The organism is Streptomyces sp. NPDC043853 (assembly GCF_056436025.1).
In genome coordinates, this window is the sequence record NZ_JBWKDJ010000010.1 from 72361 (window position 1) to 128048 (window position 55688).

General features: G+C 73.9%; 50 protein-coding genes and 1 pseudogene (2 of these 51 only partly in view). 27 read left to right on the top strand and 24 right to left on the bottom strand.

The features are described from left to right. Positions 1 to 370, top strand: the 3' portion of a protein-coding gene (fxsT, locus tag AC067U_RS24850) for an FxSxx-COOH system tetratricopeptide repeat protein (protein ID WP_478831962.1). It extends 3599 nt beyond the left edge of the window; the window shows 370 of its 3969 coding nt (coding positions 3600–3969); its start codon lies beyond the left edge, outside the window; its stop codon occupies positions 368 to 370. Between the two features lie 26 nt (positions 371 to 396). On the opposite strand, the gene AC067U_RS24855 is transcribed toward fxsT, so the two are convergent. Continuing rightward, entirely contained in the window at positions 397 to 1296 is a 900-nt protein-coding gene (locus AC067U_RS24855) for an alpha/beta fold hydrolase (protein WP_478831963.1), read from the bottom strand. A 217-nt stretch (positions 1297 to 1513) separates the two neighbouring features. Beyond that, entirely contained in the window at positions 1514 to 2116 is a 603-nt protein-coding gene (locus AC067U_RS24860) for a TetR/AcrR family transcriptional regulator (RefSeq protein ID WP_478831964.1), read from the bottom strand. Between the two features lie 132 nt (positions 2117 to 2248). Between AC067U_RS24860 and AC067U_RS24865 the strand changes: the two genes are divergently transcribed. Next, entirely contained in the window at positions 2249 to 3625 is a 1377-nt protein-coding gene (locus AC067U_RS24865) for a purine-cytosine permease family protein (RefSeq protein ID WP_478831965.1), read from the top strand. 41 nt (positions 3626 to 3666) lie between these two features. Next, on the top strand, positions 3667 to 5319 hold the full coding sequence (locus AC067U_RS24870; RefSeq protein ID WP_478831966.1) for an amidohydrolase: 1653 nt from the start codon (positions 3667 to 3669) through the stop codon (positions 5317 to 5319). 151 nt (positions 5320 to 5470) lie between these two features. Here AC067U_RS24870 and AC067U_RS24875 read toward each other — a convergent pair whose 3' ends face one another. Further along, the gene (locus AC067U_RS24875; RefSeq protein WP_478831967.1) at positions 5471 to 6535 is read right to left on the bottom strand and encodes a DUF3533 domain-containing protein; all 1065 of its coding nucleotides are present in this window, start codon (positions 6533 to 6535) and stop codon (positions 5471 to 5473) included. 184 nt (positions 6536 to 6719) lie between these two features. Between AC067U_RS24875 and AC067U_RS24880 the strand changes: the two genes are divergently transcribed. Both AC067U_RS24880 and AC067U_RS24885 read left to right on the top strand, forming a co-directional pair. After that, on the top strand, positions 6720 to 10196 hold the full coding sequence (locus AC067U_RS24880; RefSeq protein WP_478831968.1) for a DNA polymerase III subunit alpha: 3477 nt from the start codon (positions 6720 to 6722) through the stop codon (positions 10194 to 10196). Between the two features lie 188 nt (positions 10197 to 10384). Next, entirely contained in the window at positions 10385 to 11398 is a 1014-nt protein-coding gene (locus AC067U_RS24885; RefSeq protein WP_478831969.1) for a DNA polymerase Y family protein, read from the top strand. Between the two features lie 90 nt (positions 11399 to 11488). Here the strand turns inward: AC067U_RS24885 and AC067U_RS24890 are convergent, their stop codons facing one another. After that, the gene (locus tag AC067U_RS24890) at positions 11489 to 12688 is read right to left on the bottom strand and encodes a cytochrome P450 (RefSeq protein ID WP_478831970.1); all 1200 of its coding nucleotides are present in this window, start codon (positions 12686 to 12688) and stop codon (positions 11489 to 11491) included. Positions 12689 to 13068: 380 nt separating this feature from the next. Between AC067U_RS24890 and AC067U_RS24895 the strand changes: the two genes are divergently transcribed. Then, positions 13069 to 13860: a class I SAM-dependent methyltransferase gene (locus AC067U_RS24895; protein WP_478831971.1), complete on the top strand. Its 792-nt coding sequence runs from the start codon at positions 13069 to 13071 to the stop codon at positions 13858 to 13860. Between the two features lie 246 nt (positions 13861 to 14106). Next, complete coding sequence (locus AC067U_RS24900) at positions 14107 to 14985, top strand: esterase/lipase family protein (protein WP_478831972.1); 879 nt, start codon at positions 14107 to 14109, stop codon at positions 14983 to 14985. Positions 14986 to 15080: 95 nt separating this feature from the next. On the opposite strand, the gene AC067U_RS24905 is transcribed toward AC067U_RS24900, so the two are convergent. After that, positions 15081 to 16121 carry a lytic polysaccharide monooxygenase auxiliary activity family 9 protein gene (locus AC067U_RS24905; RefSeq protein ID WP_478831973.1) on the bottom strand — a complete coding sequence of 347 codons (1041 nt, stop codon included), beginning with the start codon at positions 16119 to 16121 and terminating at the stop codon, positions 15081 to 15083. Between the two features lie 230 nt (positions 16122 to 16351). Here AC067U_RS24905 and AC067U_RS24910 point away from each other — a divergent pair, with 230 nt between their 5' ends. Beyond that, positions 16352 to 16813 (top strand): GNAT family N-acetyltransferase, encoded by a 462-nt coding sequence (locus AC067U_RS24910; protein ID WP_478831974.1) that lies wholly within the window; start codon positions 16352 to 16354, stop codon positions 16811 to 16813. Here AC067U_RS24910 and AC067U_RS24915 read toward each other — a convergent pair. Then, positions 16789 to 17286, bottom strand: a complete 498-nt coding sequence (locus AC067U_RS24915; protein WP_478832157.1) for a ribonuclease FAU-1 family protein — start codon at positions 17284 to 17286, stop codon at positions 16789 to 16791. The two genes, AC067U_RS24910 and AC067U_RS24915, sit on opposite strands and share 25 nt — an antisense overlap. 8 nt (positions 17287 to 17294) lie before the next feature. After that, entirely contained in the window at positions 17295 to 18230 is a 936-nt protein-coding gene (locus AC067U_RS24920) for an N-acetyltransferase family protein (protein ID WP_478831975.1), read from the bottom strand. An 82-nt stretch (positions 18231 to 18312) separates the two neighbouring features. Here AC067U_RS24920 and AC067U_RS24925 point away from each other — a divergent pair, with 82 nt between their 5' ends. Then, a complete protein-coding gene (locus AC067U_RS24925) occupies positions 18313 to 18699 on the top strand; it encodes a GntR family transcriptional regulator (protein ID WP_478831976.1) in 387 nt (128 codons plus the stop codon). Positions 18700 to 18978: 279 nt separating this feature from the next. On the opposite strand, the gene AC067U_RS24930 is transcribed toward AC067U_RS24925, so the two are convergent. After that, positions 18979 to 20121, bottom strand: a complete 1143-nt coding sequence (locus AC067U_RS24930) for a DUF5925 domain-containing protein (RefSeq protein WP_478831977.1) — start codon at positions 20119 to 20121, stop codon at positions 18979 to 18981. A gap of 230 nt (positions 20122 to 20351) precedes the next feature. Here AC067U_RS24930 and AC067U_RS24935 point away from each other — a divergent pair, with 230 nt between their 5' ends. After that, positions 20352 to 21158, top strand: a complete 807-nt coding sequence (locus tag AC067U_RS24935; protein ID WP_478831978.1) for an SGNH/GDSL hydrolase family protein — start codon at positions 20352 to 20354, stop codon at positions 21156 to 21158. 79 nt (positions 21159 to 21237) lie between these two features. On the opposite strand, the gene AC067U_RS24940 is transcribed toward AC067U_RS24935, so the two are convergent. Beyond that, positions 21238 to 22281, bottom strand: coding sequence for a serine/threonine-protein kinase (locus tag AC067U_RS24940; protein ID WP_478831979.1), 1044 nt, complete (start codon positions 22279 to 22281; stop codon positions 21238 to 21240). Between the two features lie 248 nt (positions 22282 to 22529). Between AC067U_RS24940 and AC067U_RS24945 the strand changes: the two genes are divergently transcribed. Further along, positions 22530 to 22799: a hypothetical protein gene (locus tag AC067U_RS24945; RefSeq protein WP_478831980.1), complete on the top strand. Its 270-nt coding sequence runs from the start codon at positions 22530 to 22532 to the stop codon at positions 22797 to 22799. 40 nt (positions 22800 to 22839) lie between these two features. Here AC067U_RS24945 and AC067U_RS24950 read toward each other — a convergent pair whose 3' ends face one another. The 4 genes and pseudogenes from AC067U_RS24950 to AC067U_RS24965 form a co-directional block, all read right to left on the bottom strand. Then, positions 22840 to 24048 (bottom strand): CaiB/BaiF CoA transferase family protein, encoded by a 1209-nt coding sequence (locus tag AC067U_RS24950; RefSeq protein WP_478831981.1) that lies wholly within the window; start codon positions 24046 to 24048, stop codon positions 22840 to 22842. A gap of 32 nt (positions 24049 to 24080) precedes the next feature. Continuing rightward, a pseudogene (locus tag AC067U_RS24955) lies at positions 24081 to 24464 on the bottom strand (IS200/IS605 family accessory protein TnpB-related protein); the annotation flags it as partial. A 1073-nt stretch (positions 24465 to 25537) separates the two neighbouring features. Further along, entirely contained in the window at positions 25538 to 26326 is a 789-nt protein-coding gene (locus tag AC067U_RS24960) for an ABC transporter permease (protein WP_478831982.1), read from the bottom strand. After that, entirely contained in the window at positions 26323 to 27282 is a 960-nt protein-coding gene (locus AC067U_RS24965; protein WP_478831983.1) for an ATP-binding cassette domain-containing protein, read from the bottom strand. Before AC067U_RS24965 ends, AC067U_RS24960 begins: the two co-directional genes overlap by 4 nt. Positions 27283 to 27412: 130 nt before the next feature. On the opposite strand from AC067U_RS24965, the gene AC067U_RS24970 reads away from it, so the two are divergent. Further along, positions 27413 to 28147 carry a TetR/AcrR family transcriptional regulator gene (locus AC067U_RS24970; RefSeq protein WP_478831984.1) on the top strand — a complete coding sequence of 245 codons (735 nt, stop codon included), beginning with the start codon at positions 27413 to 27415 and terminating at the stop codon, positions 28145 to 28147. A gap of 86 nt (positions 28148 to 28233) precedes the next feature. Here AC067U_RS24970 and AC067U_RS24975 read toward each other — a convergent pair whose 3' ends face one another. Both AC067U_RS24975 and AC067U_RS24980 read right to left on the bottom strand, forming a co-directional pair. After that, on the bottom strand, positions 28234 to 28449 hold the full coding sequence (locus tag AC067U_RS24975) for a hypothetical protein (protein WP_478831985.1): 216 nt from the start codon (positions 28447 to 28449) through the stop codon (positions 28234 to 28236). Positions 28450 to 28580: 131 nt separating this feature from the next. After that, positions 28581 to 29465 carry a helix-turn-helix transcriptional regulator gene (locus AC067U_RS24980; protein ID WP_478831986.1) on the bottom strand — a complete coding sequence of 295 codons (885 nt, stop codon included), beginning with the start codon at positions 29463 to 29465 and terminating at the stop codon, positions 28581 to 28583. Positions 29466 to 29565: 100 nt separating this feature from the next. On the opposite strand from AC067U_RS24980, the gene AC067U_RS24985 reads away from it, so the two are divergent. Continuing rightward, positions 29566 to 31026: an MFS transporter gene (locus tag AC067U_RS24985; protein ID WP_478831987.1), complete on the top strand. Its 1461-nt coding sequence runs from the start codon at positions 29566 to 29568 to the stop codon at positions 31024 to 31026. Positions 31027 to 31144: 118 nt separating this feature from the next. Here AC067U_RS24985 and AC067U_RS24990 read toward each other — a convergent pair whose 3' ends face one another. Beyond that, a complete protein-coding gene (locus AC067U_RS24990; protein WP_478832158.1) occupies positions 31145 to 32299 on the bottom strand; it encodes a type ISP restriction/modification enzyme in 1155 nt (384 codons plus the stop codon). Positions 32300 to 32418: 119 nt separating this feature from the next. Here AC067U_RS24990 and AC067U_RS24995 point away from each other — a divergent pair, with 119 nt between their 5' ends. After that, positions 32419 to 32586, top strand: a complete 168-nt coding sequence (locus AC067U_RS24995) for a hypothetical protein (RefSeq protein ID WP_478831988.1) — start codon at positions 32419 to 32421, stop codon at positions 32584 to 32586. 60 nt (positions 32587 to 32646) lie between these two features. Here the strand turns inward: AC067U_RS24995 and AC067U_RS25000 are convergent, their stop codons facing one another. Further along, a complete protein-coding gene (locus AC067U_RS25000) occupies positions 32647 to 33396 on the bottom strand; it encodes a GntR family transcriptional regulator (protein ID WP_478831989.1) in 750 nt (249 codons plus the stop codon). A gap of 39 nt (positions 33397 to 33435) precedes the next feature. Further along, positions 33436 to 34779 carry a homogentisate 1,2-dioxygenase gene (gene hmgA, locus AC067U_RS25005; RefSeq protein ID WP_478831990.1) on the bottom strand — a complete coding sequence of 448 codons (1344 nt, stop codon included), beginning with the start codon at positions 34777 to 34779 and terminating at the stop codon, positions 33436 to 33438. A 155-nt stretch (positions 34780 to 34934) separates the two neighbouring features. Between hmgA and AC067U_RS25010 the strand changes: the two genes are divergently transcribed. The 8 genes from AC067U_RS25010 (at position 34935) to AC067U_RS25045 (ending at position 47722) form a co-directional block, all read left to right on the top strand. Then, on the top strand, positions 34935 to 37514 hold the full coding sequence (locus AC067U_RS25010) for a right-handed parallel beta-helix repeat-containing protein (RefSeq protein WP_478831991.1): 2580 nt from the start codon (positions 34935 to 34937) through the stop codon (positions 37512 to 37514). A gap of 461 nt (positions 37515 to 37975) precedes the next feature. Then, the gene (locus tag AC067U_RS25015) at positions 37976 to 38851 is read left to right on the top strand and encodes a cupredoxin domain-containing protein (RefSeq protein ID WP_478832159.1); all 876 of its coding nucleotides are present in this window, start codon (positions 37976 to 37978) and stop codon (positions 38849 to 38851) included. Between the two features lie 140 nt (positions 38852 to 38991). Then, positions 38992 to 40407: a hypothetical protein gene (locus AC067U_RS25020; protein ID WP_478832160.1), complete on the top strand. Its 1416-nt coding sequence runs from the start codon at positions 38992 to 38994 to the stop codon at positions 40405 to 40407. A gap of 21 nt (positions 40408 to 40428) precedes the next feature. After that, the gene (locus AC067U_RS25025) at positions 40429 to 41076 is read left to right on the top strand and encodes a TetR/AcrR family transcriptional regulator (RefSeq protein ID WP_478832161.1); all 648 of its coding nucleotides are present in this window, start codon (positions 40429 to 40431) and stop codon (positions 41074 to 41076) included. A 133-nt stretch (positions 41077 to 41209) separates the two neighbouring features. After that, positions 41210 to 43555, top strand: a complete 2346-nt coding sequence (locus AC067U_RS25030; RefSeq protein ID WP_478831992.1) for a molybdopterin oxidoreductase family protein — start codon at positions 41210 to 41212, stop codon at positions 43553 to 43555. Positions 43556 to 43628: 73 nt separating this feature from the next. Further along, positions 43629 to 45062, top strand: a complete 1434-nt coding sequence (locus AC067U_RS25035) for a CitMHS family transporter (protein ID WP_478831993.1) — start codon at positions 43629 to 43631, stop codon at positions 45060 to 45062. An 85-nt stretch (positions 45063 to 45147) separates the two neighbouring features. Continuing rightward, a complete protein-coding gene (locus tag AC067U_RS25040) occupies positions 45148 to 46560 on the top strand; it encodes an aldehyde dehydrogenase family protein (RefSeq protein WP_478831994.1) in 1413 nt (470 codons plus the stop codon). An 82-nt stretch (positions 46561 to 46642) separates the two neighbouring features. Next, positions 46643 to 47722 (top strand): Zn-dependent alcohol dehydrogenase, encoded by a 1080-nt coding sequence (locus AC067U_RS25045; RefSeq protein ID WP_478831995.1) that lies wholly within the window; start codon positions 46643 to 46645, stop codon positions 47720 to 47722. A 48-nt stretch (positions 47723 to 47770) separates the two neighbouring features. Here the strand turns inward: AC067U_RS25045 and AC067U_RS25050 are convergent, their stop codons facing one another. Continuing rightward, positions 47771 to 48454, bottom strand: coding sequence for an alpha/beta fold hydrolase (locus tag AC067U_RS25050; RefSeq protein WP_478831996.1), 684 nt, complete (start codon positions 48452 to 48454; stop codon positions 47771 to 47773). Positions 48455 to 48783: 329 nt separating this feature from the next. On the opposite strand from AC067U_RS25050, the gene AC067U_RS25055 reads away from it, so the two are divergent. Continuing rightward, positions 48784 to 49050: a hypothetical protein gene (locus AC067U_RS25055; RefSeq protein WP_478831997.1), complete on the top strand. Its 267-nt coding sequence runs from the start codon at positions 48784 to 48786 to the stop codon at positions 49048 to 49050. 45 nt (positions 49051 to 49095) lie between these two features. Here AC067U_RS25055 and AC067U_RS25060 read toward each other — a convergent pair whose 3' ends face one another. Further along, on the bottom strand, positions 49096 to 50394 hold the full coding sequence (locus AC067U_RS25060; protein WP_478831998.1) for a penicillin-binding transpeptidase domain-containing protein: 1299 nt from the start codon (positions 50392 to 50394) through the stop codon (positions 49096 to 49098). 21 nt (positions 50395 to 50415) lie between these two features. Further along, the gene (locus AC067U_RS25065; protein ID WP_478831999.1) at positions 50416 to 51075 is read right to left on the bottom strand and encodes a TetR/AcrR family transcriptional regulator; all 660 of its coding nucleotides are present in this window, start codon (positions 51073 to 51075) and stop codon (positions 50416 to 50418) included. 78 nt (positions 51076 to 51153) lie between these two features. Between AC067U_RS25065 and AC067U_RS25070 the strand changes: the two genes are divergently transcribed. The 3 genes from AC067U_RS25070 (at position 51154) to AC067U_RS25080 (ending at position 53462) form a co-directional block, all read left to right on the top strand. Next, positions 51154 to 52332, top strand: a complete 1179-nt coding sequence (locus AC067U_RS25070; protein WP_478832000.1) for an acyl-CoA dehydrogenase family protein — start codon at positions 51154 to 51156, stop codon at positions 52330 to 52332. A gap of 112 nt (positions 52333 to 52444) precedes the next feature. Beyond that, positions 52445 to 52768 (top strand): YiaA/YiaB family inner membrane protein, encoded by a 324-nt coding sequence (locus AC067U_RS25075; RefSeq protein ID WP_478832001.1) that lies wholly within the window; start codon positions 52445 to 52447, stop codon positions 52766 to 52768. Positions 52769 to 52826: 58 nt separating this feature from the next. After that, on the top strand, positions 52827 to 53462 hold the full coding sequence (locus AC067U_RS25080) for a TetR/AcrR family transcriptional regulator (protein ID WP_478832002.1): 636 nt from the start codon (positions 52827 to 52829) through the stop codon (positions 53460 to 53462). A 34-nt stretch (positions 53463 to 53496) separates the two neighbouring features. On the opposite strand, the gene AC067U_RS25085 is transcribed toward AC067U_RS25080, so the two are convergent. Then, positions 53497 to 53958, bottom strand: coding sequence for a MaoC family dehydratase (locus AC067U_RS25085; RefSeq protein ID WP_478832003.1), 462 nt, complete (start codon positions 53956 to 53958; stop codon positions 53497 to 53499). A 226-nt stretch (positions 53959 to 54184) separates the two neighbouring features. On the opposite strand from AC067U_RS25085, the gene soxR reads away from it, so the two are divergent. Further along, positions 54185 to 54628, top strand: coding sequence for a redox-sensitive transcriptional activator SoxR (soxR, locus tag AC067U_RS25090; RefSeq protein WP_478832004.1), 444 nt, complete (start codon positions 54185 to 54187; stop codon positions 54626 to 54628). Here soxR and AC067U_RS25095 read toward each other — a convergent pair. Next, positions 54625 to 55440, bottom strand: coding sequence for a 3-keto-5-aminohexanoate cleavage protein (locus AC067U_RS25095; protein WP_478832005.1), 816 nt, complete (start codon positions 55438 to 55440; stop codon positions 54625 to 54627). The two genes, soxR and AC067U_RS25095, sit on opposite strands and share 4 nt — an antisense overlap. 82 nt (positions 55441 to 55522) lie before the next feature. Beyond that, positions 55523 to 55688 carry the final stretch of a hypothetical protein gene (locus AC067U_RS25100; protein ID WP_478832006.1) on the bottom strand. The gene runs 425 nt beyond the window's last position, so 166 of the gene's 591 nt are visible here — the last part of the coding sequence; its start codon lies beyond the right edge, outside the window; the stop codon is at positions 55523 to 55525.

Consider the following 55688-nt stretch of genomic DNA (forward strand, 5'->3'; position numbering starts at 1 on the left):
GCTGCTGCGGCAGACGATCCGGGCGATGCGGGACGTGCTGGGGGACAACCACCCGCACACCGTGTTCGCGCACCTGAACCTGGCGAACGCGCGGGCCGACCTGGGCGACTCGGAGGGCGCGCTGGAACTGGAGCGGATCGCCGTGCTCCGGCTCCGCGAGGCCCTGGGCGCGCACCACCCGGAGACCCTGGCGAGCGCCTCCAACATGGCGGTCAGCCTGGACTCGCTGGGCCGCAAGGAGGAGGCCGCCAGGCTCCGCGCGGAGTCGGTGCAGGAGCTGACCCGGCTGCTGGGAGAGGAGCACAACCTCTCCCGGTACGCCCGGGACGGACGGCGGGTGCACCGCGACCTGGAGCCGCTGGCGGTGTAGTGGCCGGGCGCGGTCGGCGCGCCCGGTCAGGCCGGGAGCCGGCGCTGCGGGGGTACGGGAAGCCCCCGCAGCAGCCAGGTCAGGATCTCGGGGAGCGCGCGGAACGCGGCGAAGTGCGCGCCCTCGGGGTCGAAGGCGGCGGTGGCGCCCGGGATCCGCTGCGCCAGCCAGCGGGAGTGCCCCACGGGGGAGAAGGCGTCCTGCTCGCCGTGCCAGATGAGCACCGGGCAGCGGATGTCGGCCGGGTCGAAGCCCCAGGGCCGGGAGAAGGCGAGGACGTCGTCGATCCAGCCGTACGCGGAGTCCCGCAGGCCCTCACGGTAGTTGCGCAGCAGCATGTCGCGCAGTCCGATGTCCGAGACGATCATCCGGTCGTTGTCGGTGAGCTCCAGGCGGAGTTCCTCCAGCAGCCGTCCGGGGTCGCGGCGGATGCCGTCGGCGCGCGGGATCAGCCGGGCGGCCAGCTCTTCGGGGTCCGCGGTCGCGGTGGTGTACTCGCGCACGTTGGAGGGGCCCATGCCCTCGAACCAGTCCAGGTCGTCCGCGTCCCGGGGGGCCAGGGCCACGAGCACGGCGGCCCGGGTGACCCGGTCGGGCAGCAGGGCGGCGCAGGCGAGGGCGCCCGGGGCGCCGCCGGAGCGGCCGGCGACCGCGAAGTGTTCCAGGGCCAGGGCGTCGGCGATGGCCGCCACCTCGGCGGCGACGTCGGTGACGGTCCGGCCCGGGTGGCGGTCGGAGCCGCCGTAGCCGGGCCGGTCGTAGGCGATGAGCTGCATCCCGCGCTGGTAGAGGACCATGCCGCGGGGTGCGGGGCCGAGCCGGCTGCCCGGCATGCCGTGGAGCAGGAACACCGGCTTTCCGCGCGGGTCCCCGAACCGTTCCACCATGAGTTGCCGCCCGTCGGCCGTGCGTACCCGGTGGCGCACGCGCTCCCTCCTCCACGGTGGACGTCACGACGTGACGACGTCACGAAGATTGTGCTCGCCGGGTGGGGAGCGCGGTAGGGCGCATTTCGCGGAAACCCGTCAAGGCCCTTTTCGGCAGGGCTGGTTCCAGTTCCGGCGGGGGCGCCGGGGTGCCGGGAAGGCCCGCCGCCCCAGGGCGGTTTCCAGGTGTCGGACACCCCGGAGGGTGTGTGCTGTCTCAGAGGTGTTCGATCAGCCGGGCCGCTGCCGAGGCGGCCTGGGCCAGCGCGTTCTGCCGGTCGGCGCCGCGCTGTGCCAGCACCACCCGGGTGCTCAGCCCGTCCAGCAGGGCGAGCAGCTCCGAGGCCCGTTCCCGCACGTCCATGGGCGCGAACCGGCCCTGGTCCACTCCCTTGGCCAGCAGCCCCTCCAGGTCCCGCTGCCAGCCGAGGTCGATCTCCTCCTGGGCGGCGCGCAGCGCGGCGTTGGAGGCCGTGCGGGCCCACAGCTCGATCCACAGCATCCAGCGCGGGTCGCGGGGGCCGGACGGCAGGTACATCTCGGTGAACAGCGCCAGTTTGCGCGGGGCGGTCACCCGGCGGGACAGCAGGCCGGCCCGCTCCTGGGTGAGCCGGGCCTCGCTCCAGCGCAGTGCCTCCAGCAGCAGCCGGTCCTTGCTGCCGAAGTAGTAGAGGATGTGGCCGCCGCTGGTGCCGAGGCGCTCGGCGAGCGCGGACATGGTCAGCGCCGCGAGCCCGTCCTCGGCGATCGCCGTCATGGCCTCTTCCAGCATCCGCTCCTGGGCGATCCGCCCGTCGCTCCGCCGTGCCGCTCCTGCCACCGCTCCCGCCCTCCGTCTCTGCTCGCCCGACCTTATCCCGGACAGGGTCTTGACGGCCGGGTGACCCACCCCTCATCTTGAATGCCATTCAAGAACTTAGAACGGCATTCAAGATCAGTCTGGGGTGAGCGCATGAGCGACGAGGTGTTCAGGGTCGAAACGCACGGCATCGACCCGATCCCGGACGGGGAGCGGCACGGCAGCGCCAGGGACCTGTTCTGGCTCTGGTTCGGCTCCAACCTCACCTTCACCTACGTGATCAACGGCGCCCTCGCCGTGGCCTTCGGGCTCACCTTCTGGCAGGCCACCGCCGTGGTCGTGGCCAGTGGGCTCACCTTCTTCGCGATCAGTGCCGCCGGGCTCTCAGGCATCCGCACCGGCACCGCCACGCTGGTGATCTCCCGGGCCGCCTTCGGGGTCCGCGGCAACCTGCCCGCCGGAGTCCTCAACTGGGTGGTCGGCATCGGCTACACCATCCTCAACACCGTGGTGGGAACCCTCGCGCTGGAGGTGGCCCTCGGCGAGCTCGGCCTGCTGCACGGCACCCCGGCCCGCGCCGTCGCCCTCCTCGTCACCCTCGCGCTGACCTTCGTCATCGCGCTGTGGGGCCACGCCACCGTCCAGTTCGCCGAGCGGTGGATGGCGTACGTGCTGGCCGTCGGCTTCGGCGCCCTGCTCGCCTTCCTGCTGCCCGGCGCCGACACCTCCGCGCCCGCCGCCGTGGTGCCCGGGGCCTCGGGCTGGAGCCTGGCCTTCGTGATCATGCTCGCGGCCCCCTTCTCGTACCTGCCGATGCCCGCCGACTACACCCGGTACCTGCCGCGCACCACCTCGCTGCGGTCGATCACCTGGTACGGCGCGCTGGGCGGCTTCGTCTCCTCCGTGGCCCTGGGCATCGCGGGGGTGGCCGCCGCCACGCAGACCGACATGACCGACGCCGTCGCGGGCACCGAGAACCTGCTGCCGGGCTGGTTCCAGCCGGTCTTCCTGGCCCTCGTGCTGGGCGGCTCCGTCACCAACTCGATCATCACGCTCTACTCCTCCAGCCTGAACCTCCAGGTCCTCGGCATCCCGTGGAGCCGGGCGAAGGCCATCGTGGTCAGCGCCGCCATCACCGGCCTCGGCTCGCTCGCCGCCCTCTTCCTCACCGATTTCACCACCGCCCTCACCTCCTTCCTCTCCCTGCTGATCATCGTGTTCGCGCCCTGGGGCGGGGTGTTCCTCGCCGACATGCTGCTGCGGCGCTGCCGCTACGACGGCGAGGCCCTGCACGCCGCCGGGCCGGACGGCGGCTACTGGTACCGCGCGGGCTACCACCCGGCCGGTATGGCCGCCCTCCTCGCCGGCATCGTCTTCGCCGCGCTGACCTGCGACTCCGAGCTGTGGACCGGCCCGCTGGTGGCCCCGCTCGGCGGAGCGGACCTCACCCTGCTCGGCTCGGTCGTCTCGGGCCTCACGTACTGGGCGCTGTTCCGCAGGGCGCCCGACCGCACGGCCGTCCCCGCCTGAGCCCTTCCGCGGCCCCCACCACCCCTCACAGGAGCACCACCATGCACATCCCCGCCGACCTGCTGCTCACCGGCGCCCGGATCCACACCGTCGACCCCGAACTGCCCGAGGCCGAGGCCCTCGCGGTGCGCGACGGCCGCATCGTCTGGCTCGGCCCGGACAGCGAGGCCGGGCACTGGGCCGGCCCGGACACCGAGCGGATCGACGCGGGCGGCCGGCTGGTCCTGCCCGGCTTCGTCGACGCGCACAACCACGTCCGGCTCGGCTCCGACGACGCCTGCGTGCAGCTGGCCGGGGCCCGCAGCCTCACCGAGATCCACGCCCGGATCCGCGCCTGGCACGCCCGCAACCCCGGCGCCGAGTGGATCGAGGCCGAGGCCTTCGACTACTCCGCGCTGCCCGGCGGCCGGATGCCGCGCGCCGCGGACCTGGACCCGGTCACCGGGGACACCCCCGCGATCGTGCTCTCGTACGACGTGCACACGGCCTGGCTGAACACGGCCGCGCTGCGCCGGCTGGGCGTCGGCCGTGACCGTACGGACCTGCCGTTCGGCACGGCCGAGACCGACCCGGAGACGGGCGAACCCACGGGATTCGTCAAGGACTTCGCGGTCAAGGGCCTGTCCCGGGAGGGCCACCGGGCGCTGCGCGAGCTCGGGGTGCCGTGGGCCTCGCCGGACCGGCAGTACGGCCGGCTCGCCAAGTCCCTCGACGACGCCATCGGTTACGGCATCACCACCGTGGTCGAACCGCAGAACTCCCTGGACGACCTGGAGCTGTTCGAGCGGGCCCGGGAGGAAGGGCGGCTGCGCTCCCGGATCGTGGCGGCGCTGTTCCACCCGCGCGGCACGAGCGATGCCGACCTGGACGAGTTCGCGGACGCGGCGCGGCGGTTCGACGACGACCGGCTGCGCGTGGGGCCGCTCAAGCTGTACATCGACGACGTGGTGGAGCCGCGTACGGCGGCGCTGCTGGAGCCGTACGCGCGGGGCTGCGGGCAGCACCGCGGCGAGACCTTCTACCCGCCGGAGGAGTTCGCCGGGCTGCTCGCCAAGCTGGACGCCCGGGGCTTCCAGTGCTTCGTCCACGCGACCGGCGACCGGGGCATCCGGACGGTGCTCGACGCGGTGGAGCACGCGCGGGAGGTGAACGGGCCGCGGGACGCGCGCCACCAGGTGGTGCACGTGGAGTGCCTGGACCCGGCGGACGTGCCGCGGTTCGCCGAGCTCGGGGTGGTGGCGTGCATGCAGCCGAGGCACTGCGCGCCGGAGATCGCCGGGCCGGGGCAGGACTGGGCGGAGAACGTGGGGGAGGGGCGCTGGCACAAGGCGTGGCCGATGCGGAGCCTTTCCCGGGCCGGGGCCGTGCTGGCGTTCTCCAGTGACTGGAACGTGGCCGAGATGGACCCGATGGTCGGCATCTACACGGCGGTCACCCGGCGGCCGCTGTCCGGCGAGGGGCCGGCCTGGCGGCCGGAGGAGACCGTGGACGTGGCCGCGGCGGTGTACGGCTACACGATGGGGTCCGCGTACGCGAACTTCCTGGAGGGGGAGCGGGGATCGCTGACGGTGGGCAAGCTCGCCGACTTCGTCGTGCTGTCCCGCGACATCTTCGCCGTCCCCGCGGACCGGATCCCGGGGACGGTGGCGGAGACGGTCGTGGTCGGCGGCGAAGTGGTCCACCGCGCGGCGTAGTGCCCCGCGGGGCGGGGCGGTCCCGTTCGTACCGGGCCTGCGGGCCGGTGGGGGCCGGCTCGCGCAGTTCCCCGCGCCCCCGGCGGGGCGCAGCCGCAGCCCCGCACGGGAGCCGGGGCGGAGCTCCGGGACGGGGCCGGGACGGAGTCGGTCAGGGGAGCCGGGCCACCGGGCCTCGCTCGGGCGGGGCGGGGAGGCCGCTGCCCACCGGGGCGCCGCCGCGGCCGTGGCGGGAGATCGCGCACGCCATCGTGACGGCCGAGCCGAGGAGCGCCCAGCCCGCCAGCACGAGCATCGGTCCGCCGGCCCCGTTCCCCCGGAAGTAGGCGATGGAGCGCGCGGCGTACGTGCCCGCGCCCGGTGGCAGCGCCGGCCCGATGGCCCGCCAGAAGGGCGGGAGGAGGGGGTAGGGGTAGGCGCCGCCCGCACTCGGGTTGCCGAGGACCACCACGAGCAGGATGGCCAGACCGATCCCGACCACTCCGGCCAGCCCCTGCAGCGCCAGCGTGAGCGCGCCGACGGCGAAGACGACCAGGGCGCCCAGGCCCCACAGGGCCCAGAGGTTGCCGGGCAGCGCGTCCAGCACCGGCCCCGCGATCAACGCGCCGAGCAGCCCGGCCACGACCGCGTACGCGAGCAGCGCGCCGAGCCGGATGACCGCGCGGGCGGAGTTCGCGGGCCGGGCCCCCGCGCTGATCGCGAGGATCGCGGCACACAGGTAGCCGCCCACGCACCAGCCCACCACCAGGTAGAACGCGGACAGCCCGCGGGCGTCGCCGCGGGCGACGGGGGCCACGTCGACGACCCGGACCGTGCGCCCCTGGGCCTTCTCGGCCGCGCCGATGACCTGTTCCAGGGCCTGGGACAGCGAGGCGCCGGCACCGCTCGCGACCAGCAGCCGGTCGGTGCGGGCGGCCGGGTCGATGATCAGCGCGCCGTCCGCGTCCCGGTTCCTGACCTGGGCCAGGGCGGCCGCCTCGTCGGCGACCGCGTGGGGGTCGAGGGGGTCGCCGGGCAGGGCGGCGAGCTGCTCCACCGACCGGTCGGTGACCCGTGCCGCGGGCGAGGCCACGGCGATCGGGATCTCGTTCGGCTTCGGCTGGTGGAAGGCGCCGATGTACGAGGTGATGAAGGCGAGCTGGAGCGCCAGCACCCCGATCACCAGCAGTGCGGCGCGTACGGTCACCGCGTCCTTGATCTCGGCGAGGAAGCTCATGTCCTCACGCTGGGCGGGGCGGGGGAGGGGCGCAGCAGGGGAGGGGCGAACGGGTGACACCCGGCACCCCGTCCCTGGGCCACCCGGATGGTCGAACAAACGTTTCGTACGGGCATTCGAATTGGTTTATGGTGGAGACGGGGGAGGTCGGCCATGGGTGTACCGAGGGAAGCAGGAGGCGCGGATGCCTGGTTTTACGCATCTGCACACCGTTTCCGGGTTCTCCATGCGCTACGGAGCCTCCCACCCGGAACGGCTGGCGGAGCGTGCCGCCGAGCGGGGCATGGACGCCCTCGCGCTCACCGACCGCGACACCCTCGCGGGCGCGGTGAGGTTCGCCAAGGCGTGCGCGAAGGCCGGCGTCCGGCCCCTGTTCGGTGTGGACCTCGCCGTACGGGAGCACGGCAGCGCGGCCGGGACCGACTCCGCCACCCAGCGCCGGCGCACCCCCGTCAAGGGCGGCGCCTTCCTCGACGAATCCGCCCCCCGGGCCGTCTTCCTCGCCCGTGACGGCGCCGCCGGCTGGGCCGAGCTGTGCCGGCTGGTCACCGCGGCCCACGCCCGCGCGGCGGACGCGCCCCGGCTGGAGTGGCCGGAGCTGCGCGGCGGCACGGGAGTGTTCGTACTGCTCGGCCCCGGCTCGGAGGTGGGGCGGGCGCTGGCCGCCGGACGTCCCGACCGGGCCGCCCGGCTGCTCGCGCCCTGGCGGGAGGTCTACGGGGACGCGCTGCGGCTGGAGGCCGTGCACCACGGCCGGGCCGGTACCGGCCCCGGCTCGCTGCGGCTGGCCGCCCGTACCGTCGGCTTCGCCGCCGAGCAGGGCGTCACCGCCGTCCTGACCAACGCCGTCCGGTACGCCGACCCGGGCCAGGGCCCGGTCGCCGACGTGCTCGACGCCGCCCGCCGGCTGGTGCCCATCGACCCCCGCAAACCGCTCGACAGCGGCGAGCGCTGGCTCAAGGAGCCCGCGGCGATGGCCGCCTCCGCCGACCTGATCGCCCGCGCCGCGGGTCTGCGGCCCGCCGACGCGCGCCGCCTGCTGGAGGACACCCGGCGCACCGCCGGGGCGTGCGCGGTCGACCCCGAGGACGACCTCGGCATGGGCTCGGTGCACTTCCCCGAACCCTGGCTGGTCGGCGCCGCCCACCGCACCGCCCAGCGGGTCCTGGAGTCCCGCGCCGGCGCCGGCATGGTGCTGCGCGGCTACGCCGGCCGCCGGGAGTACTGGGACCGGATGCGCGACGAGCTCGACATCATCGCCCACCACGGATACGCGACCTACTTCCTGACGGTCGCTCAAGTCGTGGACGACGTACGGAAGATGGGGATCCGAGTGGCGGCCCGCGGATCCGGTGCCGGCTCCCTGGTCAACCACCTGCTCGGGATCGCCTCGGCCGACCCGGTCGAGCACGGCCTGCTGATGGAGCGGTTCCTGTCCAAGCGGCGCCCGGTGCTGCCCGACATCGACATCGACGTGGAGTCCGCCCGCCGGCTGGAGGTCTACCGGGAGATCATCGGCCGGTTCGGCGCGGAACGCGTCGCCACCGTCGCCATGCCCGAGACCTACCGCGTGCGGCACGCCATCCGGGACGTCGGCGCCGCCCTGTCCATGGACCCGGCCGTCATCGACCGGCTCGCCAAGGCCTTCCCGCACATCCGGGCCCGCGACGCCCGTGCCGCGCTGGAGGAGCTCCCGGAGCTTCGCGACGTACGGGCCGAACAGGAGAGGCACGGGTTCGGCCGGCTGTGGGAGCTGGTGGAGGCGCTGGACGCGCTGCCGCGCGGGGTCGCCATGCACCCGTGCGGGGTGCTGCTCTCCGACGCCTCGCTGCTCGCCCGCACCCCGGTGGTGCCCACCAGCGGCGAGGGCTTCCCGATGTCCCAGTTCGACAAGGACGACGTGGAGGACCTCGGGCTGCTGAAGCTGGACGTGCTGGGCGTGCGGATGCAGTCGGCGATGGCGCACGCCGTGGACGAGATCCGGCGGGCCACGGGGCAGCGGCTGGACCTGGACGACCCGGCGCAGGTGCCGCCGGGCGACCCGGCCACGTACCGGCTGATCCGCTCGGCCGAGACGCTGGGCTGCTTCCAGATCGAGTCGCCGGGCCAGCGCGACCTGGTCGGCCGGCTCCAGCCGGCCACCTTCCACGACCTGGTCGTGGACATCTCCCTGTTCCGGCCGGGACCGGTGGCCGCCGACATGGTCCGGCCGTTCATCGAGGCCCGGCACGGGCGGGCGCCCGCCCGCTACCCGCACGAGGACCTGGCGGCGGCGCTGCGCGAGACCTATGGGGTGGTGGTCTTCCACGAGCAGGTCATCGAGATCGTGAACGTGATGACCGGCTGCGGACGGGACGAGGCCGACCGGGTCCGGCGCGGGCTCTCCGACCCCGAGTCGCAGGGCCGGATCAAGGCCTGGTTCGCGGGCCGGGCGGCGGAGCGGGGCTACGCGCCCGAGGTGGTCACCCGTACCTGGGAGATCGTCGAGGCGTTCGGCAGCTACGGCTTCTGCAAGGCGCACGCGGTGGCCTTCGCCGTGCCCACCTACCAGTCGGCCTGGCTCAAGGCGCACCACCCGGCGGCCTTCTACGCCGGGCTGCTGACCCACGACCCGGGCATGTACCCGAAGCGGCTGCTGCTGGCGGACGCGCGGCGGCGCGGGATCCCGGTGCTCCCGCTGGACGTGAACCGGTCCGCGGTCGCCCACCGTATCGAACTGGTGTCCGACGGATCTGCCGGCGCACCCCCCGTGTGGGGGCTCCGGCTCGCCCTGGCCGACGTGCACGGGATCAGCGGCGCGGAGGCGGAGCGGATCGAGGCCGGGCAGCCGTACGCCTCCCTGCGCGACTTCTGGGACCGCGCCCACCCGGGTCGTCCGGTGGCCGAACGACTTGCCCAGGTCGGCGCGTTGGATGCGTTCGGGGCCAACCGCCGGGACCTGCTGCTGCACCTGTCCGAACTGCACGGCGCCGGGCGGGCTTCGGGGGGCGGAACCGGCATGAAAGTCCGTCAACTTCCGCTGGATGGAGGCCGTTCCACCGCACGGATCGGCCTGCCTGATCTCAACGAGGCCGAACGGCTCAGCGCCGAGCTCGGCGTGCTCGGCATGGACGCGTCCCGCCACCTGATGGCGGACCACCACGCCTTCCTCGCCGAACTGGGCGTGGTCCCGGCGCGGTCGCTGCGGGACACCGAGCACGGCCGGACCGTGCTGGTCGCGGGCGCCAAGGCGGCCACCCAGACCCCGCCGATCCGGTCCGGCCGCCGGGTCATCTTCACCACCCTGGACGACGGGACCGGCCTGGTCGACCTGGCCTTCTTCGACGACAGCCACGAGGCGTGCGCGCACACCGTGTTCCACTCCTTCCTGCTGCTGGTCCGCGGGGTCGTGCAGCGCCGGGGCCCGCAGAGCCTGAGCGTGGTCGGCGCGGCCGCGTGGAACCTCGCGGAGCTGGCGGAACTGCGCGCGTCGGGCGGGCTGGACGCGGTGGCGGCCCGGCTGGCCGCCGAGCCGGCCGCCTCCGGGCCGGCTGATTCCGGCCGCCGCATCGAGCTGCCCACCGGCTACCGCATGAATCCCTGGGCGGACCTCCAGCCGGCCGGCGAGGGCGCGCAGACCCCGCGCAAGCTGTGGCATTCCAGCCCGGGGAGCGCGGGATGACCGGGCATGCCCTGCGGGCGACTCGGGCCGAAAGCGAGCCCCGTCAGGGGCGCGGGAAACTGCGCGACCGGCCCCAACGGCGCCGCGGGCCCGTGACGACCGATCCGCCCCGGACGGAGGCGGGGGCCGGGGGCTCGCCCCCGGTTTCGGGATGGGGGTCCCCCCAGCGGAGCGAGGGGGAGGGCGGCGTGGGGGACACTCTTCCCGCAGCCGGCGGAGCCACCGTGCTGTGCCTGCGGTTCCGGCCGCTGGACGGCGGCCCGCTCGACGCGGCGGCGTACAGCGGGCTGCTCGGCATGGTCGGGGAGGTGACCCCGGTCGTCCAGGCGCTCCCGCCCGACGGCGCGCTCGCCGACGTCCGCGGAGCCCTCCGCTACTTCGGTCGGGACGCGGCCGGGCTGGCCGCCCTGATCCGGGTCCGGGCACTCGCCCTGTACGGAGTGGACTGCGTGATCGGTGCCGCCGGGAACCCCCTGCTGGCCCGGATGGCCGCCCGCGAGGCCGCCCCCGGCCGGACCCTGGTGGTGCCGGACGAGCCCACCGCCGTACGGGAGTTCCTCGCGCCCAGACCCGCCGTCGCGCTGGACGGGATCGGCCCGAAGGCCGCCCGCACCCTGACCTCGTACGGGCTGGACTCGGTCGGCCGGATCGCCGCCGTCCCGCTCGCCACCCTCCAGCGCATCCTCGGCATCCGGGCCGGCCGCGAGGCGTACGAGCGGGCCCACGGGATCGACCGCACCCCGGTCGTGCCCGGCGCCGCCGAGCGCTCGCTGGGCGCCGAGCGCGCCTTCGGCCGGGACGAGCTGGACCCTGCCGAGCAGCGCCGGGCCCTGCTCTCGCTCACCGAGGAGATCGGCGTACGGCTGCGCGCCCAGGGGCAGGTCTGCCGGTCCCTGTCACTGACCGTGCGCTGCGCCGACCGTACGAGCCTCACCCGGGACCGGGTGCTGCGCGAGCCCACCGCGCACTCCGCCGCGCTGACCGCCACCGCGTACGGCATCCATGCCGCGCTGGGCCTGCAGCGGGCCCGGGTGCGCGCCCTGGCCGTGCGCGCCGAGGGGCTCGTACCGGCGGAACGGGCCGCGCACCAACTGAGCCTGGACCCGGAGGACGACAAGGCCCGCCGGATCGAGGCGGTGGCGGACCGGCTCCGGGCACGGTTCGGGCCGGCCGCCGTGACCCGCGGCACCCTGGCCGCATAGCCCGGAAACGCGCGAGCGCTCCCGGCCGGCAGCGGCCAGGAGCACTCGGGGTCAGCGCGGGTCGGCGCCGGGTCGGCGCCGGGACCGGGGTCAGTCGGTGCGGACCCACATGCCGCCGGAGCGCACGCCGGTGAAGTCCGGCGAGTTGAAGAACAGCGGCGGGATGTCGGGGTCGACACGGAGCTTGGGGAAGCGGTCGAAGAGGACCTCGAAGACGATGCGGGTCTCCACCCGGACCATCTGGCCGCCCACGCAGTAGTGGGCGCCGCGGCCGAACCCGAGGTGCGGGTTGGGGGCGCGGGTGACGTCGAAGGCGTCCGGGTCGGTGAACTGGCGCGGGTCGCGGTTGGCCGCACCCAGGTACACGCGGATCAGGCTGTCCTTGGGGATCTGCTTGCCGCCGAGCTCCACGTCCTGGATGGTCGCGCGGTAGGAGGCGGCGCCCGGCGTCAGGAAGCGCATCGACTCCTCGAGCATGCCCGGGATGAGCGAGCGGTCGGACTTGACCAGCGCGTACTGGTCCTGGAAGGACTCCAGGCACAGCATCGTGTTGGCGCACAGCAGCGGGGTGGCCAGGTGGCCGGCGCCCAGGATGCCGATGATGAAGTTGATGATCTGGTCCCGGGTCATGAGGGACCCGTCGAGCTTCTTGACCTGCGAGAGCAGGCTGATCAGGTCGTCCTTCGGCTCCTTGGTCTTCGCGTCCACGTGCCGGCCGAGCATCTCGCGCAGCGGCTGCAGCGGCTTGGTGAGCTTCTCGAAGTAGCCGTCCTCGCTGCCCTGGTCGTTCAGGGTCATCTGGGCCTGCTGGTCCATGTTCTGGTCGACGACCTTGAACATGGTGCGGTCGTCGGACGGGATGCCGAGGAGCTCGCTGAAGACGATGCCGGCCACCTCGTCGACGAAGTCGCTCAGCAGGTTGAAGCGGCCCAGGTCGGCCACCTTGTCCGCGTGGTGCTGGGACAGCTCCAGGACCCGGGACTCCAGGTGCTCGATGAACCGGGGGCTGAAGGCGTGGCTGACCTGCTTGCGGATGTTCGCGTGCTCCGCGCCGGTCATCTGGGCCAGGTCGCCGTCGAAGTACTTGAGCGTCTCCTCGTCGAGGCCGAAGAGCTTGCCCGAGTCGGCCGAGTAGCCGTCGCTGTTGCTCAGCGCCTCGTTGACCTCGGCGTAGCCGAACACCTCCCAGCGCTGGAGTTCCTCACTCCAGATGACGGTCTCCGCCGGACGCTCGCCTCGCAGCCAAAACTTGTCCTGCGCAAAGCCCCAACGGTCAGCGAAATCTGCCACGGTTTTCCTTCCATTGACGGAAACTACGACGCCGGTCTCATGTGTACGGGCACGTCGCGACGCTATCGGTTGAATGGGTATGTGGCCACTGCCGCGTGGGCAAGAAACGCTCGGCGCGGGGATCCACCTGTGTTGCCGGGCCAAGTTAGCACCACTGGGGGGCATCTTGGCCAGATCCGCACTTGTCCTGTCAGCGGGACGGGAAGCGTGCGCCCGTTTCTTGACGGTGGCGCGGGAGGGTGGCAACGATAAGGGCGAATCGCGAATGGTTCCGGCCTGCCGCATGCGAAGTTCTGTAATGCGCATGTGCAAAGCGATATCTGATGAGCGCGTGAGAAATTCGATTGTCGCGACAGACCCCGACAGAGGAGCTCCGAACAGTGACGGCTGAAGTGACCGAGCAGGCCGCGGACCAGTCCGGTGGCGCCCAGGAGACGCCCGCGTGGCTGACCGCGCTGCGCAGCGAGCTGGACCCGAACAGCAAGCAGCGCCTCGCGGCGCTCGACCCGAAGCCGGACTGGCACAGCCTGGAGATCGGCGCCGGCTCCGGCAGCACGGCCCGCTGGCTCGCCGAGCGCTGCCCCGAGGGCAAGGTGATCGCCACCGACATCGAGCTCGGCGCGCTGAGCGACCAGGGCATCCCCAACCTGGAGGTCCGTCAGCACGACGTCACCACCGAGGACTTCCCCGAGGCGTCCTTCGACCTCATCTACGCCCGCTACGTCTTCAGCCACCTGCGCAGCCGCGAGGAGGACCTCAAGCGCGTCGTCTCCTGGCTGAAGCCGGGCGGCTGGCTGCTGCTGGAGGAGCCCGCGCAGTTCCCCGTCGAGTCCGCGCAGGACGACGACTACCGCGAGGTCAGCCTGGCCACCCTGGAGCAGTACAAGGAGCAGGTCGGCACCGACCTGACCTGGCCGCGCACCTTCCCGGCGCCGCTGGTCGAGCTCGGGCTCGAGGAGATCCACGTCGAGGGCTCCCTCTCCGTGGTCGGTGCGAGCCGCCCGATGTCCCTCTTCTGGGGCGAGGCCATCAAGGGCTGGGGCCCGATCGTGGTCGGCGCCGGCACGGCCACCGAGGAGCAGGTCGAGCGCGCCGCCGCGAAGATGTACCAGGAGGACTTCTACGACCTGGGTCTGGCGACCATGGTCGTCCGGGGCCGCCGTCCCGCCTGATCCGCGGGCCCAGGACCGCGCAGAGGTCCACGCACCGGAACCCCGGCCGTACGACGGCCGGGGTTCCGGTGCGTTTCCGGTCGGCTCGCGGGTGGCTGGGGACCGTCTCGACACGGCGATTTTTTACTGACGCGTAACTTCCAACTCTTGCTACCCGCTCGTAATTTGACGAGTGGCAACACCCTGGTGATCCGGATCACAGGCATCCCCGCCCCCACATGCCTTGAGCCGCAAGGAGATCACCCCATGCTGCCCTGGAGACGCCTGCTCCGGCCGCTCGCCGCCCTCGCGCTCGCGATCGGCGCACTCGCCCCCACCGCCACCGCCTCGGCCGCCCCGTCGTCCGCCGCCCAAGCCACCGCCGTCAGCAGCGGCTGGAACAACTGGTCCTGCAAGCCCTCGGCCGCGCACCCGCGGCCCGTGGTCCTCGTCCACGGCACCTTCGGCAACTCGGTCGACAACTGGCTCGGCCTCGCCCCGTACCTCGTGCACCGCGGCTACTGCGTCTACTCGCTCGACTACGGGCAGCTGCCGGGCGTGCCCTTCTTCAACGGCCTCGGTGCCGTCGACAAGTCCGCCGAGCAGCTCCGGGTGTTCGTCGACCGGGTGCTCGCCGCCACCGGGGCGGCCGAGACCGACCTCATCGGCCACTCCCAGGGCGGCATGATGCCGCGCTACTACCTGAAGTTCCTGGGCGGCGCCGACAAGGTCAACGCGCTGGTCGGACTCGCCCCGTCCAACCACGGGACGACCCTCCTCGGCCTCACGAAGCTGCTGCCCTACTTCCCCGGGGCGGAGGAACTGATCAGCGAGAACACCCCCGGGCTCGCCGACCAGATCGCCGGCTCGCCCTTCCAGAACAAGCTCAACGCCGGCGGGGACACCGTCCCCGGGGTCAGCTACACGGTCATCTCCACCAAGTACGACCAGGTGGTCACCCCGTACCGCAGCCAGTTCCTGAGCGGCCCGAACGTACGCAACGTGGTCCTGCAGGACCTCTGCCCGGTGGACTTCTCCGAGCACGTCGCGATCGGCCTGACCGACCGGATCGCCTGGCACGAGGCGCTCAACGCACTCGACCCGGCGAACGCCGAACGGACCACCTGCGCCTCGGTCTTCGACTGAGGCGCCAGGCGGCCCCGTACGCCGGTCGGCCCGTACGCCGGTCGGCCGGTACGCCGGTCAGGTCCGGGCCCGTACGCCGGGCCCGGACGCCGGGGTCAGCGGCCGTGCCGCCCCGCGGCGGCACGGCGGCGGGCCAGGCCGAACACCACGGCCGCACCGACCGCGAGGGCCCCGGCCCCGGCGATGGCGATCGCCGGGGTGGAGCTGTTGCCGCCGGTCTGGGCCAGGTTCCCGGTGCCGCCGGAGGAGGACTCCGCGGCCGCCACCGTCGAGGTCGAGGTCAGCGGGGACGGGGAGGAGCCGCCGTGGGCGCTGTGGATGTTGTGGCCGTGCGCGTCCCCGGTCGGCGTGGCCGGCCCGCCCGGCGTGGCGCCGGACCGCGGGGCGCCGGTCCCGGTCGGCCGCCCGGTCGGCTGCCCGGTCGGCTTGCCGGGCTTCGTGGTCGGCTTGCCGGTGGGCTGCGGGCCCGGCCCGCTCCCGTTGTCCTTCCCGAAGACCACGTCCGAGCAGGTGTAGAACGCCTCGGGGCTGTCCGACCGCTGCCAGATGCTGTAGATCAGGTGGCGGCCGGACTTCTTCGGCACGGTGCCGTTGAACACGTACTCACCGCCCCGCATCCCCGGGTCGGTGACCGTGGCGAACGGCTTCGCCTCCAGGTCGGACCACTTCAGCGGCTTCGACGGGTCGTAGCCGTCCCTGGTGATGTACAGGGCGAAGGAGCCCCGGTGCGGAGCGGTGCCCTTGTAGCGGAAGGTGTGCGCGCCCGAGGTCATCGGGCCGGCCGGCCAGTCGCCGCGGGCCAGGTCCAGGCCCCGGTACTTGTCCCGGCCCGCCGAGCACAGCTTGCCGTCCGGGATCAGCTGCTTGTGCCGGCCGGCCGCGCTGCCGATGTTCACCTCGTTCCAGTCGTAGAACGCCTGCGCCCCACTGGCCTGGACCGCCGCCTTGCAGGCCGCGGACTTCGGCGACTCCGGCCCCTCCGCGTAGCAGGTGGCCACTCGGCTGACCGGGTCCGTCATCGAGCCGTGCGCGACGGCCGGCGAGGCGGCGGTGGCCGCCAGCGCGAGCGGGGCGAGGCCGAGGGCGGCGAGGCGCGCGACCGTACGGCGGACGGAGGCGGTCGGGATGGACGACATGGGCGGTTCTCCTTGTGGGCTGCACATGGTTCGGTGGCCGGCCCCCAAGGGCTGAGCGAGGGCTGAGCGGCGCCGCCCCCCTGTTGCATCGCGGCGCCGCTACCGGCCTTCCCTGGCTCGCCCAAACTAGCCACTCCACAAGGGGATTCCGGCTGCTCGGAGGCCCTGGAGCCGATCTTTAGGGTTCGCTTAAGGAGGCGCTAAGCGCGGCCTACGGATAGCGTGGCCGTGTGATCACCGAGACCGTGCCGGAGCCTCGCCGGGCCGTCGCCGCGGACGTGCCGGCGGTACGCGCCGTGACCGACGCCGCCTACCACCACTACGTGGAACGCATCGGTATCCGGCCCGCGCCGATGGACGCCGACCACGCTGCCGAGGTCGCCGCCGGGCACGTCTTCGTCGTGGGCGAGCCGGTGGCGGGCCTGGTGGTGCTGGTGCCCCGGGACGACCACCTGTTCCTGGACAGCGTCGCGGTCCACCCGGACGCCCACGGCACGGGCCTGGGGCGGATCCTGCTGGGATTCGCCGAGGCCCGCGCCCGCGCGCTGGGCCTGGGCGAGATCCGGCTCTACACCAACGCCCTGATGTGGGAGAACCGGAAGCTCTACCCGCGCTACGGGTACGAGCTGACCGAACGGCGCGTCGACGGTCCGTACGACCGCTTCCACTACCGCAAGCGGCTCAGCGCGTAGCCGCCCTCCGCCACGGCGAGCCGCTCCAGCTCGTCCAGGGCGGCCAGCGCCCGCCGGGCCGCCTCCGGGTCCCGCCCGGCGAGGCCGCTCGCGGCGAACTCGTCCTCGTCCAGCCGCAGTACCTCGGAGCCGTCGGCGGAGACCCACAGGTCCAGGTCGAGGTCCTCGACCACGATCTCGCCGGCGGCGGTGTCCACGACGGCCGGTCGGGTGATGTCGCAGTACCAGCCCTTGAGCGTGCCGTCGCCGGCCCGGACCTCCTTGACGGCGTACCAGCGGTCGCGCCAGTAGTGCTCGGTGAACACGTCGCCCGGCTCGAACCGCACGAAGCCGAAGTCGCGGACGCCGGGGGCCGCCCAGGCGGCGCGCACGGAGATCCGCGATCCGTCGTCCCCGACCAGCTCCGCCCCGTAACGGATCTTCGTGCGTCCGCCCTTGACCAGGGCCACCTCGATCGCCGTACTCACGCCCATGGCGGCGTTCACCCTCCCAGTCTCTTCGCGTAGCGCGCCTCGGTGGCGCTGATTTCGTATCCGAACCACCGGTTGATCGCGAGCATCGGACCGTTCTCGCTGTCGTTGCCGGTGAACGCCTCCGTGCAGCCGGCCGCCCCGGCCCGGTGCAGGGAGGCCGCCTTGGCGAGCTTGGCCAGGCCGCGGCCGCGGTGGGCGCGCCGGGTGCCGGTCATCGCCGAGACGTAACGGCCGGCGCCGTCGGTGCGGGCGGCGCTGAACGCGGCCGGCTCGCCGTCCACCAGGGCGACCATGGTCAGTTCCCGGTCCAGTTCAGGGTGGTTCCAGGTGTGCCGGAGCCAGTCCTCGTAGTCGGTCAACTCGGCCTCCACGTCGCTCGGTTCGTCCGCGGTGCTCTCCGCGTCCACGGCGAACAGCGGGCGCGGGTCGGCGGCGAAGGCCGAGGCGGGGCGCAGTTCGACGCCCTCCGGCAGCTCCGGAACCGGGGGCAGGGTGCCCGCCGCCAGGTCCAGCCGGAGGAAGTGCGCGGACCGGCTGCGGCGGTAGCCGTGGTGCTCGGCGAAGGCCCGGTTGGCGGGCTCGTCCAGCACCCAGGCGAACGCGTCGGTGGCGCCCTCGGCGGCGAGGTACGCCTCGGCGGTGCGGAGCAGGGCGGTACCGGCGCCGAGGCCCCGGTGGCCGGGGTGGACGTAGGGGTTGACGAAGGACCGGCCGGGTTCGGGGCTCTCGTAGGCGATGCCGACCTGGGCGGTGCCGATGACCCCGCCGTCCCGGTCCTCGGCGACGAGCACGCGGTACCGCCGGTCGGGATGGGCGCTGTCCAGGTCGAACCGGATGCCCGCCGCGGTGGAGATCATGAACGGGAGGGCGGCCCGGCGGACCCGTACGACGGCCTCGACGTCCGCGGGGTCGGCGGGGCGGAGATCACGCACCAGAACGGTCATACCGTGGACGCTACGCAGGGGAGGGGCCGCGCTGCCCCCGAATTTCCCCTCGCCGGGGCCCGGATGGAGCAGAATCCGGGGTGTGACCTCGACGAACCTGAAGATCGACATTTCCGGAACGGCCGGCTCCGCAGCTCCGTACGAGCAGCTGCGCGCGCAGGTCGCGGAGCAGGCCCGGTCGGGCGCGCTCCCGGCGGGCTTCAAGCTGCCGACGGTACGCGGGCTGGCGGAGCAGTTGGGCCTGGCGGCGAACACGGTGGCCAAGGCGTACCGGGCGCTGGAGGCGGACGGGGTGATCGAGACGCGGGGCCGGCACGGCACGTTCGTCGCGGCGGCGGGGGACGCGGCGGCGCGCGAGGCCGCGGGAGCGGCGCAGGCGTACGCGGAGCGGGCGCACCGGCTGGGACTCGGCTTCGACGAAGCGGTGGCCGCGGCGGTGGACGCCCTCCGCGCCCGCTACGACCAATAGCCCCGCCCCGGCCCCGCCCCGGCCGCGCGGGCTGGTGGCCGCGATGCCGCCGCCGTGTGGGCAGTCGTGCCGCTGGGGCGGCACGGGTGGGCACACGGCACCCCGGGCTCGCGAGGGTTCGCGCAGCCACCCCCGGCCCCCGACCCCGCTCAACGCCTGCCCACACCTCGGCGGAGGGGCGCCTGCCCACACCTCGGCGAAGGGCGCCGCGCTGCGGGTGGGCGCGGCCGCCCGACGACCGACCACGCCCCGGTGGGGGGACGCGCGCGCCAGCCGGAGCTACAGGTACAGCCCCGCCGCAGGCCCCTGCTGGGGCGGGAGGACCGCCGCCGGGCCGGAGCCGCGCCGCAGGGCGAAGAGTTCGGCCAGGGTTGCGCCCTCCCGCGAGACCCCCTCCTCCGTGCCCAGCCAGTCCACCGCCTCGCGGTGGGTGAGCCTGCCGACCTCGATCCGGGCCAGGCACCGCCCCGGCCGCACCACCGCCGGGTGGAGGCGCTCCAGGTCCTCGTTGGTGGTGACGCCCACCAGGACGTTGCGGCCCTGTCCCAGCAGGCCGTCCGTCAGGTTCAGCAGCCGGGACAGCGCCTGCCCCGCCGTGTGCCGGGCCTCGCCGCGGATCAGCTCGTCGCAGTCCTCCAGGAGCAGCAGCCGCCACCGCCCTTTCGCCGTGCCCTCGTCCTCCCCGATGGCGATGTCCATCAGGTACCCGACGTCGTTGAACAGCCGCTCGGGGTCGAGTACGCAGTCCACCTGGCACCAGTCCCGCCACGACCGCGCCAGCGTGCGCAGCGCCGAGGTCTTGCCCGTCCCCGGCGGCCCGTGGAGCAGCAGCAGCCGGCCCGCGATGTCGTCCGGGGTGACCTTCATCAGCCGGTCCATCGCCCCGGCCACCGGGGCGGTGTAGTTCGCCCGCACCTCCGCCCAGGTGCCGGCCGCGATCTGACGCGTCGTACGGTACGGGCCGCGCCTGGGGGAGACGTACCAGAAGCCCATCGTGACGTTCTCCGGCTGGGGTTCGGGCTCGTCCTGAGCGCCGTCCGTCGCCTGTCCGAGCACCCGTTCCGCGAGCTCGTCGCTGACCGCGGTCACCGTCACGTCCGCGCCCCGGCTCCACCGCGAGACCAGCATCGTCCAGCCCTCGCCCTCGGCGAGGGTGGCGCTGCGGTCGGTGTCGCGCGCCGCGCGCAGCACGGTGGCCGCGGGCGGCAGCAGGGTGGCGCCGGCCTTGACCCGTTCGATGGTGACGCTGTGCGAGTACGGCTGCTCGCCGGAGGCGAACCGGCCGAGGAACAGCGCGTCGACCACGTCCGAGGGTGAATCGCTGTCGTCCACGGTGAGCCGGATCGGCAGCGCGTGGCGGGGGTCGCGCTCGCTCGGCGGGGTGCCCGGCATGTCGCCCGGAGTGTCTGGCATGGCGCCCATGATCCGGCACGGACTGCCCTCGTGCACCCGTGTTTCCCCGGTTGGTTCGCTGGATCGGGTGCGTGACCTGCCTCCTCAAACGCTTCCCGCGTGAAGGTTCCGCCCCCGTTCCCGCACCGTGCCCTTTCCGAAGATTCTTGGCATGGACACTTCCAGGAACCCCCGGCTCCCGGTACGACAAACGAGACGAGCCACCCACTCGTCGTCAACCCCCACAAGGAGCCGCACACATGAGACTGTCGCGCTTCGCCTCCTTAACCTCGGCCCTGCTGCTGGCAGCCGGAGCCGCCCTGTTCGGCGCCGGAACGGCCACCGCCGCGTCGCAGGCCGACTTCGGCTACGTCGCCCTCGGCGACTCGTACTCCTCCGGCGTCGGCGCCGGCAACTACGACAGCGGCAGCGGCAGCTGCAAGCGGACCCCGCGCGCGTACCCGGCGCTGTGGGCCGCCGCCCACTCCCCGCAGACCTTCTCCTTCACCGCCTGTTCGGGCGCCCGGACCGGTGACGTCCTGGCCAACCAGCTCGGCCCCCTCAACAGCGGCACCGACCTGGTCAGCATCACCATCGGCGGCAACGACGCCGGGTTCTCCGACGTCATGACGACCTGTGTGCTGCAGTCCGAGTCCTCCTGCGTCAACCGGGTCAACCAGGCCAAGGCGTACGTCGACACCACCCTGCCCGGCAAGCTGAACCAGGTCTACGACTCCATCCGGGCCAAGGCCCCGTCCGCCCGCGTGGTCGTCATCGGCTATCCGCGCTTCTACAAGCTGGGCGGCAGCTGCATCGCCGGGCTCAGCGAGGGCGAGCGGACCGCCATCAACGGCGCGGCCGACCACCTGAACGCCGCGATCGCCAAGCGCGCCGCCGACCACGGTTTCGCCTTCGCCTCGGTCGTCGGCGCCTTCACCGGCCACGAGATCTGCTCCGGCAGCGCGTGGCTGCACAGTGTCAACTGGACCAACATCGGCGAGTCGTACCACCCGACCGCGGCCGGCCAGTCCGGCGGCTACCTGCCCGTCTTCACCAACGCGGCCTGAGCCTCCCGGGCGCGGACGTCCGCGCCCGGGAGGCACCGGCAGGCTCGGGCCACCGGGAGGCTCGGGCCACCGGCAGGTCTCAGGTCACCAGCAGCCAGATCAGCGCCACCAGCGCGGCCAGCAGCACCAGCACCCCGGCCGTGAGCACCAGCCCGGCCCGGCGCGGCACCGCCCCCTCGGGCGGCGCCGTCGCCGGGGCGTCCCCGGCGTCCCCGGCGCCCCCGGCATCGTCCCGCTCGCCGCCGCCGACGCCCCCGCGGGCCTCGCCGGCCGGCCCGGACTCCGGTCCGCCGGCGGCCCGTACGGTCCCGCCGGCGCCCACCACCCGCAGCATCCGGGCCGCCTCCGCCACCGGTGGCCGGTCGGCGGGATCCGGCCGCAGCAGCCCCTCCAGTACGGGCGCCAGCGGGCCCGCCCGGCGCGGCGCGGCAGCCGGCGAGCCGTCTTCCCCGCGCGGCGGGCTTCCCTCGACAGCCGTCCAGAGCAGCGCGCCCAGCGACCACAGGTCCGACTCCGGGCCGGGCGCCCGCCCCGAAAGCCGTTCCGGCGCCAGGAATTCGGTCCCCGAGGCCGTCGACCGGGCCAGCCCGAAGTCGCTCAGCATCACCCGGCCGTCGTTGCCGACCAAGACGTTGCCCGGTTTCACGTCACGGTGCAGCACCCCCGCCTCGTGCGCGGAGCGCAGTGCCATCAGCAGCTGCTCCCCGAGGTGCGCCACCCGCTGCGGCGGCAGCGGCCCGTCCGCCGCCAGCACCTCCGCCAGCGACAGGCCGCGGACCAGCTCCATCACGATCCAGGGCCGGCCGCCCTCGGTGAACACGTCGTGGACCTTGACCACCCCGCGGTGCGATACCCGCGCCGCGGCCCCCGCCTCCCGCTCCAGCCGCGCGTAGAGCCGCCGGGCGTCCACCGGGTCCGTCCCCGACGGCACCCTGATCTCCTTGACCGCGACCTCGCGGCCCAGGCTCTCGTCGCGGGCCCGCCACACCAGGTCGCTGCTGCCCTCGCCCAGGAGGTCCAGCAGCCGGTAGCGGCCCGCCAGCAGGCGCCCGTCGCCCGGCGCGTCGACACCCCGTTCCCCGCCGTGCGCGCCGCCCGGATCCCGGCTCAGATCTCCGCCCATACGAGGCCCCCCGTGGGTAGCGGTCCGATCACTCCAGGTTATACCGGTTCGTCGGTCCTGGCGCCGGTCGCGCCGGAAGTCGCCAAACAGTCCGGTTTGTGCGGAGAGTAACGGATGACTCCACTGAGTAACCGTCAACTCCCCCACGAAACAGGGGTAATTCACACGACCGGGATACCCGACTGCGACGTGGGGACGATAGGGTTACCCTGCCCGGGCCGGGTGCCTTCTTACGGGTGGGGAGAGACATGGAACAGATAACGATGCGCAGCAGGCCACCCCGTGTGCCTGCCATCACCTGCGGCAGCAGTGCGACCAGCTCGCGCCTCGACCGTCACCTCGCTGTGCTCGGCGGCCCCGCCGTCCCGCAGCGCGAGGCCGCCGAGGCGACCCTGCTGATGCGCGAGCTGACGTCGCGCGACCACACGCACGTCCAGCGGAGCCGGAGCGCGCGCGTCGCGCTGTTCGCCCCGCTGCGCCGACTGCGTCGTACGCTCCTCGGCAGCCGCCGCCCGTAGCGCCGCGGCGCCACTCCCGGCACACCCTCGTCCCCGGCTTTCAGGCGACCACACCGTCCCGGCGCAGCGCCGTGATCTGCGTCTCCGTCATCCCCAGGGAGCGCAGCAGGGCGTCGGTGTGCTCGCCGAGCGACGGCACCGCGCCCATCCGCGGTGCCGTGCCGCCCGGCAGTCCGATCGGCGGCAGCAGGGCCCGCAGCGGCCCGGCCGGGGAGTCCACCTCCCGCCAGCGGTCCCGTGCCGCCAGCTGGGGGTGCGCGGCCAGGTCCGCCACCGAGTTGAGGCGGGCGCAGGCGATCCCCGCCGCCTCCAGGCGGCCGATCGCCTCCGCCGAGCCCAGCCCGGCCAGCGCCTCCGCCACCACCGCGTCGGTCTTCTCCCGGTTCGCGGTCCGCGCGGCGTTCGTCGTGTACGCCGGATCCACAACCAACTCGGGGCGCTCCAGCACCTGTTCGGCCAGCCGCCGCCACTCACGGTCGTTCTGCACGGAGAGCAGCACCTCGCCGCCGTCCGCCGTCGGGTAGGCGTCGTACGGGGCGATCACGGCGTGCCCCAGCCCGGTCCGGGCGGGCTGCTCCCCGCCGTGCATGGTGTGGTGCAGCGGATGCCCCATCCACTCGGCGAGCGCGTCCAGCATCGACACCTCGACCGGCCCGCCGCGGCCGGTGGTCCCGCGCCGCAGCAGCGCCGCCAGCACCCCCGAGAACGCGTACATCGCCGCGGCGATGTCGGCCGCCGGGATGCCCGCCTTGACCGGCCGGTCCGGAGTGCCGGTCACCGAGACCAGCCCGGCCTCGCACTGCACCAGCATGTCGTAGGCCCGCTTGTGCGCGTACGGACCCTCCGGGCCGTAGCCGGAGATGTCCACGGCGACCAGCCGCTCGTACCGGGCGGTGAGTGCCGCCGCGTCCAGCCCGAGCCGGGCCGCCGCCCCCTGCGCGAGGTTCTGCACGAAGACGTCCGCCTGCGCGATCAGCCGCTCCAGTACCTCCCGGCCGCGCGGCTCCTTCAGGTCGAGGGCGATCGACTCCTTGCCCCGGTTGGCCCACACGAAGTGCGAGGCCAGTCCGCGGGCCGCGGTGTCGTAGCCGCGCGCGAAGTCGCCGCCGTCGGGGCGCTCGACCTTGACCACGCGGGCGCCGAGGTCGGCGAGCTGCCGCGTGGCGAAGGGGGCCGAGACCGCCTGTTCGACGGCGACGACGGTGATGCCCTCCAACGGGAGGGGCTGCGGAAGCGCTTCGGTGGCCATGGGGCCTGCCTACCGGGTGGAGCGGGCACTTGTCACCATTCCTGAGGACTGAGCGCGAGTGAGTCCTGTTGCCGGGCTCTGTGCTCAGCCGTGTGCCCCGAACGGTGTTGGGCAGGCTGGTCTCCCGCTTTCGCTCCGTGTCCGGGCCCGGCGCATCCTGTGCGGGGTCCGGGGATGCGGGGGCGGGTTTCCTCACGTCCGAGGGTGCCCGGTGCGGCCTGGGCGGTCCGATGCCCCTGTTCATCGTTCCGGTGAGCAGGGGGCGGTGCTGTCCGTCGCCGGACCGGGTGCCCTTGGGTGCGCCTGCCGATCGCGATGCTCGCGGCATCGTGCCGGCTGGTCTTGCGGTGCTTCGAGGCCAGGGGTCTCTGCCAGTGCTGGCCGCCCCACCTGCTGGTGGGGTCGACGGCGATGACTAAGTACCTGCTTCTGAACCCAGAAGCCGCAGGTGGGCCCGCCAGTGTCCGAAACGCGAAGTTCGTGGACGTGTTCGTCGAACGGTCACTGTGGCCGTTCGGCGAACGGAACTGCTGGGGTGAGTGGGGCGTGCGGGGCGTTGTCCGTGGAGAACAGGCCCGGAGGCCGGCGAGTCGGTCGGCAGGCCGACTCTGCCTTGATCGTTCTCAGGGTGGTGGCCACCAAATCGGCCCAGAACCCACCTTGGAATCAGGCTGGCGAAGCCGCCGACTCCGAGGTCCAGAAAAAGGTACTGAGGCCCGCACCGTCTAGCGGTGCGGGCCTCAGCTGAAATCCCCTACAGGTGCAGGTTCAGGCAATAGCCCCGTTGGACCAGAGCGGACTGACGTCGGACTCCGTCTTCCAGATGGGAGCCCCCGCACCCAGGTAGTGCCCCTGCGCGCCGGTTCCGACCACGCTGGCCGGGCTCGTCCGGCTACCACTGGCGTCGGCACCGTTACTGGCGGCCACCGCACCGAACCCAACGACGGCCGCGGCGGTCAGGCCGGCGGCAACGGCGCGGGTGAAGCTTCCACCCCAAGAAGGCATGCTGATCATCCCCCGTACGTTCGCAGCCTGTCCTGTGACAGGCTCGACTGACGCAGATTCAAGCACCGGCACAGGGCTCGGCCAAGGCGCAAGTCGGACAAGGTGCAAGGGTGCACTCGTCGGCATGCGGGCACCGGCGGAGTGGCGGCGAGTGCCCAGGCCAGTGGCCAGCGGGTATGTGGGGCGGGACCAGGCGATAGCCGAACGGGACGGGTTCCGCAGCCAGAGCCTTGCTCGGCCGGGGGCTTTGAAAGCAGATTCTAACGGTCGCCGACCGTAAAGGTCGCTCATTCGATGCGAGAACGTCCGTTCCCGACTGGCGCCGCGCGACTCAGCCCCACAGAAGACGCTCATTCACACACGCCGGAACGCACTTGTTCCGGCACACGATTCAGCAATTCCAGCCCCGTCCGGCGGTGACATACGCCCGGTCCGGTCCGGACCGGGATGGGATGCCCGGCCCGGCTCGTGGTCGACCGGGCCCTCAGCCCTGGCCGCGTGCGAAGCGGCGCGCTGTCAGCGGTACGAACACCGCCAACAACAGCAGCGACCAGCACACCGCCCCGGCCACCGGGTGCGCGGCCGGCCAGGCGGCCCCGGGCGCGGCCTCGCCGCCCGCGTTCCCGCAGAGCTCGCGGACCGCCGTGGCGACCGCGCTGATCGGGTTCCACTCCGCGACCGTACGCAGCCACCCGGGCAGTCCGGCCGTCGGCAGGTAGGCGCTGGACAGCATCGGCAGCACGAAGGTGGCACTGCCCAACTGGCCTGCCGCCTCCTCGTTCTTGCTGAGCAGGCCGAGGTACGTGCCCACCCACGCGGCGGCGAACCGGAACAGCAGCAGCACACCCAGGGCCCCCAGCGCTCCCGGCAGCCCGTTCTCGATGCGCCAGCCCATCGCCAGCCCCACCAGCATCAGCGGCACCATCGACACCGTCGTGGTCAGCAGGTCCGCGCCGGTCTGGCCGAGCGGAACGGCCGCCCGGCTCATCGGCAGGGTGCGGAACCGGTCCATGACCCCGCGGTGGGCGTCCTGGGCGGCCGTGAACATGCCGGTCATCAGGCCGTTCGCGGCGGTCGCGGCGAGCAGCCCGGGCACCAGGAACTCCCGGTACTCCCCGGCCGGCATGGCGAGCGCGCTGCCGAACACGTAGCCGAAGAAGAGCAGCAGCATGACCGGCATGGTCTGGGTGAGGATCAGCAGTGCGGGCGCGTGCCGGGCCTTCTGCAGCTGCCGGGCCACCACCGCCGTACCGTCGACGAGGACGTTGCTCATGCCGCCACCTCCTGGGTCCCGGCCGGGGCGGTCAGGCGCAGGAACACCTCGTCCAGGCTGGGCGGGCGCAGGCTCGCGTCCGTTACCGGAACCCCCGCGGCGTCCAGCGCCCTCACCACCTGCGGCAGGGTGAGGTCCGGGTCCCGTACGGTCACTCCGACCGTCAGCCGCTCCTCGTCCAGCACCGGCCGCCCCCCGGTGAGCCGGTCCAGCACCACGGCGGCCCCGCCCAACGACTCGGGCCCGGCCACGGTCACCTCGGCCGAGGAGCCGATCCGGGCCTTGAGCTCCCCGGGGGTTCCGGTGACGGTGGCGCGGCCGTGGTCGACGAGGGTGACGTCGTCGGCGAGGCGGTCGGCCTCCTCCAGGTACTGCGTGGTCAGCAGCACGGTGGTGCCCTCGTCGGCGAGGGCCCTCACCGCCGCCCAGATCTGCTCGCGGGAGCCCGGGTCCAGCCCGGTGGTCGGTTCGTCGAGGAACAGCACCCGCGGCCGGGTGAGCAGGCCGGCGGCCAGGTCCAGACGCCGCCGCATCCCACCGGACCAGGTGCCGGCGACCCGGTCGGCGGCGTCGGCGAGCCCGAAGCGGTCGAGCAGTTCGTCGGCGCGGGCCCGGCCGGCGGCCCCGCGCAGGCCGGCCAGCCGGGCGAACAGGCGGAGGTTCTCCCGGCCGGTGAGCTCGCCGTCGACCGAGGCGTACTGGCCGGTGACGCCGATCGCCCGGCGCACCGCGGCCGGATCGCGCACCACGTCGTGGCCGGCCACGGCGGCGGAGCCGGCGTCCGGGACGGTGAGGGTGGCGAAGATCCGGACGGCGGTGGTCTTGCCGGCGCCGTTGCGGCCGAGGAGTCCGCGTACGGAGCCCTCGGGGACCGCGAGATCGAGCCCGCGCAGAGCGCGGACCTCGCCGAACCTCTTCTCCAGACCCTCACTAAGTACAGCGTACGTAGTAATCATGGCGGCGACCCTACCGCACTACGTACGGTGTACGTAACTACGATGGCTGCGTGGACGCGGACGTGGACGTGGATGTGGACGTGGAGATGTGTGTGGCCGTGATCGCGGCCGCGGGGCCGGGTGAGGGCCGATGACGGCGGGCGGGCGTTCCGCCGAGCCCGGGGTGATCTGGGCCCGCCCGCAGCGGGCCGGCCGCGGGCCCCGTCCCGCGCACAGCCGTGACTCGATCGCGGCCGAGGCGGTGCGGATCGCCGATGCCGAGGGCATCGAGGCGGTGTCCATGAGACGGGTCGCGGCCGCGGTCGGCGCGGGGACCATGTCGCTGTACAACTACGTCCCGCGCAAGGAGGACTTGTACGAGCTCATGGTCGACCGCGTCAGCAGTGAGTACGAACTCCCCGCGCCGACCGGGGACTGGCGCCGCGACATGCTCGAACTGGCCAGGCAGGGGCGCGACCTGATGTTCCGTCACCCCTGGCTGCCGGGGCTGCTGTCACCGGTGTACGGGTTCAGCCCCCAGGTGCTGCGCTACCTGGAGCACTGCCTGGCCTGCCTGGAGCCGCTGGACGTCCCGGACGCGGAGAAGCTGGAGCTGATCGCCTCGCTCAACGGCATGCTCGCCACCTACGTGGGCGGCGAACTGGCGCTGGCGGAGCGGGCGCGCTCGCTGCCGTGGAGCGAGGAGGCCGAGCGGGGCGCGCGCACGGCGTACCTGGCCGGGCAGCTCGCGACGGGGGAGTACCCGCGGCTGGCCGGGGCACTGGCCGTGTCCCCGGAGGTGCCGCCGCCCGGCCTGGAGGCGGTCTTCGAGCGCTGGGTGACCCGGCTGCTGGACTCGTTCGCCCCGCAGGGCGCCGCGGGCTGAGCCGGGCTGAGCCGGGCTGAGCCGGTCTGCGCCGGGCTGATCCCGGCTGGGCCGGTCTGATCCGGCCCGATGATCCGGAAGAGGGCCTATTCGCCCTCGCGCTCCAGGACGCGGCGGGCCGCCTCGGCCTCGGCCGCGGGCGGGGACAGTTCGTCGAGGGTGTCGAGTTCGTCGTCCGTGGCCAGCTCCTGCTCCCAGGCCGCCGCGAGGCGTTCCTGGTCCTCGCGCGATCGGCCCGCGACGGCCTCCCGCGCCTGCGGTTCCAGAGCCGCCAGGAACCGTGCGACCGCATCCGTCGGCATGCCGTACTCCTTGTCGCCGTGGGGGAGGGGAGGCGAGCGGCGCCGGCGGGCGGCCGCGCCCGGCCCAGCATGGCGAACCGCGGGCCGCGGAGCCCGTCCGACACGGCCCGCCCCACCCGAATGCGCCTCCGTCAGACCGCCGCGGCGGCCCGGAGCCCGGCGCCCGCCCCGGCCGTGGCCAGTGCCTCCAGGCGTTCCAGCCGTTCCCGCGACTCCGCGTCCAGCGGCACGTACGTCACCAGCCGCGGCCCGGATCCGGGGCCGAGCCACAGGTTGGTGTGCTCCAGGTGCAGCAGGCCCACCTGCGCGTTGCGGATGTACTTCGCCTTCGTGCCCTGCCCCACCACTTCGTGGCGGGCCCACACCTCCCGGAATTCCGCGGAGGCCCCTTCCAGCCGCGCCAGGAGCGTCTTCCAGGCCGGCTCGGCCAGGTGCTCGGCCATCGAGGCCCGGAACTTCGCCGCCATGGTGCGCTGCGTACCCGGGAGGTCCACCACGGCCGCCCGCCACTCCGGATCGGTGAAGGCCAGCCAGATGCAGTTGCGGTCCTCCGGCGGGTGCGCGTCCAGGTCGCCCAGGAGCTGCCCGTACGTGGTGTTGTACGCGAGGATGTCGTACCGGCTGTTCTGCACCGACGCCGGAATCGGCCCCAGCTGGTCCAGCACGGCCCGTACCGACGGGGTCACGCTCGGGCAGGGCGTGTGCGGCGCCGGGTCCGGGCTCCCGGCCAGCGCGAACAGGTGCGCCCGCTCGCTGGCGTCGAGCAGCAGCGCCCGCGCCACGGCGTCCAGCACCTGCGCCGAGACCGTGATGTCGCGTCCCTGCTCCAGCCACGTGTACCAGGTCACGCCGACCGACGACAGGTGCGCGACCTCCTCGCGGCGCAGCCCCGGGGTCCGCCGGCGCGGCCCGCGCACCAGCCCCACCCGCTCGGGGGTGATCCGCTCGCGGCGGCTGCGCAGGAACTCGGCCAGCTCGTGGCGGCGTACGTCGGCTTCCGGGGACACCGTGCTCATGCCCCCACCCTGCCGCACTCCCCATCCTGTTGCCAGGTGGTGCCGATACCCGGATAAGCACACTCTGGTACCCGGCTGCGGGCCGGAGGAGGGTCGGAGCGTGACCCAGACGACCGTGCGCGCCGAGCGCACCCCTCGTACCTCCACCGCTTCCGCGGCCTCTCCCGACGCCGGTGCCGCCGGTGCCCGGCTGACCGGCCCCGGTCTGTTCACCGTGCTCCTGGGAGCGGCGCTGCCCCTGATCGACTTCTTCATCGTCAACGTCGCACTGCCGTCCATCGAGCGCGACCTCGCCGCCGGCCCCGCCCTGCTGGAACTCGTCGTCGGCGGCTACGGCGTCGCCTACGCCGTCCTCCTGGTCCTCGGCGGCCGCATCGGCGACACCTTCGGCCGCCGCAGGCTCTTCCTCGCCGGCATGGCCGCCTTCGGCGCCACCTCCCTGGCCTGCGGCCTCGCCCCGGACGCCTGGACCCTGGTCGCCGCCCGGGTGGCGCAGGGCGCGGCCGCCGCGCTGATGCTGCCGCAGGTCCTCGGCACCATCCAGGCCACCACCGAGGGTCCCCGCCGCGCCCGTGCCATGAGCCTCTACGGGGCCACTGCGGGCCTGTCCATGGTCGCGGGGCAGATCCTCGGCGGCCTCCTGGTCGCCGCCGACCCCGCCGGGACCGGCTGGCGCGCGGTGTTCCTGGTCAACGTGCCCGTGGCGGTCCTCGGGCTGATCCTCGCCGCGCGCACCGTCCCCGAGACCCGGGCCGGCCGCCCCGCCGCCGTGGACGTGCCGGGCACCCTGCTGCTCGCGCTGTCGCTGGTCTCCCTGCTGATGCCGCTGACCGAGGGCCGGGCCGCCGGCTGGCCGGCCTGGACGTGGGTCTCGCTCGCGGTGTTCCCGCTCGCCGCCACCGCCTTCTACCTCACCGAGCGACGGGCCGACCGCCGCGGCCGCACCCCGCTGGTGCCGCCGAGCCTGCTGCGGCTGGAGTCGCTGCGGCGCGGCCTGGTCCTGCTGCTGCCGCTGTCGGGCGGGTTCAGCGGCTTCATGTTCGTCGTCGCCGTCGTGCTCCAGCAGGGACTGCGACTGGGGCCGGTGCCGGCGGGCCTGGCCCTGGTGCCGATGGCCCTCGCCTTCTTCGCGGCCTCGCTGGCCGGGCCGCGCCTCGTCGCCCGCCACGGCAGCCGCGTCGTCACCGCCGGCGGTGTCCTCCAGGCGGCCGGCATCGCCCTGGTGCTGGCCGTCCTGTGGTACCGCTGGCCGGACCTCGGCCCCGTCGCGCTCGCGCCCGGCATGGCCCTGGCGGGCCTGGGCCAGGGACTGCAACTGCCCGTCCTGATGCGGCTGATGCTCTCGGAGGTACCGGCCGACCGGGCGGGCGTGGGCGGCGGCATCATGATCACCGGACAGCAGTCGGCCCTGGCCCTGGGCGTCGCCACCCTGGGCAGCCTGTTCCTGGCCCTGGCCCCGACGGCGGGCCTGCGCGACGCCGTGTGCGCCACCCTGCTGGTGCAGCTCGGGCTGATCGCGCTGACCACCCTCCTCAGCCTGCGCCTGCCCCGGATGCGCTGACCGGGCCGGGCCGTCCTGTCCCGTACCCGGCCGGCACGCGCCCGAAGAAACAGGAGCCCGCCGAGACCGTCGGACGACCGTGTTGGGAATCCCCTCCCCCTGGGGAGGGGAGCGGAAGTCAAAGCAGGGCGAACTGACCGCCCGGACCCTCCTCCCGATGGTCCAGCACTGACGCGGGCCGACGCGACGGGCGCGGCGGCGGCAGGACTCCCGCCGCCTTCAGCTCCGCCGCGGTGATCTCCGGGCCAGGGCTGAACGCGGCCCGTTCCGGCGCCAGTTCGGCCAGCAGCGACAGCATGGTGATCAGTCCCAGCAGCTCCGAGGTCCACTGCTGGGGCCACCCGTCGGGACCGAGGGCCTCCAGGCCGTCCGCCGTCCGGTACGCGGTCCGGGCCGCGAACCACCCCTCCAGCACCCGGGTGCCGCGCTCCTCGTACGCCCACGCCCCCGCCGGCACCGGGGCGATCCGCCCGGAGCCCAGGTGCAGCGTCTCGGTCTCCGCTTCGTACGACGGCCCCTCCGGGCGGGCCGGCAGGGCGGCGCGGACGTACGGGCGCCGCCCGCCCGGCAGTCGCGGCGGCTCCCCGCCCCCGGCTCCCCGCACCCGTACGGCCAGGATGCGCTGCCCCAGCTCCACCCCGGCCCGCCAGCGCCCGGGGTCTGCCGCGAGCGGGACCTCGTACCCGCGCGGTCCGGGCCGGCCGGCGGCCAGCACCCAGGCCGCCACCTCCTCCGCGGTCACCCCGGTGCCGTGGCGCCCGCCCAGGAAGGCGAGCAGGCCGGGGGCGAGGTTCGGCTCGGACCCGCCCGGCCGCCGGTGCAGCGGCCGGACCCGGCCCAGCCGCCCGGCCGGCAGGTGAACGGTGACCAGCGGCTCGCCCTCCAGGAGGAACAGCTGCCGCTCGTCCCGGACCCGCCAGAGCTCCGGCCGGGCCGCGTCGATGATCCGCTGGTCCGGCAGTAGCCACTCCTCGTGGAACGGCTCCGTCAGCACCCGCACCGGCTCCGGGCACGCCCCGGGAGCCTGCGCGAAGGGACCCGTCCCGGCCCGCCGGCCCGGCAGTGCGGCCGCCCCGCCCTCCGGCGTACGGGCCCGGCTGGGGCGGAACAGCCGTGCCAGCTCCGCGCCCTCGGCGGCGGTCAGGGCCGCCCAGCGGGCCCGCAGCGTCGCGGGATCGGCGGCGGCCGGCCAGGACCGGCCGAGTCGCAGCGGGGCCACCGACCAGGGCATCAGATCGTCCAGCAGGGGCGCGTCCGTCGTCACCCGCCAGATGGTAGGGGGAGCACGAGGGGAGCCCGGGGCCGCCGGCGGACCTGTCCGGGCCACTGCGAAGCGTTACGCTCCTTTTGTAGGCACATGTTCCGCGCATGTCCCGATCGAGGAGGGCGGCCATGAGCCAGTACGACGAATACTCGACCCCGTCCCAGGCCGAAGGCGAGCGCCTGGACGAGGACATGGACGAGAAGGAGCGGCGGGAACACCGGCACCCCGACGTCATGCGGACGACGCCCTCCCAGGCCGAGGGCGAGCGCGCCGGCGATGCGGACGAGGAGCGCTGACCCGGCCCTCGGCGCGTACCGACCGTCCCCGGCCCTCGGCGCGCGCCGACTGCCCGGCCCTCAGTGCGCGTCGACCGTCACCGTGAAGGAGAACCGGTCCCCGCGGTAGCGGATCCGCGCCACGTCCACCACCCGCCCGTCCTCGTCGTACGTGACGCCCGTGTAGTGCAGGATCGGGCTGAGCAACGGCACCTCCAGCAGCTCGGCCGTGGCCGGGTCGGCCAGCCGCGCCTCCACCGTGTCGGTGATCCGGCTGATCCGCACGCCCACCACGTCCCGGAGCACCTTGGTCATCGGCCAGCGCTCCAGGTCGGCCAGGTCCACCGCCTCCGCGAGCTCCGGGAGGACGGCGTTCTCCGCCCAGTTGGTCGGCTCGTCGGTGCTCCCGTCGCGGCGCAGCCGCCGGTAGGTGACCAACTCGCCGGCGTCCGGGAAGTACTCGGCGAGATCCCCCGGCACCGGCCCCCGGTCGCGCCCGAGGACCGTGGTGCGCTCGCCGGACTGCTGGGCCACGATCGCGTCGACCGAGCCCAGCAGCCGCACCGGCGCACCGCGCTGCGCCCCCGGCTCGATGAAGGTGCCGCGCCGTCGGTGCCGGGTGATCAGCCCCTCCTGCTCCAGCTCCTTCAGCGCCTGCCGCATGGTCAGCACGCTGACCCCGTAGTGCTCGGCCAGCTGCTCCTCGGTGGGCAGGCGCAGCGAGGCGTCCGGGGTGCGGCCCAGTATCGAGGCGCGCAGGGACTGCGACACCTGGTACCAGAGCGGCAGCTTCCGGTTGAGCACCAGTGAATCGGGGGCGAAGGCGGTCACGGGGAACTCTCCGTACGGGTGGGGCGTCGTGCTGGAATCCTAGGCGCGGAAGTGCCGTTCCATCCCCTGCCAGACGTCGTCGTATCCGCGCTGCAGGTGGTCCGCGCCGGCCGCCTGGGCGGTGGCGGTGATCGGCCAGCGGGTTTCGAACATGAAGGCCAGGCCGTCGTCGATCTTCTGCGGCTTGAGCTCGGCGGCGCTCGCCTTGTCGAAGGTCTCCCGGTCCGGGCCGTGCGCGGACATCATGTTGTGCAGCGAGCCGCCGCCCGGCACGAAGCCCGCGGCCTTCGCGTCGTAGGCGCCCTCGATGAGCCCCATGTACTCGCTCATGACGTTCCGGTGGAAGTACGGCGGGCGGAAGGTGTCCTCGCCGACCAGCCAGCGCGGCGCGAACACCACGAAGTCCACTCCCGCCAGGCCCGGGGTGTCGGACGGGGAGGTCAGCACCGTGAAGATCGACGGGTCCGGGTGGTCGTAGCTGATGGTGCCGATCACGTTGAAGCGGCGCAGGTCGTAGACGTACGGGACGTGCGTGCCGTGCCAGGCGACCACGTCCAGCGGGGAGTGGTCGTACGTCGCGGACCAGAGGTTGCCGCAGAACTTGTTGATCACCTCGGTGGGCCGCTCGACGTCCTCGTACGCCGCCACCGGGGCCTGGAAGTCCCGGGCGTTGGCCAGGCCGTTGGCGCCGATCGGTCCCAGCTCCGGCAGCTCGAAGGGCTGGCCGTAGTTCTCGCAGACGTAGCCGCGGGCGGGCTCTCCTTCGGTGTCGAGGAGCTCGACGCGGAAGCGCACCCCGCGCGGGATCAGCGCCATGTGGCCGGGCTCGGCGTGCAGCAGGCCGAGCTCGGTGCGGATCAGCAGGCCGCCGCGCTCGGGGACGATCAGCAGCTCGCCGTCGGAGTCGCTGAACACCCGGTCGGTCATGGAGGAGTCCGCCGCGTAGAGGTGGATGGCCATACCGGTGCGCTGGGTGGCGTCGCCGTTGCCCCCGAGGGTCCACAGGCCGGCCAGGAAGTCGGTGCCGGGCGCCGGGTCCGGCAGCGGGTTCCAGCGGAACCGGTTCGGGTCCGGGACGGTCTCGGTGAACGGCGCCGTGCGCAGGCCGCCGTTGTCGATGCGGGTGAACGGCGGGTGGGCCGCCGACGGGCGGATCCGGTAGAGCCAGGAGCGGCGGTTGTGGGCGCGCGGCTCGGTGAAGGCGCTGCCGCTGAGCTGCTCGGCGTAGAGGCCGAGGGGGGCGGTCTGGGGGGAGTTGCGGCCCAGGGGGAGCGCCCCCGGGACGGCCTCCGAGCTGTGCTCGTTGCCGAAGCCGGAGAGGTAGGTGAGCCCCTCCGCCGTCTTCCTGGCCTGCTCGCTGCCGTTGCCGCTGGCGCTCGTCATGCGTTCGCTCCCGCTCCGTCGAGGAATCCTATGGTCGACAGTAGGATTCCGCGCCCGCCGCGTCAACGGCGGAAATCCCCGCGCCCCCGGCGTGCGGGAATTTCGGCGTGCGCGGGGGGCTCCCAAAAGATGAACATTGCTCTACTCTCTCGCGCATGTCGTGGACCCGCAGGTTCCCTGCCGCGCCGGCGGGGTTCCCCGCCGCCCTGCCCGCCGCCCTCCTCGCGCTCCTCCTCGCCGTGCTGACGGTGTTCGCGGCCGCGCCCGCAGCCCGCGCGCACGAGGAGCGCCCGGTCACCTTCCCCGACAGCTCGGGCTCGGTGCCCCGGTACCGCACGGGCGAACCCGACCTCCTCGTCTGCAAGACCGACCGGACGGACTTCGAGAAGCGGATATCCGCCTTCCCCGCGGAGCTCCGGCAGCGCAACCTCGACCTCTTCGCCCGCTGTGAACGCGAGGGGTACCGGCACCTCCAGCAGGCCGTCGACAAGGTCGACCGGCCGGGCATGAACATCGCCGTCCTGCCCGGGCTCTACGAGGAGGAGCCCTCGCTGCCCGCCCCGGCGGGGGAGTGCGCCGCGCTGGAAGCGCCCAAGTCCTCGTTCGGCTACCAGATCCTCAGCTACGAGCAGCAGGCCCGCTGCCCCCACAACCAGAACCTGGTCGCCATCCTCGGCAAGACGGACCTGCAGATCGAGGGCACCGGCGCATCCCGGCTGGACGTGGTCGTCGACGCCAAGTACCGCAAGCTGAACGGGATCCGGGCGGACAAGTCCAACGGTGTCTACTTCCGCAACTTCACCGCCCAGCGCACCACCTTCAACTCGCTCTACGTCCTCGCCGGGGACGGCTTCGTCATCGACGACGTGCTGACCCGCTGGAACGACGAGTACGGCTTCCTGACCTTCGCCAGCGACCACGGGCTCTACAAGAACTGCGAGTCCTACGGCAACGGGGACTCGGGCATCTACCCCGGCAGCGCCTCGAACATCAACGACGGCCGCGGCTACGACGTGCCCCGCTACTCCATCGAGATCACCGGCTGCCGCAGCCACCACAACATGGTCGGCTACTCCGGCACCGCCGGTGACTCGGTCTGGGTCCACGACAACGAGTTCGACCAGAACATGGGCGGCGCCTCGATGGACAGCGCCTTCCCCGGCCACCCCGGACTCCCGCAGAACCACGCCAAGTTCGAGCGGAACCTGATCCACGACAACAATCAGGACTACTACCGGTACGTCGCGGACGGCACCTGCGCCAAGGCCCCCGTGGACCGCGGCTACGAGCAGGGCGTGGTCTGCCCGCAGATCTCCATGCCCCCCGGCACCGGCATCATCACCGCCGGCGGGAACTGGAACGTCTACGAGAACAACTGGGTCTACGGTCACCGGCGCGCCGCGTTCTTCCTCTCCGCCGTGCCCGCCTTCATCCGGGGCGAGGAGAAGTGGTCCAAGCAGGCCGACACCTCCCACCACAACCGGTACGCGGGCAACGTCCTCGGCCGGGACAAGGCCGGGGCCTCCCGCCCCAACGGCATGGACGTGTGGTGGGACGGCCAGGGCAAGCGCAACTGCTGGCAGAACGGCCCGGACGGCTCCACCCCCGGCACCCTCCCGGAGTGCGGCGGGGCGCGCGGAGAGGTGTCCGGAGCGTCCGCCCGCCTGGTCGGCGAGCCGGTGAAACTGGTCCAGCTCCTCGTCTGCGCCGACTACAACGTGCAGGCGCGCCGCCTGCCGGCCGGCTGCGACTGGTACGGCGCGCGCGGCCTGGAGCGGGTGGAGACCCAGCTCGCCCTGGCGGTGGCCGCTGTGCTGCTGCTGGTCGGCGGCACCCTGTGGTGGCGCCGCCTGCGCCGCGACCGGCTCGGCACCGCCGCCCTCGCCGCGGGCGCGGCCGGCCTGGCCCTGGACGTGGCGGGCTCCACCATGTCCCTGACCGGCACCCCCGTGCCCGCTCTGGCCCTGCTCCTGCAGGGCGTGTGGTGGACCGGCACCGGCCTGGCCCTGCGCGGCACCCGGCCCTGGCTCGCCCGGCTGACGCTCCTCCTGGGTGGCCTCACGCTGCTCGACGCCTTCGACAAGGCCGTGCTGATGATCCCCTGGATCCCGCTCGGCCCGGCCTGGATCCGAGGCCTGGTCGCCGTGGTGTGGGTGCTCTGGGCAGTGATCGCCGCAGCGCGCCCCGACACGGCCCCCCAACCCCCCGCCGCCCCGCCCGAGGGCGCCCCGCCCGGCGACCGGATCCCGGCCCCGGCAGGCGCCGCCCCGACCCGGCACACCGCGGCGAAGCCCACCCGGTCCGAGCGCGGCCCAGCCCCGGTCGCACCGGCGGGCACCGCCTCGACCCCGGACACCCCGCAGGCCGACAAGCCCACGGCGGCTCCCTTGCCCGCGGACGGCCCGAGCCCGAGCCCGAGCCCGAGGCCTCAACCTGCGGACGCCCCCGCACCCCGACCCCCGGGCGGGCGCTCCGGGGCCTCCGGCGCGGACGCCCCACCCGCCGGCCGGCCGGGCCCGGGCGCCCGAGCGGAGGACGGCTCCGGACCCCGCCCGGAGGCCGGCCGGGCCGGCTCGGCCACCCCGCACGCCCCGGGCGCCGCGCCACGGGGACCGGCAGACGGCGGCTCCGGAGCGGACACCGGCTCCGCAGACGCCTTCGGCGCGGACGGCCCGGCCGATCACCGGCCCGGACCGCCGGTCCCGGGCGGCGGGACGCCGGGAGGCGCGGCATGAACGCGCACCCCGACGCCTGCGGCGCCTGTCGTACACCGTTCCGCCGTAACCGCGCGGCGGACCGGCCGGACCAGCCGAACCGGCCGGGCGAGTCGGCCGGGTCGGGCAGCGCCGGGCAGCCCGCCGGGCCCGGCGGGCCGGGGTTGCTCGGCCGACTCGTCGGCCTGGGCGTGCCCGGCCTGCCCGCCGGCCCCGGGTACGGCCGCCGGTCCGGCGGGCGTGGGCAGCCCGGCGAGCCGGGCGCGCCCGGTCTGCTCGGCCGACTCGCCCTCCCGGGCGTGCCCGGCCTGCCCTCCCGGGCCGTGGGCCGGTCCGGGGGAGGGGAAGGGGGCGGCCGCCGGTCCGGCGGCCGGGGCCGGGCCGACGGGCCGAGCCGGGGCGGGGCGGGCGCCCGGGCGGCTCGCGGAGGCCCCCGCCCCCGCCGCCCCGGCCAACGCCGACCGGGGCGGCGGGCCGCGGCGGTGCTCGCCGTGGTGCTGCTGCTCGCGGCCGGCGGAGCCACCGGCTGCGGCGGGCGGCCGACCACCCATCACAAGCCCGGCACCAGCCACGAGCAGGCGTCCGGCAGCACCGGCACCCTGCTGGACGGCAAGGACGGGTCCGGCCACCGCTTCCGCGAGGTGCCGGCCGACGGGGCCCCCGAGGTCCGGCTCACCCTCCGTCCCGACCCCGAGGACGGCTGGAACCTCCAACTCGCCGTACAGAACTTCCGGTTCACCCCCGACAGCACCGGCGGCGCGGCCCTCCCGGGCGCGGGTCACGCCCATCTGGAGCTCGACGGCCGCAAACTGGCGCGGCTGTACGGGCCCTGGCACCACCTGCCGGCCGCGCAGGTGCCCCCGGGCACGCACACCCTGACCGTCCGCCTGTACGCGGACGACCACACCGCCTGGGCGGTCGCGGGCAAGCCGGTGGAGGCCACGGCGCGGCTCACCACCACCGCGGCCGGGAGCCCGCCCGCCCACGACCACGGCACCCCCGCCCCGTCCTCGGGCACGGCGACCCCGCCCCCGGTCGGTGCGCCCTCGAACGGCGCGCCTCAGGGCAGCGAGTCCCCCGGGGGCGGCGCACCGGCCGACCGGACCGTCAGCGTCTCCGTCCGCGACGGCAAGGTCAGCCCCGCCCCGGGCCGCACCGAGCTCAAGCGCGGCCAGACCGTGGCCCTGCGCGTCACCAGCGACCGCGCCGACACCCTGCACGTCCACGGCTACGACCGGGAACTCGCCCTGCCTCCCGGCCAGGAGGCCACCCTCCTCCTCACCGCCGACCGCACGGGTCTGTTCGAGGTCGAGACCCACGAATCCGGCCTGGTCCTCACCCAGCTCGTGGTCCGGTGACCCGGGTGGCGCCCCTGCCCGTCCCGCACGTCCCGCCCGGGTTGCCCACCCCGCAGGCACAGCCCGCCCGACCGGACCCGCCCGCTCTGCCCGCCCTGCCAGACCTGCCCGCCCTGCCAGACCTGCCCGCCCTGCCGGACCTGCCGGTTCGGCCGGCCGGGCCGGGTCCCGTCCGGTTCCTGGCGCACGGTGTGGGTGCCACCCACGACCTGCCGATCTCTCCCTTCTACGCGTTCGCCGGTGCCTTCACCGCCCTGTTCGTCTCCTTCCTCGCCCTCGGCCTGCTCTGGTCCACCTCCCGCTTCCGCGGCGACCGTTCCGGTCTCGCGCTCCCCGCCGCGCTCCAGCGCCTCGCCGACGCCCCGCCGACCCGGACCGCGCTGCGGGCCCTCGGCCTGGCCGCCGCGCTCTTCGTCCTGCTCCACCTCCTGTTCGGTCCCGACGCCCCGGAGCGCAATCCCGCGCCCGGCGCCGTCTACGTCCTGTTCTGGGTCGGCCTGGTCCCCGCCTCCCTCCTCCTCGGTCCCCTCTGGCGCCTGCTCAACCCCCTCCGCACCCTGCACCGCCTGCTCACCGGCGCGCTCACCGGCCTGCGCGCCCGCCTGCCCGCCGTCCCGGCGCGCCCCGGCCCCCACCGGCCCGGCCCCGCCGTCCCGCCGCTCGATCTCCCCGTGCCCGATCTCCCCGTGCCGTCCCGCCCGGTGCCGTCCCGCCCGGTGCCGTCCCGCCTCGGCACCTGGCCCGCAGCCGCCGGCCTGCTCGGCTTCACCTGGCTGGAGCTCGTCGCCCCTGACCCCGCATCGACCACCACCCTCCTGTCCGCCCTCGCCCTCTACACCACCGCCCAGCTGTTGCTCGCCGCCCGCTACGGCGAGCGCTGGTTCGAGCACGGCGACGCCTTCGAGGTGTACTCCGGCCTGCTGGCCCGGCTGTCCCCCCTCGGCCGCCGGAGCGACGGCCGCCTGGTCCTCCGTAACCCCTTCCACGGACTCGACGCGACGCCCGAGCGGCCCGGACTCGTGGCCACCGTCTGCGTCCTCCTCGGATCGACCGCATACGACGGTTTCTCCGACACCCCCTCCTGGATCAACACGGTCCAGACCTCCCCCCTCGGCCGCGTTCCCACGGCCACGCTCGGACTCCTCGGCGCCGTCACGCTCGTCGCCGCCCTCTACTGCCTGTGCGCGGCGGCCACCCGCCTGGTCTCCGGCCCGCTCCCCGGCCCCCTGACCGCCTTCGCGCACTCACTCCTGCCGATCGCCCTCGGCTATCTCGTCGCCCACTACTTCTCCCTCCTCGTGACCGAAGGACCACGCACCGTAAGCATTGCACTGGGCACTGACAACGCCCCTCCGCCCGCCCCGCCTCTGGGTCCCGGCGGCCTGGCCGCCCTCCAGGTCACCGCCGTCGTCACCGGCCACGTCCTGGGCGTGGTCGCCGCCCACGACCGCTCGGTCCGGCTGTTCCCGCCCGCCAGGGCCGTCGCGGGCCAGCTCCCGCTGCTCACGTTGATGATCGTCTACACCATCGGCGGGATCGGCCTCCTGCTGAACTGATCCACAACGAGGAGCGGCATGATGGACCCCGTGCCCGCAGTGCCTCCCGCCTCTTCCCTCCGCCGCGCCCCGGTCCAGCAGCGCAGCGCCGACCGCCTCGCCCGGATCCTCGACGCCTGCGCGGAGCTGCTCGACGAGACCGGCTACGAACACCTCAGCACCCGCGCCGTCGCCGTGCGCGCCGGCGTGCCCATCGGTTCCGTCTACCGTTTCTTCGGCAACAAGCGGGCCATGGCCGACGCCCTCGCCCACCGCAATCTCGACCGCTACGCCCAGGGCGTCTCCGACCGCCTCGCGGAGCTCCCGGCCACCGACTGGCGGCCCGTGGTGGACGCCGTGCTCGACGAGTACCTGGCGATGAAGCGGAGCGTTCCCGGGTTCGTCCTCGTGGACTTCGGGGTGCCCGCGCCGCCGGCCGAGGCCGCCGGGACCGCCGAGGGGCCCGTCACCGACCCCAACCACCTGGTCGCCGCCCGCCTCACCGAGCTCCTCCGCGCCCATCTCGGCCTGGCCGCGGACGAGGGGCTGAGCCGCGCCGTGCTGGTCGCGGTCGAGGCCACCGACGCCCTGATCCAGCTGGCCTTCCGGTCCGACCCGGCGGGTGACCAGGCCATCGTCGACGAGACCCGCGCGATGATGCAGGCCTACCTGGCCCGCGTCCTCGACTGACGCGTCCTTCCGGACGAAGGGGCCGCGGGAGCGGTGAAGGAGACCGTTCCCGCCCGCGCCCTCCCCACCCTCCCTACCGGTCGGTATGCTCGGGGCGCCCGCGCCGTCGCAGCACGCCGTCCCAGGAGGGCCCATGGCCAGCGCTCCCCGCACGCCTGAACACACCCCCACGCGGACCCCGGCCCGCACCCCCGCCCCGGTGGCCACCCGCACCGCCCTGCGCGTCTGCCCCTTCTGCGAAGCCACCTGCGGACTCGTCCTCACCCTCGACGGAACCGCCGGAACCGCCGGAACCACCGTCACCGGCGCCCGCGGCGACCGCGAGGACGTCTTCAGCCGCGGTTTCATCTGCCCCAAGGGCGCCGCCTTCGGCGCGGTGGACGCCGACCCGGACCGGCTCCGCACCCCGCTCGTCCGCCGCGCCGGACGACTCCGGGAGGCCACCTGGGAGGAGGCGTACGAGGCGATCGCCGCCGCCGTCCCGGCACTGGTCCGTACGTACGGGCCGCAGTCCGTCGGCGTGGTCCTGGGCAACCCCAACGTGCACACCATGGCCGGCGCCCTCTACCCGCCCCTGCTGCTCAAGGCCCTCGGTACCCGCAGCCTGTTCACCGCCTCCACCCTCGACCAGATGCCCAAGCACGTCTCCAGCGGGCTGCTGTTCGGCGATCCCTTCGCCATCCCCGTCCCGGACCTCGACCGCACCGACTTCCTGCTGCTGCTCGGCGCCAATCCGGTGGAGTCCAACGGCAGCCTGTGCACCGCCCCGGACTTCCGCGGCCGGCTCCGGGCGCTGCGCGCCCGCGGCGGCACCCTGGTCGTGGTCGACCCGCGCCGCACCCGCACCGCCCGGCTCGCCGACCGTCACCTCGCGCCCCGCCCCGGCAGCGACGTCCTGCTGCTCGCCGCGCTCGCGCACACGCTCCTCGCCGAGAAGCTCGCCGACCCCGGCCCGCTCACCGACCACCTCGACGGAGGCCTCGGCGCCCTCGGGGAACTCGCCGACGCACTCGCCCGTTTCACCCCCGAGGAGGTCGCCCCCGCCTGCGACCTCCCCGCCGGGGAGATCCGTACGCTCGCCCGCGAACTGGCCGCCGCCCGCACCGCGGCCGTCTACGGGCGCATGGGCAGCTGTACGGTCGAGTACGGGACGCTCGCCAGCTGGCTGGTCGACGTGCTCAACATCCTCACCGGCAACCTCGACCGGCCCGGCGGGGCCCTCTTCCCACTGTCCGCGACCGGCCCCGCGCCCCGCCCGGCCGGGCCCGGCAAGGGCTTCGCACTCGGCCGCTGGACGAGCCGTGTCTCCGGCCACCCCGAGGCCAAGGGTGAACTCCCCATGGCCGCCCTCGCCGAGGAGATCGACACCCCGGGGGAGGGACGGATCCGCGCGGTCATCGCCATCGCCACGAACCCGGTCCTCTCCGCCCCCGACGGGAGACGGCTCGACGAGGCCCTGGTCGGCCTGGACTTCATGGTCTCGGTCGATCCGTACCTCAACGAGACCTCCCGGCACGCCCATGTGGTGCTGCCTCCGCCGCCGCCCTCCCAGACCCCCCACTTCGACTTCGCCTTCAACGGCTTCGCCGTCCGCAACCAGGTCCGCTACAGCCCCGCGGCCGTCCCCCTGGACGCCGACCGGATGGCCGAATGCGAGATCCAGGCGCGCCTGGTCCTCGCGGTCTCCGGCCTGCACGGCAGCGCCGGCCCCGAGGCGGTCGACGACCTGGCCGTACGCGGCACGCTGGCGAAGGCCGTCGCCGATCCGGACTCGCCCCTGCACGGGGCCGATCCGGACCGGCTCGCCGGCCTGCTCACCGGCGGGTCCGCCCCGGAGCGCCGACTCGACCTGATGCTTCGCCTCGGGCCCTACGGAGACCGCTTCGGCACGGCCCCGGCCGACCCCGGAGGAGGCACCGGACTGAGCCTGGAGCGGCTCCTCGCCCACCCGCACGGTATCGACCTCGGGCCGCTGCGGCCCCGGCTCCCCGAACCGCTCCGCACCCGCAGCGGCGGGATCGAACTGCTGCCGGCCCCCATCGCAGCCGAACTGACCAGGGCGGAGCGGCTGCTGACGGAGCGCCCGGCCGCGCTGGTGCTCGTCGGCCGCAGGCACCTGCGGTCCAACAACAGCTGGATGCACAACGTCCCGGCCCTGACCGGCGGTTCCAACCGCTGCACCCTCCAGGTGCACCCGGCGGACGCCGCCCGGCTGGGCCTCGTGGACGGCGGCCGGGCGCGGATCAGCGCCGACGGCGGTGCGCTGGAGGTCCCGGTGGAGGTCACCGACGGCGTACGGCCCGGCGTGGTCAGCCTGCCGCACGGCTGGGGCCACGACCGGCCCGGCACCCGGCTCGCGGCCGCCTCCGCCGAACCCGGCGTCAACGTCAACCAGCTCCTCGACGGACGGCGGCTCGACCCGCTGTCCGGCACGGCCGTCCTCAACGGCTTTCCCGTAGCGCTCACACCCCTGCCCTGAGCTGGGGTTTTGCTCGTATTGCTCACGCGCTCACCCCTTGTTGGCGCATCAACGCGGTCCTTACCTTCCCTGCATGCTGACCATCCTCGGTTTCGCCATGATCGCGACCTTCCTGGTCCTGATCATGCTGAAAAAGATGTCGCCGATCGCGGCCCTCGTCCTCGTCCCCGCCCTCGCTTGCGTCGCCGTCGGAAAGGGCGCGCACCTGGGCGACTACGTCATAGAAGGCGTCGGGAAGCTCGCCCCGACCGCCGCCATGCTGATGTTCGCCATCGTCTACTTCGGCGTGATGATCGACGTCGGCCTGTTCGACCCGATCGTCCGGGGCATCCTGCGCTTCTGCAAGGCCGACCCGATGCGCGTCGTCGTCGGCACCGCGGTGCTCGCCGCGATCGTCTCCCTCGACGGCGACGGTTCCACCACCTTCATGATCACGGTTTCGGCCATGTACCCGCTGTACAAGCGGCTCGGCCTCAGCCTGGTGGTCATGACGGGCGTGGCCGCCACCGCCAACGGCGTGATGAACACCCTGCCCTGGGGCGGCCCCACCGCCCGCGCCGCCACCGCGCTCAAGCTGGACGCCGCCGACATCTTCGTCCCGATGATCCCGGCCCTGGCCGTCGGCCTGCTCTTCGTCTTCGTCCTCGCCTACGTGCTCGGTGTGCGCGAGCGGCGCCGGGTCGGCTCCCTGGTCGTGCCGGGCGGGACGGCCGAGGCCGAGGAGGTGCCGGTCGCGGTCGGCGGTACCGGGGCCGGGCAGGGCCGGGTGCGCGCGGCGGCCGGGGGTGCCGGAGCCGGGCGGGCGAAGGGCTCGGGTGGCGCGGGGGACCACCCGGCGCCCGCCCCGGAGGGCGAGGACGAAGGCTTCCGCGGCCTGGACCCGCACCGCGCCACCCTGCGTCCCCGTCTCTACTGGTTCAACGCCGGCCTCACCGCGGCCCTGCTCACCGCGATGATCATGGAGCTGCTGCCCATCCCGGTGCTGTTCCTGCTCGGCGCCGCCCTCGCGCTCACCGTCAACTTCCCGCGGATGGAGGAGCAGAAGGAGCGCATCGCCGCCCACGCCGAGAACGTCCTCAACGTGGCCGGAATGGTCTTCGCCGCCGCCGTCTTCACCGGGGTCCTCACCGGCACCGGCATGGTCAAGCACATGGCCGACTGGCTGGTCGACGCCGTCCCCGAGGGCATGGGCCCGCACATGGCCCTGGTCACCGGCCTGCTGAGCCTGCCGCTCACCTACTTCATGTCCAACGACGGCTTCTACTTCGGTGTCCTGCCGGTCCTCGCCGAGGCCGGGGCGGCGCACGGGGTCAGCCCGCTGGAGATCGCCCGCGCCTCCCTGGTCGGCCAGGCCCTGCACATGTCCAGCCCGCTGGTGCCGGCGGTCTACGTGCTCGTCGGCATGGCCAAGGTGGAATTCGGCGACCACACCCGGTTCACGGTGAAATGGGCGGCCCTCACCTCCCTGGTGGTCCTCGCCGCAGGGATGCTTTTCGGCATTATCTGAGCCCGCCGTGCAGGAAACTAGCGGCGCTAATTTGTAGGGTGTCCGGCGAGGTAGGTTCATCGCGCATCGGTCCGGGAGGAAGCCCATGAAGGCCCACGACGGCATGTACATCGGCGGGGAATGGCGGCCCGCCGCCGGCCGCGACCGGATCGAGGTCGTGAACCCGGCGGACGAGCAGGTCCTCGCCGGTGTCCCGGCCGGCAGCGCCGAGGACGTGGACGCGGCGGTAAGGGCGGCCCGCGAGGCCTTCCCCGGCTGGGCGGCCACCCCGCCCGCCGAACGCGCGGCCCGGATCGCCGCCGTACGCGACGTCCTGGTCGCGCGGAAGAAGGAGTTCGCCGAGCTGATCACCGCCGAGCTCGGCGCGCCGCTCGGCTTCTCCGAGATCGTGCACGTCGGCGCGCCGGTCGCGGTGGCCTCCTCGTTTGCCGAGATCGCCGCCGGGTACTCCTTCGAGGAGCGCCTCGGTAACTCCACCGTGCTCATGGCCCCCGTCGGTGTCGTCGGGGCCATCACCCCCTGGAACTACCCGCTGCACCAGATCGTCGCCAAGGTGGCCCCCGCTCTCGCGGCGGGCTGCACGGTCGTCCTCAAGCCCGCCGAGGACACCCCGCTGACCGCGCAGCTCTTCGCCGAGGCCGTCCACGAGGCCGGTGTCCCGGCCGGCGTGTTCAACCTGGTGACCGGCACCGGCCCGGTCGCCGGGCAGGCGCTGGCCGCCCACCCCGAGGTCGACCTGGTGTCCTTCACCGGCTCCACCGCCGTCGGCCGGCTCGTCGGCGCCACCGCCGGCGCGGCGATCAAGCGGGTCGCCCTGGAGCTGGGCGGCAAATCGGCCAATGTCATCCTTCCCGGCGCCGATCTCGCCAAGGCCGTCGCCACCGGCGTCGGCCACGTCATGAACAACTCCGGCCAGAGCTGCAACGCCCTCACCCGCATGCTGGTCCACCGCGACCAGTACGAGGAGGCCGTGGCCCTGGCCGCCGAGGCGGTCGCCCGCTACCCCGTCGGCGACCCGCGCGAGGACGGGACCCGGCTCGGCCCGGTGATCAACGCCAAACAGCGGGACCGGGTCCGCGGCTACATCGGCAAGGGCGTCGAGGAGGGTGCCCGCCTCGTCGCCGGCGGTCCCGACGCGCCGTACGACCGGGGCTACTTCGTCACGCCCACCGTCTTCGCCGATGTCACCCCCGAGATGGCCATCGCGCAGGAAGAGATCTTCGGCCCCGTCCTCTCCATCCTGCGCTACGAGGACGAGGAGGACGCCCTCCGGATCGCCAACGGCACCGTCTACGGCCTCGGCGGAGCGGTCTGGGCGGCCGACGAGGAGACCGCCGTCGCCTTCGCCCGCCGGATGGACACCGGGCAGGTGGACATCAACGGCGGCCGGTTCAACCCCCTCGCCCCCTTCGGCGGCTTCAAGCAGTCGGGCGTGGGCCGCGAACTCGGACCGCACGGCCTGGCCGAGTACCTCCAGACCAAGTCCCTGCAGTTCTGACCGCCTGCACCCCCGCGCCACCCACCCCGCCCCGCCCCTGCCCCCGCCGCACCCACCCACGCAGACGGAGAAGATCGCCACCATGGTCCGCGCCGCCATCCTGCCCGCCGTCGGAGCCCCGCTGGAGATACGTGAGATCGTCCTGCCCGAGCCCGGCCCCGGCCAGGTCCGGGTCCGGCTCGCCGCCGCCGGGGTCTGCCACTCCGACCTCTCCCTCACCAACGGCACCATGAGGGTCCCGGTGCCCGCGGTCCTCGGACACGAGGGCGCGGGCACCGTCGTGTCCGTCGGCGAGGGCGTCACCCATGTCGCCCCCGGCGACGGGGTCGTCCTCAACTGGGCGCCGTCCTGCGGCCGCTGCCACCACTGCGGCATCGGCGAGGTCTGGCTCTGCGCCAACGCGCTCACCGGGGTCGGCGCGGTCTACGCCCACGACGACCGCGGCACCGAGCTCCACCCCGGGCTCAACGTCGCGGCCTTCGCCGAGGAGACCGTCGTCGCCGCCAACTGCGTGCTGCCCGCCCCGGCCGGCATCCCGCTCGCCGAGGCCGCCCTGCTCGGCTGCGCCGTGCTCACCGGCTACGGCGCCGTCCACCACAGCGCACAGGTGCGCCCGGGGGAGTCGGTGGCCGTGTTCGGCGTGGGCGGTGTCGGCCTCGCCGCGCTCCAGGGCGCCCGGATGGCCGGGGCGGGCCCGCTGATCGCGGTGGACGTCTCCCAGGCCAAGGAGGAGCTGGCCCGAGCGGCCGGCGCCACCGAGTTCGTCCTCGCCTCCGGGACCACCGCCAAGGAGATCCGCGCCCTGACCGGCGGGCAGGGCGCGGACGTGGCCGTCGAATGCGTCGGCCGGGCCGAGACGATACGGACCGCATGGGAGTCCACCCGGCGCGGCGGCCGCACCACCGTCGTCGGCATCGGCGGCAAGGAGCAGCAGGTCGCCTTCCACGCGCTGGAGATCTTCCACTTCGCCCGCACCCTCACCGGCTGCGTCTACGGCAACAGCGACCCCGCCCGCGATCTCCCGGTCCTCGCCAGACACGTCCTCGCCGGACGCCTCGACCTGGCCGGCCTGGTCACCGACCGGATCGGCCTGGAGGGCATCCCGGCGGCCTTCGAGGCGATGCTGGCGGGCAAGGGGGGCCGGTCCCTGGTGGTCTTCTAGCCCGGCTTCCCGTCTCGTCCCCCCTCCCGCCCGGGCCGGCGGCCCGGCTCAGACCGAGCGCGCCGCCGCCCGGATGACGTCCAGCACCGCAGCCGGCTGGGACAGCATGGGGACGTGGGCGGAGGCCACCTCCACCACGGTCGCTCCCATGCGCTCGGCCGCGAACCGCTGGAGTTCCGGGTTGACGGCGTGGTCCTGGGTGGTGACGAGGAACCAGCTGGGCTTCGACTTCCAGGCAGGCTCCTCGAACGTGGACCCCAGTACCTCGGCGCGCGCGGAGACCTGGGTCGCCCACACGAGCCGCTGCTCCTCCTCGGGCAGGTCCCCGCAGAAGTCGGAGATGCCGTCCCGGGAGATCCAGATGCGCCCGTCCTCCGTGTCCAGGTGGGAGAAGAGCGGCGGAGTGTCGAACCGGCCAATCAGCTCCTGGGGCGTCTCGCCGCCGTCGGGGCCCAGCGCCCCGATGTACACGAGTCCGGCGACGCGCTCGTCGGTGCCGGCGGCGGTGATGACGACACCGCCCCAGGAGTGTCCGACGAGGATGGCCGGGCGGCTGACCCGGGCAAGCGCGCGGTGCACCGCCTCGACGTCACCCTCCAGGGAGTCCAGGCTGTTCTGCGCGGACACCACCTCGTACCCCTCGCGCTGGAGTACGAGGATCAGCTTGCTGTAACAGGAACCGTCGGCCCACAGTCCGTGGGCGAAGACGATGCTGGGCTTGCTCGGCGCCATCGCGCGTTCCTCCGGGGGTTGGTCGGACCGGGGCCTGCACAGGGCGGACCGAGGTCCTGGTGGAGCGGACCGGGGTCCGCGGGGCGTCACCCGCCCTCGAGAAGTCGACATCCGAAGACCCCGGCAGGCATCCCGGGTGGTCCGAACGGACGGCGTCCGGCCGGGGTGCGTGCCCGGGCGGGGTGCTCTAGCGTCGGAAGGGCGAGGGTGACCGATGCGCCGAGCCGGTCGCCCCTCGGACGGCCTGCTCCGCGCCGCTCCCGCCGCCCCCGCCGAGGTCCGGCGTACTCGCCGATCCGTGACCCAGCGAGAGAGACAGGTGCATCCGCATGCGTTCGTCGGCTCGTATCCCCAGCATCCTCGCCGGCCTGGCCCTCGCCGTCGGCGGCGTCGTCTTCACCGGTCCGGCCGCCCAGGCGAACAGCCAGCAATGCGAACAGGCCGTCGCGCAGAGCGGCACGCAGGTCTCGGACGCCGTCCGGCAGGCGTGTTACCAGGGCCAGATCGGCAACCAGACCAGCTGCAGCGCCAGCCTCACCGCGGCCGGCATCTCCAACGACGTCGCGGCCAAGGCCTGCCGGGTGGCCCCGAAGTAACGGCGGCAACGCACCCCGGTCCCCCGACGGGGACGCGCCGCCGGCTCACCGGCCGGCCGCCCCGGCGAGCCGCCCGGCGATCCCGGCGGCCTCCCCGGTGGTGTCGGCGGAGGTGGACAGGCAGACCGCCACCGCCAGTGGGCGGCCGCCACGTCCCGAGCCGGACGCCAGGGCCCAGGTGACCGAGGCGGAGGGCACCCAGGCGCTCACCGAGTCGCCGACGGCGGACCGCAGCTCGTCTGCGGTGTGCTGGGATACGGCGCGATGGGCGGGCGAGGGCGCGTCGGGTCCGGCCGCCATCCTGGGGTGGATCCGGGTGCCGCCGTTGCCGATCGCGGCCATCACCATCGCCATGTGCACGGGGGTGGCCTTGGTGTCGAACAGGCCGTTGGCCGTGAGCGCGAGCTGCGCCGGATTCCCGGGCTTCGCGGGCCAGGTGCTCTCGAAGGTCCGCAACGGCGTGTCCATCGTGTCCCAGTTGAAGCCGAACTCCCGGGCCGTGGCCGCCAGGGCCTCCCCACCCAGGTCGGCCGCCAGACGGGCGAAGACGTTCGAGCAGGCGTGGCGGAGGGCCACCCGCAGGCTGGCGTTGGTGCAGTGGGCGGGATCCCCGGCGAGCTGCGCCGTGCTGTCGGGGACGGCGTACAGGGCCGGGCTGTTCGTCGGAGTGTCCACGGACGCGAGCAGCCCCTTCTCCAGGGCGGTGGCCGCGACGACGACATGGGCGGCGGAGCCGATGTTCTCCACGTTGCGCAGGGCCCGGTTGAGGAGTGGCTTGTCGGGGTCTTCGAGGAGCTGCTTGCGCGCCTTCTCGTCGGCCGTCATGTATCCGCTGAAGGTGCCGGGGTCGTACGCGGGGGTGCTCACCAGGGCGACGATCTCGCCGGTGCGCGCGTCGAGGGCGATCGCGGCGCCCTTGCGCCCGCGCAGCGCGTCGAAGGCGGCGCGCTGGAGCGCCGGGTCGATGGTGGTCGCCACGTCCTTGCCCGCGTCGATGTCCTCCTGGCGGAGGCCTTCGAGCCCTGAGGTCGCGAAGGCCATCGAGCGGTAGCCCGTGACGGACGAGTACAGCTCCCCGTCCGTGTAAGTGCGCCGCCACGGGACCTTGGCGTGCCCCGAAACCTCCGAACCGGTGACGGGGCGACCGGCCACCAGGATGTCGCCCAGCGCCCCCTTGGGCTTCGGCGCAGCCGGCCTCGCCGCCGCGGTGCCGGCCGCGGCGGGCGAGGACGGCTTCGCCCCGTCCGAGCCGGGTTGCTCCGCGGAGCAACCCGTCAGACCGGCGGACAACAGGCCCACCAGCGTGGCGACTACGGCGGTGCAGTGGCGCGATGACAGTGGCATGCGCTCATCCTAGGAACAAGATCACACCTGTCGTTCGTCGTGGCGTGCCACGGCCTCGTACTGCACCGCCAGTCCGTCCAGAAGTGCCGTCAGGCCGGTCTCGAACGCGCCCTCGTCCACCTCGCGCCGCCGCTCCGCCAGCAGGTGCGCCTGCCCGAGGTGCGGGTAGTCCGCCGGGTCGTAGGCCTTCTCGTCGTCGACGAAGCCGCCGGCGAACGAGCCCACCGCCGAGCCCAGGATGAAGTAGCGCATCAGCGCGCCGATCCGGGTCGCCTGGGCGGGCGGCCAGCCCGCCGCCGTCATCGCCCCGAAGACCGCGTCGGCGACCCGCAGTCCGGCCGGCCGCCGCCCCGGCCCGCGGGCCAGCACCGGCACGATGTTCGGGTGATCGGCGAGCGCCGCCCGGTAGGAGAGGGCCCAGTCGTGCAGTGCGGTGCGCCAGTCCCGGCCGTCCGGCTGCTCGAACACCGACAGGTCCACCCGTGCGCTGACCGCGTCCGCGACCGCGTCCAGGATCTCGTCCTTGGTGCGGAAGTGGTTGTAGAGGGAAGGGCCGCTGACCCCGAGTGCGGCCGCCAGCCGGCGCGTCGACACGGCCTCCAGGCCCTCCGCGTCCACCAGCGCCCCGGCCGTCTCGACGATGCGGTCTCTGCTCAGGAGGGGCTTGCGCGGTCTGGCCATGCGCCACATAGTAGGCCCCGCGTGCCAAAAACTACCGCTGCTAATTAAATGCCCGGCGGGGCGAGGGGTGTGGTGTCCGTGAACCTGGAGCTCTCCGCGGAACAGGCTGCCGTCCGGCGGCTCGCCCGCGACTTCACCGACCGCGAGATCGTCCCGTACGCCGCCGACTGGGACCGCGCCGAGAGCGTCGACCGGGCCATCGTGAAGAAGCTCGGCGACCTGGGTTTCCTGGGCCTCACCGTCCCCGAGGAGTACGGCGGCTCGGGCGGCGACCACCTCGCGTACGCCCTGGTGACCGAGGAGCTGGGCCGCGGTGACTCGTCCGTGCGCGGCATCGTCTCGGTCTCGCTGGGCCTGGTCGCGAAGACCATCGCCGCGTGGGGGACCGAGGAGCAGAAGCGGGAGTGGCTGCCCCGCCTTTGCTCCGGCGGGTCCCTGGGCTGCTTCGGCCTCACCGAACCCGGCACCGGCTCCGACGCGGGCAGCCTCACCACCCGGGCGGTGCGCTCGGGCTCGGGCTCGGGCTCGGGTTCGGACGGCGGTACGTACGTGCTGAACGGCAGCAAGATGTTCATCACCAACGGCACCTGGGCCGACGTGGTCCTGCTGTTCGCCCGGACCGGCGAGGAGCCGGGCCACCGCGGGATATCCGCCTTCCTCGTGCCCGCCGACAGCCCCGGCCTGATCCGGCGCGAGGTCCGCGGCAAGCTCGGCCTGCGCGGCCAGGCCACCGCCGAACTGGTGCTGGAGGACGTCCGGGTGCCCGCCTCGGCCATGCTCGGCCCCCGGGGCAAGGGCTTCTCGGTGGCGATGTCCGCCCTCGCCAAGGGCCGGATGTCGGTGGCGGCCGGCTGCGTCGGGATCGCCCAGGCGGCCTTGGACGCGGCCGTGTCGTACGCCGCCGGGCGCGAGCAGTTCGGCAAGCCGATCGCCGGCCACCAACTGGTGCAGGAGCTGATCGCGGACATCTCGGTGGACGTGGACGCGGCCCGGCTGCTCACCTGGCGGGTCGCCGACCTGATCGACCGCGGGCAGCCCTTCGCCACCGAGTCGGCCACCGCCAAGCTCTTCGCCTCCGAGGCGGCGGTCCGGGCGGCGAGCAACGCGCTTCAGGTGCACGGCGGTTACGGGTACGTGGACGAATACCCGGCGGGCAAACTGCTGCGCGACGCCCGCGTGATGACCCTCTACGAGGGCACCAGCCAGATCCAGAAACTCCTCATCGGCCGTGCCCGCACGGGGGTTTCGGCCTTCTGAGGGCCGATGGCCGCACCCGACGGCCGCACCCGCCGGCGGCCTCCGGGTCTGAGTACGCGGCTGAGTACGCGTACGGATTCCCGACGGGCGGTGCCGGCGGGAAGCTGGGCCCATGAACGAGACACCGGTCAAGCAGCAGAACACGGGGGCGTACTACGGCCAGGCCATCGCCTCCTTCGGCGTGGCCATCAGCGCGGTGGCCCTCGGGATCTACAACCTGGAGGCCGATGCCTGGGTCCGGGCCTTCCTCGGCATCTCCGTCCTCTACCTCACCACCTCGGCGTTCACCCTGGCCAAGGTGGTCCGGGACCGGCAGGAGGCGGACCAGATCGTCAGCCGGGTGGACCAGGCCCGGATGGAGAAGATCATGACGGACTACGACCCGTACCGGCCGAAGGCGCCGAACGCGGGGGGCGAGCCGCGCCGAGCGGGCTAAGCGCTTGCTCAGCCTCCGGTAAGGTGTGCACTCCCCGAGGCGGAGAGGTGAGCGAGCGATGGTCAGCGCGGAGGAGGCCGGCGGCAGCGGCGGCGGGTACGTGCCGTGGTCGGAGGTCGTCCCCGACGCGGCGCGCCGGCTGCTGATCGCGGCCGTGGACGCCTTCGCGGAACGCGGGTACCACGCCACCACCACGCGCGACATCGCGCAGCGCGCCGGGATGAGCCCGGCCGCGCTCTACATCCACTACAAGACCAAGGAGGAGCTCCTCCACCGGATCAGCCGGATCGGCCACGACAAGGCCCTGGAGATCCTCTCGACCGCCGCCGAGGGCCCGGGGAACGCGGCCGCCCGGCTCGATGCGGCCGTGCGGTCCTTCGTGCGCTGGCACGCCGCGCACCACACCACCGCGCGGGTGGTCCAGTACGAGCTCGACGCCCTCGGTCCGGAGCACCGCTCCGAGATCGTGGCGCTGCGCCGTGAGAGCGACGCGGCGGTCCGCCGGATCCTCGCCGAAGGGGTGGAGGCCGGCGAGTTCGACGTACCCGACGTGCCCGGCACCACGCTGGCCGTGCTCTCGCTCTGCATCGATGTGGCCCGCTGGTTCAACACCGCGGGGAACCGGACGCCCGACGAGGTCGGCGCGCTCTACGCCGACCTCGTGCTGCGGATGGTGGGCGCTCGGCAGGCGTAGCGCGCCGGGCCGCGGAATCGGGGTGGGGCGGGCCTCAGAAGTAGTAGCGGGAGACCGTCTCCGCCACGCACACCGGCTTCTCGCCGCCCTCGCGCTCGACCGTGACGGTCGCTGCGACCTGGACCCCGCCGCCGGCCTCGGTCACCGAGGTGATCACCGCGGTCGCGCGCAGCCGCGAACCGACCGGAACCGTGGCGGGGAAACGGACCTTGTCCACGCCGTAGTTGATACCCATCCGCATGCCTTCGACCCGCATGATCTGCGGCACCAGGCTGGGCAGCAGCGAGAGGGTCAGATAGCCGTGCGCGATGGTCGAGCCGAAGGGGCCGGTGGCGGCGCGCTCGGGGTCCACGTGGATCCACTGGTGGTCGCCCGTAGCGTCGGCGAAGAGGTCGATCCGCTTCTGGTCGACCTCCAGCCAGTCGCTGGGGCCGAGCGGTTCGCCGGTCCCGGCCCGCAGCTCGTCCGCGGACGTGAAGATCTTCGGCTGGGCCATGGGTCTCCCTCTGGGCCGTCAGGGGCATCGGAACAAGCGCTTGCTCAGCATGGTAGGGCGCCATGTATCTGTCAACGGAACGAGGAGCAGACGAGGAGCAGACGGGGAGCCGACCGACAGCCGACCGGGTTCCCGACCGGGACCCGACCGGGACCCGACCGGGACCCGACCGGACCCGACCGGGACCCGACCAGGGTCCGACCGGGGTCCGACTACCCTCGGCAGGGTGCCGCAGATTCCCGAGAAGGTCCACGAACTCACCGTCGGTCAGCTGTCCGCGCGCAGCGGCGCGACGGTCTCCGCGCTCCACTTCTACGAGTCGAAGGGGCTGATCAGCAGCCGCCGCACCTCGGGCAACCAGCGGCGCTTCACCCGTGACGCGCTGCGCCGGGTGGCGTTCGTACGCGCCGCCCAGCGGGTGGGCATGCCGCTGGACGCGATCCGTGAGGCCCTCGCGGAGCTCCCGGAGGAGCGGACCCCGACCCGTGAGGACTGGGCGCGGCTGTCGGAACTGTGGCGCGCCGAACTCGACGCCAGGCTGGAACGTCTGACCCGGCTGCGGGACCAGCTGTCCGACTGCATCGGCTGCGGCTGCCTGTCCCTGAAGTCCTGCGCCCTGTCGAACCCCGACGACGCCATCGGCGCCAGGATCACGGGCTCCCGCCTCTAGCGTCCCGCCCGCGCGGGTTCGTCGGTATCGATCGCGGTCAGGGCCGCCGTGACCAGGGCGGCGTTGGACGGAGCCGGGCGGCCGTCCGGGAGGTGGAGGACGTCCCCGATACCCGTGCGCCGCCCCGCACCCAGTCGTGCGGCCAGCCGCAGGGCAGGCCAGGCGGCCTCGTCGCGCCCGTACAGCACCACCTCCAAAGTGCCGTCCCCGCGCCGTGGCTCCGGGGCCGTGGTCCCGAGGGCGCCGAGCAGCCGGGCGAGCGGCACCACCGTCTCCGACCAGGGCAGTGGCACGGCCAGCCGGTTCGGCGTGTCGGTGCCCGGGAGCGCCACCAGCAGACGGGCCAGGGGAAGGGCCGCCGGCGGTTCACCCTCCAGGGAGCCCGCCGGCGTGGGGGAGTGGTCCGCCGGGGCAGCCCGCAGGAGGCCGTCCACCGACACGCCCCGGCCCGCGAGCTCCCTCGCCAGGTCCACCGCGCCCGGCTCCGAGAGGTCGACCACCGCACGGTCCGGGAGGACCTCCCAGGCGGCGATCCGGGCCTGTCGCCAGGCCGGGTCCGGTTCCGCCGCCACCGTCGCACATACCGCCAACGGCACCGGGACCGCCGCCCGCAGTGCGGTGAGCACCGGCCCGACCACCCGCGGCGAGAGGGACTCCCGCCCGCACGGCGTCCGCGGGTGCGCCAGCACCTCGGTGGCACCCGCCGCGACCGCCCCGACCGCCGCCGCGACCAGCGCATCCGGCGATATCGGCACCGCCGCGCCCTCCGCCGCCGTACGCGAACCGTTCAGCGTGACCTGGAGCAGCGGCACCGCATGACCCCCCCACCGCACGACCCCCCACGCACGCCCCCCACTACTCGCACGTCCGTCGGCTGCCCCCGTCGCGCAGCCGTCACGCCGTGTCCGCCAGTGCGGGCCGTGGGACGACGATGCCGCAGCCGGCGCACACCGGGCCGTCCCACGGCTGGCCGCTCTGGGCGTGGCCGCCTTGTGCGGAGCCGCCCTGCGAGTGGCCGGGCCGCAGGCTCTGGCCCCAGCGCAGTTCCCGCGTGCCGCAC

Bases quoted from the DNA above. Each gene is read 5' to 3' on its own strand.
- AC067U_RS24865 (WP_478831965.1), top strand. From the start codon at position 2,249: ATGAGCGACGAGGTGTTCAGGGTCGAAACGCACGGCATCGACCCGATC.
- AC067U_RS24870 (WP_478831966.1), top strand. From the start codon at position 3,667: ATGCACATCCCCGCCGACCTGCTGCTCACCGGCGCCCGGATCCACACC.
- AC067U_RS24875 (WP_478831967.1), bottom strand. From the start codon at position 6,535: ATGAGCTTCCTCGCCGAGATCAAGGACGCGGTGACCGTACGCGCCGCA.
- AC067U_RS24880 (WP_478831968.1), top strand. From the start codon at position 6,720: ATGCCTGGTTTTACGCATCTGCACACCGTTTCCGGGTTCTCCATGCGC.
- AC067U_RS24900 (WP_478831972.1), top strand. From the start codon at position 14,107: ATGCTGCCCTGGAGACGCCTGCTCCGGCCGCTCGCCGCCCTCGCGCTC.
- AC067U_RS24905 (WP_478831973.1), bottom strand. From the start codon at position 16,121: ATGTCGTCCATCCCGACCGCCTCCGTCCGCCGTACGGTCGCGCGCCTC.
- AC067U_RS24915 (WP_478832157.1), bottom strand. From the start codon at position 17,286: ATGGGCGTGAGTACGGCGATCGAGGTGGCCCTGGTCAAGGGCGGACGC.
- AC067U_RS24920 (WP_478831975.1), bottom strand. From the start codon at position 18,230: ATGACCGTTCTGGTGCGTGATCTCCGCCCCGCCGACCCCGCGGACGTC.
- AC067U_RS24930 (WP_478831977.1), bottom strand. From the start codon at position 20,121: ATGGGCGCCATGCCAGACACTCCGGGCGACATGCCGGGCACCCCGCCG.
- AC067U_RS24935 (WP_478831978.1), top strand. From the start codon at position 20,352: ATGAGACTGTCGCGCTTCGCCTCCTTAACCTCGGCCCTGCTGCTGGCA.
- AC067U_RS24940 (WP_478831979.1), bottom strand. From the start codon at position 22,281: ATGGGCGGAGATCTGAGCCGGGATCCGGGCGGCGCGCACGGCGGGGAA.
- AC067U_RS24945 (WP_478831980.1), top strand. From the start codon at position 22,530: ATGGAACAGATAACGATGCGCAGCAGGCCACCCCGTGTGCCTGCCATC.
- AC067U_RS24950 (WP_478831981.1), bottom strand. From the start codon at position 24,048: ATGGCCACCGAAGCGCTTCCGCAGCCCCTCCCGTTGGAGGGCATCACC.
- AC067U_RS24960 (WP_478831982.1), bottom strand. From the start codon at position 26,326: ATGAGCAACGTCCTCGTCGACGGTACGGCGGTGGTGGCCCGGCAGCTG.
- AC067U_RS24965 (WP_478831983.1), bottom strand. From the start codon at position 27,282: ATGATTACTACGTACGCTGTACTTAGTGAGGGTCTGGAGAAGAGGTTC.
- AC067U_RS24970 (WP_478831984.1), top strand. From the start codon at position 27,413: ATGACGGCGGGCGGGCGTTCCGCCGAGCCCGGGGTGATCTGGGCCCGC.
- AC067U_RS24975 (WP_478831985.1), bottom strand. From the start codon at position 28,449: ATGCCGACGGATGCGGTCGCACGGTTCCTGGCGGCTCTGGAACCGCAG.
- AC067U_RS24980 (WP_478831986.1), bottom strand. From the start codon at position 29,465: ATGAGCACGGTGTCCCCGGAAGCCGACGTACGCCGCCACGAGCTGGCC.
- AC067U_RS24995 (WP_478831988.1), top strand. From the start codon at position 32,419: ATGAGCCAGTACGACGAATACTCGACCCCGTCCCAGGCCGAAGGCGAG.
- hmgA (WP_478831990.1), bottom strand. From the start codon at position 34,779: ATGACGAGCGCCAGCGGCAACGGCAGCGAGCAGGCCAGGAAGACGGCG.
- AC067U_RS25010 (WP_478831991.1), top strand. From the start codon at position 34,935: ATGTCGTGGACCCGCAGGTTCCCTGCCGCGCCGGCGGGGTTCCCCGCC.
- AC067U_RS25025 (WP_478832161.1), top strand. From the start codon at position 40,429: ATGGACCCCGTGCCCGCAGTGCCTCCCGCCTCTTCCCTCCGCCGCGCC.
- AC067U_RS25030 (WP_478831992.1), top strand. From the start codon at position 41,210: ATGGCCAGCGCTCCCCGCACGCCTGAACACACCCCCACGCGGACCCCG.
- AC067U_RS25035 (WP_478831993.1), top strand. From the start codon at position 43,629: ATGCTGACCATCCTCGGTTTCGCCATGATCGCGACCTTCCTGGTCCTG.
- AC067U_RS25040 (WP_478831994.1), top strand. From the start codon at position 45,148: ATGAAGGCCCACGACGGCATGTACATCGGCGGGGAATGGCGGCCCGCC.
- AC067U_RS25045 (WP_478831995.1), top strand. From the start codon at position 46,643: ATGGTCCGCGCCGCCATCCTGCCCGCCGTCGGAGCCCCGCTGGAGATA.
- AC067U_RS25050 (WP_478831996.1), bottom strand. From the start codon at position 48,454: ATGGCGCCGAGCAAGCCCAGCATCGTCTTCGCCCACGGACTGTGGGCC.
- AC067U_RS25055 (WP_478831997.1), top strand. From the start codon at position 48,784: ATGCGTTCGTCGGCTCGTATCCCCAGCATCCTCGCCGGCCTGGCCCTC.
- AC067U_RS25060 (WP_478831998.1), bottom strand. From the start codon at position 50,394: ATGCCACTGTCATCGCGCCACTGCACCGCCGTAGTCGCCACGCTGGTG.
- AC067U_RS25065 (WP_478831999.1), bottom strand. From the start codon at position 51,075: ATGGCCAGACCGCGCAAGCCCCTCCTGAGCAGAGACCGCATCGTCGAG.
- AC067U_RS25075 (WP_478832001.1), top strand. From the start codon at position 52,445: ATGAACGAGACACCGGTCAAGCAGCAGAACACGGGGGCGTACTACGGC.
- AC067U_RS25080 (WP_478832002.1), top strand. From the start codon at position 52,827: ATGGTCAGCGCGGAGGAGGCCGGCGGCAGCGGCGGCGGGTACGTGCCG.
- AC067U_RS25085 (WP_478832003.1), bottom strand. From the start codon at position 53,958: ATGGCCCAGCCGAAGATCTTCACGTCCGCGGACGAGCTGCGGGCCGGG.